Below are 57,671 nucleotides of genomic sequence, written 5' to 3' on the forward strand. Positions count from 1 at the left end.
TTCGGTCCCTATCCGTCGTGGGCGCAGGAAATTTGAGAGGAGCTGTCCTTAGTACGAGAGGACCGGGATGGACGCACCGCTGGTGTACCAGTTGTCTTGCCAAAGGCATCGCTGGGTAGCTATGTGCGGACGGGATAAGTGCTGAAAGCATCTAAGCATGAAGCCCCCCTCAAGATGAGATTTCCCATAGCGTCAAGCTAGTAAGAACCCTGAAAGATGATCAGGTTGATAGGTCAGAGGTGGAAGCGCGGCGACGTGTGGAGCTGACTGATACTAATCGTTCGAGGACTTAACCAAATGATTATTCGTTTTTACAAAAACTTCTTCTGCATTATCTAGTTTTGAGGGAATGAAACCTCAAGTAAATATAGTCTGGCAGTAATGGCGAGAAGGTCACACCCGTTCCCATACCGAACACGGAAGTTAAGCTTCTCAGCGCCGATGGTAGTTGGGGCAGGCGCCCCTGTGAGAGTAGGACGCTGCCAGGCTGTATACATAAATGGAGGATTAGCTCAGCTGGGAGAGCATCTGCCTTACAAGCAGAGGGTCGGCGGTTCGATCCCGTCATCCTCCACCATAATTGAATTACATATTTGGCGGTGTAGCTCAGCTGGCTAGAGCGTTCGGTTCATACCCGAAAGGTCGGGGGTTCGACTCCCTTCGCCGCTACCAAATGATTTTAGTGATTGTTTTTTATAATGGAGGAATACCCAAGTCTGGCTGAAGGGATCGGTCTTGAAAACCGACAGGCGGGTCATACCGCGCGGGGGTTCGAATCCCTCTTCCTCCTCCATATTTTATTTACTATTTCCTATTTATTTTTTATCGTCGCGGGGTGGAGCAGTCTGGTAGCTCGTCGGGCTCATAACCCGAAGGTCGCAGGTTCAAATCCTGTCCCCGCAATATACAAAAATATGAACTTTAGTTCCTATTTACCAAAAAAATCCCTTCTGTGTAGACAGAAGGGATTTTTTTTAATATTGTCCTATCATTTGTAAACGAAACTTCTCGTAAATACCTGTGTTAGAAAAAAGGATTTTTGAATCTTCCCTCCAATAATTCTAATCGTATTTTTATCTACCAATAATACGCTATCCTACTCTGAGCAATACTTCCTAATAATTATTGCCAAAACGGTTGATGGAGAAACGGTAACCGTAAACGTCAGTTCATTTAAGGCGGGCGAACCGGTAACATTATCCTTCGACTTAGATCAAACGAATTTGACTCCATATTTAGGAGCTATGGGACACGTCGTGATTCTTAACGAATATGGTAAGGAGTTTCTTCATGTTCATCCATCAAATGAAAATAAGCCTACTTTTGAAACATCGTTCGATAAGCCTGGTATCTACAAAATCTGGGCTGAGTTTAAACAAAATGGAAAAGTAAGGGCGTTCCCGTTTGTTTTCGAAATAAAGAATAAATGAAAGACTATGAAACCGTTGTTAGGCGGTTTTTTTCATCTATTAATATAGGAAGTACATGCTGTGGTGATTTAATTAATTTTTAATCCAAGTTAATAATCTTAAAATTTGGAAGGGGCCATTCCAAGAAATAATAAAGCCAAACAAGAAAAATGCTGCAACAGCTAAAAGCTTCATTTTCCCTTGTTCTCTTTTGAACATTGCACTAAAGCTTAACATCAACCCAATAAACAATACAACAAATCCCGTTAGCATTAGAGGTTCGATATAGTTTGAATAAATATAAGAGGAACCAAGGACCAGTAAACCAATTACAGCAAATACAATGGATAGTTTACTAAGCGTTTTCATAAAACACCCCTTTTTCTAGTAAATTATACCAATTACCATTGTGGTAAGCAAATAATTATTGAGGAGTTATAGCAATTGATAATAAAGGAGTGAAAATTAGATGTTGGGAAGGTGTTAGCATCGTTTGTGGAGTAACTACATTAACGAGGTTCAAGAGTTAAAGATGAGGGCTGTTTACAGCATCTCTTTTTCTTTTTGTGCTAACTGGCCGGATAGTCGAAGAAGGAATATGTATTCACTTACAGAATATACATAATTAGGTAATATGAAGGTGGGAGCTTAAATGGATAAGTGCAGTACCTTGGCCCTGCTCGGCTCCAATGGGGCGGGCAAGACAACGGTTGTCAAAGAAGATTACTTACGGAATAATGGTGACTTTGAATTTGATGAAACGGAGAATAAACGTCCGATGACCAATTGGCTCTAAGCGCAGGACATATCCATAGGGCTGATAAAAAAGTATAGAGAGGGAAAAACAAATGAAAAAGATTACAACGGTACAAAGCAACAGCGGCTTCTCCGAAACTGGGCTACGCAGAATGCGCGACGTGCTGGCACGGCATGTCGAATCCGGGAAGATTCCTGGGCTCGTCGCCCTGGTCAGCCGGTACGATGAGACGCACGTCGAAGCGATCGGGACGATGCGCCATGACGGTGGTGCGCCGATGCGCCGGGACTCGATTTTCCGGATGGCCTCGACGTCCAAGCCGGTTACGATCGTGGCGGCGATGGTCCTGCTCGACGAGTGCAGACTGCGGCTGGATGACCTGGTAGAGCAGTGGCTGCCGGAACTCGCCGACCGGCGGGTGCTGAAGCGGATCGACGGCCCGCTGGACGATACCGTGCCGGCGCGGCGGCCGATCACCGTACGGGACCTACTGACCTCCACGTTCGGGCTCGGCATGGATATGACGTCGCTGGGCACTCCAATCATGAACGCGATCTTCGCGGAGGGGCTCACGCCCAATCTACCGGAGCCGGTGCCCGAGCCGGATGAGTGGATGCGCCGCCTTGGCGCGCTTCCGCTGATGCACCATCCCGGAGAGCGCTGGCAGTACCACATTAGCAACGATCTACTCGGCGTGCTTGTCGCCAGGGTCACGGGCCAGTCGTTTGAGACGTTCCTGCGGGAACGCATCTTCGACCCCCTGGGCATGAAGGACACCGGTTTCCACGTGCCCGCCGACAAGATCGACCGACTGCCAACCCTCTACGCCCCTGACCCGCAGACCGGAGAGTTCATAGTGTGGGACGAGGCCAAGGGGGGACGCCACAGCCAGCCTCCAGCGTTCCAGGGCGGTGGCGGCGGACTGGTTTCCACCGTCGACGACTACCACGCCTACTTCCGGATGCTGCTGAATCACGGGATGCACGGGACCGAACGGATCCTATCCCGGCCCGCCGTCCAGCTGATGACCACCAACAGCCTCACACCCGAGCAACAAGCCGCCCGAAACGCCATGGCCCGCGACAACGTCCATGTGTCATTCGGCCAAGGGCAGCACGGCGGCTGGGGCTTCGGGATGGCGGTGCGCACCTACCGTGGTGACTACGCGTCCATCGGCCAGTTCGGCTGGGACGGCGGAAGCGGCACCGCGACGTACGCTGACCCGGACAAACAGCTCATCGGAATCCTGCTCACCCAGGTCGGGGCGTCTACTCCGGATTCAACGCAGCTTATCCACGACTTCTGGACCATGGTCTACCAGGCAATCGAAGACTGACACCGAGCCGGCGGTTCTTCGTTCGTTTAAAAAAAGGCCGGTGAATTTCATCGACCTTATTGGGGCAGAACCATGACGTGGCGAGGAGTTGGTTGGACGGAGTGGAAGCGGGCAGGGGCATGGCCGCAAGTCCTTGGAGGTCTATTCAATGCTTGCAATCACCGATGCCCAGCAGGGATATAACGAGGTCATCAATAAATAATTCCCCATTTAATTACATCTACATTGCGGGTGGTGTCAGCTTCGCTGGTACTACCCCTTTTTAAATTGAAAAAATAAATTGATAAAAATGCTCGACTTAAGGATGCGTTATTCCAGGAAGGATTAACGCCTTTTTTGTTGAAGTTATTGAACTAACGGTTAGTTTAGTTAAAAAAGGGCTTGTTTATGAGATAGAAAAAAAAGACTACTGAACTATCAGAAGCCTTATTTTTAATATGTTTCAGTAATAATTTTCCCTGGATGTATCATAATCCTCCTGTAGAGTTAACTTCAGACTGAAACTGATTGGATGATAAAATTTCCTTTACCGTTAATAAGTTGTTATTTAGAGTTTAGAAGTATTCGATTGACAATTTGATAAATTTAAACTATTATCACTTTAGTTAATTAAAAAATTGAATGTAGATTTTTCTTCTTATCCAGAGAGGTGGAGGGACTGGCCCTTTGAAGCCTCGGCAGCAGGTTCTTATGAATACTGTGCCAATTCCATCAAGCACATCGCTTGAAAGATGAGAAGAGGGTAATAAAACTCTCTTCTTAGGAAGGGAGTTTTTAATTTATACATTAATCCAACTTAAACAATAGGAAAACTATAAATTTAGAATAGTAGAGGAGAGAATACAAATGAAATATGGTTTTTGGTTACCGATTTTTGGAGGCTGGTTACGTAATGTGGAGAATGAAAATATGCCGCCTACCTTTGATTATGCAAAGAAAATAATACAATCTGCTGAAAAATGGGGATACTCGACTACCTTAATAGCTGAATTATATTTAAATGATATTAAAGGACCGGAGCATGACTCTCTTGAAGCTTGGTCTACAGCAGCAGCCCTTGCAGCAGTGACGGAAAAAATTGAAATTATGACTGCGATTCGCCCTGGTTTTCATAATCCTGCTGTAGCGGCCAAAATGGCAGCAAATATTGATCAAATCAGTAATGGGCGTTTTACTCTAAACATTGTTTCTGCTTGGTGGGCAGAAGAAGCACGTCAATATGGAGGAATTTTTACAGAACATGATGAGCGTTACGCTCGTACCGAAGAGTTTATTGATGTACTAAAAGGTTTATGGACAGAAGAAACCTTCAATTATTCTGGTCAATTTTACGAATTAAAGGATGCGAAGCTTGCACCGAAACCTGTTCAAGGACCAAACCCGATTCTTTATGCAGGCGGTGAAAGTGAAAAAGGTAAGCAAACCATAGCAGAAAAATGTGATGCTTATGTTATGCACGGTGGTACAGTTGAAGAGATTGATGGAAAAATCACCGATATGAGGGCACGCCGCGAACAAACTGGCAGTGGGCCATTTAGTTCATTTGGTATGGCTGCTTATGTTATTTGCCGTGATACAGAAGAAGAGGCTCTGGCTGAGCTTGCAAAAATCACGACTGTGAAAGACACTAGCGGATATGCTGGCTTTAAAGATTTCACTACTAAATCGCAATTAGAGCAACAAATCCAATTACAGGATTACTCTGTATCCAATCGTGGCCTACGACCGAACTTAGTAGGAACACCTGAGCAAATTGCAGATCGAATTTTACAATATGAAGAAGCTGGCTTAGACTTATTGTTATTGCAATTTTCACCTCAATTAGAGGAAATGGAACGCTTTGCAAAGCAGGTTATGCCATTAGTTGAACAAAAACGTAGTTTAATAAAGAACTAGAGAGGAGACATAATGATGAGCAAGGTATATGTGATACATGAAAATAGTGAGTGGACAGTCCATTTAACAAAAAGGTTAGCGGAACTTGGTGTTCCTTATGAAGAATGGCATTTGGACGAAGGAACGCTAGATTTATCAAAAGAGCCACCAGAAGGAATCTTCTATAGCCGAATGAGTGCATCTTCTCATACACGTGATCATCGTTTTGCAGCTGAATTTTCCGGGCAAGTATTGGCTTGGCTTGAAGCACATGGACGTACGGTGTTAAATGGAACGAGTGCTCTAAAGCTAGAGGTCAGTAAGGTTCTACAATATTTAGAGTTAAACAAGTATGGTGTTAAGACTCCAAAAACGATTGCAGCGGTTGGAAAACAAAACATTTTAAAGGCAGCCGAAGCATTTGAAGGACAGTCCTTTATTACGAAGCATAACCGTGCCGGTAAAGGCTTAGGTGTTCAATTATTCCATAGTATAGAAGCTCTAAAAGCTTATGTGGAAGGACCCACTTTCGAAGAACCGGTCGATGGAATTACCCTTATTCAAGAATACATTCAATCTCCTGAAAGCTACATAACCCGTTGTGAGTTTGTAGGAGGGAACTTTGTTTATGCCGTTAAGGTTGATACTTCGGAAGGATTTGAACTTTGCCCAGCGGACGCATGCCAAATTGGCGATTTATTCTGCCCGGTAGGAGAAAAAGTAGAAGAGAAGCCTAAGTTTCAAATCATTGACGGTTTTGAGGACGAAATTTTAGAAAAATATAAAAATGTTCTAGCTGGTAATAAAATTCAAGTTGCTGGAATCGAGTTCATCAAAAATTCTGAAGGTGAAATTTTTACTTACGATATTAATACAAACACGAACTATAATTCTGATGCAGAAGCAGAAGCTGGAAAATACGGAATGCTCGAAGTAGCTTTAATATTAAAGAAGACATTAGAAGAAAAATACGTAACAACAGCAACGGCTTAAATTTTGAGAAGTAACGAAAATTACCTTGGAATTACCTGATAATGAAAGGGATATTGAAAGTCTTCTTGATTTAATTAAAGAAGAAGAAAACCCCATAATGTTAGTTTATACATTTTTCTGAATTAAATCTAAAAGGAGAATGATCGTCTAATAGGCGGTCATTTTTTTCGATTTGATAATTCTGGAAAACAATTTCTTTCCAAATAACTCGGTTAAATAAAGAAAGGGAATTTATCCTTTTATTAACCATTGTAAGGGGTATGGTACATCATTTTCCTTTATTAAACTACCGGGTAGCAAGAGTTGAAGAACTAGCTGCAATTTTAGTGACCTTTTTATTGTGCTAAAGGTTCAGGCTACATTACTCTGCTAATCGAACTGTTTCGGTCTACATCGAACCTCTTCTGTAAATATATTTCTTCTCCTTGGACAAACTTATTTTGTAGATTTAATCAAGGAGGAATTAAATATGGTAAACGATATTAAACAGGAAATGGAACGTATTTGGGCTGAAACGTGTGATTCATGGGAAAACTGTACTGAGGAAAACATTCAGTCTTTCTTAGCACAATGCCTAGAAAAGAGCATAGATCCACAATATTGTATGAGTTGGGTAGAGCAACATAGCAACCAAATCCCTAATTGGTCAGCCGTTTCGAAGGTATCTCTTGATTGGGTAAATGAACACACTTCAACTGGTTCGCCTATTAATGGACATGAACCTCAGTAACAAGGAGAGAAATACTCTCCTCTTTTTTTATGTTTGAAGTTTATACCGTTCCTGCTTTGCAATATCGCACTACCGCATAAATTTTTTATTTAAAAGGAAAGTGTGTACTGCTTAAACAACGATCAGCGATTTTTGTTATTGTGCTAACGAAGCATGATTTTTGAAGAAGGGATTCGAGTAATTTAAATAGAATTTTAAGCAAAGGTCGAATATATGAAGGTGAATAAATTGATAAATTTATACACTTTTTAGAGAATCCCATTAGGTACGATTGAGTGTGGTTGGATTAAAGATGATAGGGGAGAACGACTTCCTTTTCAAATTGCAAAATACAGTAAAGGCCCTTTTTCTGGTACTAAAAATTTTCTACTTTAGGTTTAAATAAAGTTACAAGTTAGCCAGATGGCTTTAGATAATAGGACCGCATTCTTTAAGAGACAAACCAAAATCCCCAAGGATTCTTGGGGATAATGATGATTTAGTTCTGTTCTATTCTGAAATATTAATTAATGACAAAATTGGATTCAAAATGGTTTACCACTTCATTGCGCTCTTCTTTAATACTAATTTTGATTCCAATATCCTCCACTAAAAATATTAACACCTTGATAAACGTTAAATCTGATTAACTAGATTCTAAGAAAAAGTAATGACAACGGATCCATTACCTGTGCCGACATTAGCAGTATTAACCTGGTTCGTGCCGCCGTTAAATGAACCGCCGCCACCGCCGCCGCCGCCAGTGCTGCCGCCGCCGCCGCCGCCGCTAAAACCGCCGCCGCCGCCGCCGCCAGATGTAGCTCCGCCGCCGCCGCCGCCGCCGAAACCTCCGTTCCCGCCGGTATTGCCGCCTTGAGTGCCTCCAGCGCCGCCTGCTGCAGGAGGTGTGCCGGTAGTAATAGACATTCCTCCGCCGCCACCTGGGGTTCCGTTAGCAGATCCGCCATTTCCGGCCGGAGCAGCGTTAACACCAGCACCGCCACCGCCGCCACTGGCACCCGGAGGAGTACCGGCAGCACCTCCATTTCCTGCAATTCCTCCCGCGCCACCCGTATTGCCGTTTGTACCGTTTGGTGAGGTTGCATTTGCATTTACTCCACCAGTAGTAGCACCGGCACCACCGCCGCCTCCAGCAGCGACCAGCAACGTCCCAGGAGAAAAAGCTGTAAAGCCAGTTCCCGTACCTACAAAGGAACCGCCGCCACCACCGCCTGTACTAGTACCTATAGTTCCCATGCCTCCTACTAGTACGGATAGTGTATTACCTGGAGTTACGAGGAAATCCCCCATTATAGAAGCCCCGTTACCGCGTGTAGCCGGAGTTGCACCACCACCTGCCGCACCGATAGCAAGTATTCTAGCAGAAGTAGCACCTGACGGAACAACAACAGATTGAAGTGCTCCTGTAAAAGCAAATGTGAATGTTACTGGCGAAAACGGCGGTACTGCAAATGGAATGAGATCGAGCACATTTTCAAATTTGAACTCCAGCAGCATTTCCTTCTTGATGACGTCACGAAGGGTTCTTTGAACACTTGCATCAACAGCAAGAAGGTTGGACAACGAAACAGTGGCAGGAGAAAATGTGGTCCTTGTAGGGGTTAATGTGCCAAGAACTAATTGAAGTTTCTCTGCTTCTGAGTTTAATAGGTGAGCGAGAGCTAACTCCTCAAGGGCAATTGAGCTTAAAAGTAATGGAACAGTTTGGGCAATGCTAAGCGAAATGGTAGGCGTTATATTCGGAATGTTTGGATTAGACAATATTATTTCAACTCCTTAAAGATTTTTAATAGGTTCTTTATAATTTACTCAATGAAATATCATGTGGACAGTACGCTTGTCCATGTTTAAGGGACAATATTGTAAGGGTGGAGAAGTATTCATTTACAGGATAAAAGCAAAAAATTCCCTATGAGAAAACGGAGATTTTTATTTGTTCAATATTGTGAAGGTTTTCACTTAAAGAACGGGGGCTTTGCCATGATCCTACGTAAAAGAACAGTTGTCTTCATAAGCAGCTGTTCTTTTTGAACAAATTGAAAGTTATTAAACATAAGGCGTTTTTTCCTTTAGGATTAGGCTGTTATAATTGGCGGCTTTTTTTTATTAAACTAACGGCGTTCTTTAGCTTAAAAAAGAGTAAAGCCCTTTTCTTCTTCAACTAAAGGGCAGATTAGTTGAATATAAGTGTCGCTGTTGACCCATACTATGCCATTGGAGTTATTAATCTTGAATATTAGCTATTTTATAAAATTATGTAGCAAGGCATTTTCAGGGAGGGTGTTTACTAAAATGTATTTTGCCTTGCTCTGATATTAATTTTCACTATTTTTAGAATGAATAATACAAAAGTTAGAAAACTCATTTTGGTAAAAATTTTACAACAAAATAAATAAAAAAAGAACACCATAGGATGTTCGTTAAGTTAAGAAAATTAAATCTTTGTTGGTGTTTGACCCACAGCAATAGAGATCCTATTCCAACTGTTTATTTGATTAATAATAAGAACTAGATCAACATATTGTTTCTCATCATAATGTTCTCGGACACGGTTGTGTAAGTCATCAGGAACTCGTTTTGTTGGTATCAAGGTAATATGCTCAGTAAGTTCTAAAGCAACTTTTTCTTCAGGTGAATAAAAATCGCATTCTTCCCAGGCATTTAAACAATAAATTCTTTGTTCAGTTTCCCCCAACTTACGAGCATCGGATGTATGCATATTGATGCAGTTGGCACAACCGTTAATTTGAGAAGCCCTAATTTTGATCAACTCTCTAGTAGTTTGATTAATTGAAGATTTTTTAGTGTACTTCTCCATATCTAACATAATCTTCATTGCATCTGGTGCAATTTCAATGTTGGAGATGCGTAGACTCATAAGGAACAACCCCTTTGCGTTAAGATAATTTTATTATACTAATGGACGTACATTAATAGAACTTTTTTAGACATTTGTAATCAAGAGAAATTTAGTGTATTTTCTTCGCAGTACGAAGATTATATGTAATAAAGAAAACTGTACATTGTTGAACTAATGGGGCAGGTTGGTTGACGATGAGAAGATATAAAAAAGGTCTTTTCCAAAGCCCTTAAAGGAGTAATATCAGGTAGACAAATAATTGTTACAAGGGTGGGAGGATATTAAAAATATCTTATCAATTATCAGGAGGATTTATGGAGTGAAGAATTGGGTAATTCGAGTTCTAGTTATTATTGCAGGGTTACTTCTATGGGCTGTTTTGAGAATTCTATTTCATTATCCTTATTGAACGGGGGCGATTCTTCAAAATTAAAGGATCGCCTTTTTCCTTATTCAAGTAACATGGCAGTTGAAGAAGGAATACAATTAATCAATCCTAAACCCAATGAACAATCAACCTCAAGACTGATGTTAAAAGGGGTAAATACCATTAAAATTTACACCAAGAAAGTAGAATGAAAAGGGTTGTTAAATATGGTGCATTTTGGGGGTATATCTATGAGTAAAGGAGAAAAGCCTATTGGTTATTGGTTAAAAGAAGCAGATAAATCAATTTCAGCTAAGGTCAACAAAAATTTGGAGCAGTATAACTTGACACGCCTTCACTGGCAGGTGTTAAATACAGTTTATGAAAAAGATGAAATTACAAAAGAGGCTATATTTGATCTACTTCGTAATTTTGTTGATGAATCCTATCTCAGTGAGATTCTCAATAATTTTACTTTAAAAAATTGGATGAACCAATTGAAGAATTCAGAATCAGGTACGACTTTGATTCAAATGACAGAGGAAGGAAAGGTAGCTTTTACCGAAATCCTTTCCACTCAACAAAAAACAAGAATGCAATTGTTTCAGGGTATTACAAACGAGGAATATGAAATAACTGTCAAAGTACTTAAACAATTGATTGATAATGCTACAAGTTAACGTTTGAAATAAAACATGCCTTTCTTTAACTATAGGCGCTTTAGTTTAAGAAGTTTCGGATTTCAATAACAAAGAAAACTCGCCAATATGATATGACCCCTTTTATTGTGGCGATCATAGCGAGTCTTTTTGTCATAGATGGCAGTTTAACAATTGGCAGTTTAATCGCATTTTTTGCGTATGTGGATAAAATGCGAAGTCCTGTGGCAGCTTTAGTCAATGCATTTCCTGCTATAACGGAAGGGAGTGTTGCCTTGCAAAGGATTTTTGACTTCTTCCGTACCCCATCCACGATTAAAGAAAAAACGAACCCTGTAGACTTAAAGAATTTCACTCATTCGATTAAGTTAAATAACGTGTCTTTTTCTTACGATGGAAAAAACAAGATTATTAACGACGTTTCTTTAACCCTAGAAAAAGGGAAAACGTATGCGTTTGTCGGCGAGAGCGGTGGCGGAAAGAGCACCATCCTCCAGCTTTTGCTAAGAATGTATGATGTGACAAATGGTGAAGTGTTAATTGATGGTGTGAATATCAGAGATTACTCATTAGCAAGTCTCAGAGAACATATGGGGATAGTGACGCAGGATAATTTCTTATATAGCACTTCGATTAAAGATAATATTAAAATGGCAAAGCTTGATGCGACGGACGAGGAAATGATTTCAGCTGCCAAAAAGGCATTCGCCCATGATTTTATTTCAGCGTTACCTACTAGCTATGATACAGAAATAGGCGAGAGGGGGATCAAGCTTTCAGGTGGCCAAAAGCAGCGTATCGCCCTTTCCCGTGTATTTTTGAAGGATCCGTCTTTAATTATTTTAGACGAAGCAACCAGCGCACTCGATAATGAAAGTGAGAAATTGGTCCAAGAATCGATCAATCAATTTGATAGTGATAAAACCATCATAATGATCGCACACCGACTTTCTACGATTTTGAATGCTGACACGATTTTTGTCGTGAAAAATGGAGAAATTGTTGAAAGCGGCAACCACCAAAGCCTGTTAAACCGAAACGGTTATTATAAAGATCTCTACTCGAAACAGAATATGCAAAGTGTGGATCAATTGAAATTGGCGGCAGGATCATAAGATTGCTGGGTATTCAAGTAAGGGGACACCATCACTAACGGAAGGTGCCCCTTACTATTTTTTGCTTTGCGCACCTGATTGTGGTTCAGGCGTTTATTTAATCGCCTTACTCACTTTCAGCTTTTTCCCTTTAATCGTTGCATTCTCCATCGCTTGTAAGACGAGCGAGCCCTTACCATTAAGAATATCAACATATGACATTTGGTCCAGGATGGTTATTATCCCGATATCTTCTGCGGTTACTCCAGGAATCTTTGCAATTGTTCCAACAAAATCAACTGCGCGAATCTTCTTCTTTTTCCCACCGCTGAAATGGAGTTTCATGATACCTTGGTTGATCCGCGCTGTTTTATTATTTTTCACCACGCGCCGACCGCCGATTTTTTCTGTGAAAGCATCCTTTCCACTTGCAACTTCCTGTTGACTAGGCGCTGCCATTTTAGGGATTTCAAAGCCAATGTACCTTTCAATCGCCCGAACGAACTTTCCTTCATAAGGTGTCGCGAAGGTAATTGCTTTTCCTTTATTGCCGGCACGGCCGGTTCGTCCTGTGCGGTGGACATAGCTCTCTTTTTCCATTGGAACATCATAATTAATGACGAGGGTGACATTATCAATATCAATTCCCCGAGCAGCTACATCAGTGGCGACCAGATATCGGAAATTTCCCAGTTTGAAACCATCCATCACGGCAAACCGATCTTGTTGTTCTAAGCCTCCATGAAGTCGTTCACAAGAATAATTGGCTGCTTCCAATTCGGCATACACAGTTTCGACGTGTTCCTTCGTACGGCAAAAAATCAGGCAGCTGTCCGGGTTTTCAACGACGGTTACATCTTTTAGAAGTGACAGCTTTTCCTCCTCTTTCACTTCGATTAACAGATGTTCAATCGTTTCCGTCGTGATTCCGGTCGAGGCAATCTCAATGTTTACAGGGTTTTTCATATATTTATGGCAGAGATTTTCGACATCTTTCGGTAAGGTCGCAGAAAAAACCATCGTTACTCTGTTTGCAGGAAGTTCTTTAATGATCGTTTCTACATCGTCGATGAAACCCATATTCAACATTTCATCCGCTTCATCGATGATTAGATACTTAATTTCGGTTAAATCGAGCGTTCCTCTTTCAATATGGTCAATGACCCGTCCAGGGGTCCCGACGACGACATGCGTTTTTTGCTGCAATTCTTCTTTTTGCTTCGAAAAAGGCTCTTTTCCATAAACGGCCATCGCTTTAATTCGTTTGAACCTGCCAATATTGGTGATATCTTCGCGAACTTGAACCGCAAGCTCCCTTGTTGGGGTAAGAATTAATGCTTGTGGCTTCCGTTCCTCCCATTCCACCATTTCACAAATAGGAATGCCAAAGGATGCCGTCTTGCCGCTGCCTGTTTGTGATTTTACCACTAGATCGTTATTGTCCAGTGCTAATGGCAGTACTTCACGCTGAACCTCTGTGGGAACATCGTATTTTAACACCGCAAGCGCTCTGTTTATTTCATCGCTTAGATTATAAGCCGTAAAACTTTGTTTACTCATGTATTAACCTCATTTTTTTGTATTATCCTACTCATTTATAGGATTTCTCCTAAAGAAATATCATATGCAGAAGCTGAATAGGATTCATTATACAGGAGAATCCAGTTGCATCGGCATTTTTTTAAAAAATATATATCCATGACATGTATCGTGCTCAGTATATTCCACTTCCGTTATGCACGAAATTAGGGTGCAACGGTACTTGTAGTGAAGATGGAGCATAGGAAAATAACTCAATACCTAGTTGATATCTATAAGGCTAAAAAAGTGTCATTTACTGGTGCTAAAGGGGTACATAGAGTACAAATTGACCCAATAGAAATATTAGATCTTGATGAATTTCGACCAGATGAACATTTACAAATTATTTAAAGCAAGGAAAAGTAGTAGAAATTATGCGTCTTCCATATATATAGTTGATTTACGTTACTGATAGGAGAATCCAATCAAATCTTTTTTCAAAATGGATTCTTTTTGTTTGCTTCCAAAATAGACTTTATCAAACCGTATTCCAAAGCTAAAGCAAACTCCAATATTAGAAAATACTTGCAAGTTGCAAATTTATGACGTATATTAATTTACAAGAAGAAGTTGGTAATGTTGGAGGGAAAATAGATGGTCATGGTTCGGGAAGCAAACATTAGGGATTTAGAATCCATTCTGAACATATACAACCAAGGAATTGAAGACAGAATAGCCACTTTAGAAACTGAGCCTAAAGATCTTCAGTACATGAAAGAGTGGTTGGAACAGCACAAAGGACGATTCAAAGTTATTGTTGCTGAACAAGAAGGAAAGATTTTAGGTTGGTCCTCATTAAATATTTACAATAACCGTTGTGCATATGCAGGAGTTGCAGATTTATCAATATACATTGCTAGAGAGTACAGAGGGAAGGGCATTGGGAGTTTGTTATTATCAGAAATTGAGAGGTTAGCAAAAGAAAATGATTTTCATAAAATCGTTCTATTTACATTTCCGTTCAATAAGCTTGGTCAAGGCTTATATCTCAAGAATGGATATCGTGAGGTCGGCATATTTAAAAATCAGGGTATTCTGGATGGAAAGTACGTTGATGTTATGGCAATGGAAAAGTTAATCGTTCAATATAAGTAAAGGTGGTGGTGATTTGTGACAGTAAATCATTCAAGTGTTCTCTCTGTTGATTATTTTGAAGCTTACTTCAAACTTGTAATTTTATCAAGGAACTATGATATTGTGAAGGCAAATGAATTTATGACGCAGTATTTTTTTTAAGGCGATTTACTAATATACGGAAAGGAGACGTATCAAAGTTTTGTCACAGCATATCAAAATTTAAAAAATAATTTGATGTGATAGTTGCGTTTTGCAAATAATTTTGTATAATAAGAAAGAGGTGATAAATTTTGGAAAATACTCGTGAATTATTTCAAGTAATGACACGACGCTTTGGTCTTTTAAATAAAAATTGCTGCAGTGCAGGCGGTTGCGATATTTCCCTCATTCAAAGTCATATCCTTTATGAGGTTGACCATCAGCATAAACCTTCTATGCAGCAAATTGCAGACACTTTAGGTACGGATATTACAACATTTAGCCGTCAGGTACAATCCTTAGTGAAAATGAATTTGGTCAAAAAAACACCAGATCCAGATGATAGACGAATCAGTATCCTATCCCTAACAACAGAGGGAAAATTTATTGCAACGACGATCGACGAACAAATGAATTCTTTTTTAAATGAAGTTTTTTCTCATATGAACGAGTTTGAAAAAGAAACAGTCTTTCGTTCCATTAAGTTGTTAAATAATGCAATGGCAAAATCTAACGTATGCTGTGGAACTATTTCGGGGTAATATCCCCATTTTTAATACTTGCGAAATACAAGTAAAAAGGAGAGTTCGAATGACTAAAGTATGGGATGCAATTGTGATTGGTGGAGGGCAAGCTGGTCTTGCTACTGGATATCATTTGCGAAAGCTAGGTTTACGATTTTTAATCTTGGAAGCAACCGAACAGGCTGCCGGATCTTGGCCTAAGTATTATGACAGTCTTAAATTGTTTTCTCCTGCAAGATTTTCGTCATTACCTGGAATGAAATTTCCTGGAAATCCTGATAAATATCCATCTAAATCAGAGGTGGTTAGTTACTTAAAAGATTATACAAAACATTTTGAGCTACCCGTTATGATAGATAAGCAGATTGTGAGTGTTGAGAAAATTAATAAAGAGTTTACAGTTCGTACAAAATCTGGGAAGGAGTTTCAATCAAAGACCATTATAAATGCTACCGGCTCCTTTCAAAGCCCATATAAGCCTTTAATAAGGGGCCAGGAGATATTTAAAGGAGGTATCATTCATTCTTCCGAGTACCAGAAGCCAGATGCTTTTGTCAATCAGAGGATTGTCGTTGTGGGTCGTGGGAACTCTGCTGTTCAAATTGTTATCGAGCTTGCAGGAGTAAGTAAGACAACTTTAGCAGTTCGCCAGCCTGTTCATTTGATAAAACAAAGACTACTTGGGAGGGATATTCACTTTTGGCTTAAAGTAACGGGGTTCGATACATTTCCTTTTTGGAGATTTGGCAAAACCACACCGAGTTCAAATTCCGTAATCGATCTTGGACAATATTCGGAACAACTTGCACAAGGAAGCCCGGATCAGCAGCCAATGTTTACTTCTTTTGATTCGGATGGGGTGATTTGGTCAGAAGGAAGAAATGAGAAGGTAGATACCGTCATCTTTGCTACTGGATATCAAAACAATATTACTCACTTAAAAGAAATAGGAGCCATTGATTCCAATGGGCACCCTTTTCATGTTGGTGGTGTAAGTACCTCAGTACAGGGACTTTATTATGTAGGTTTAGAAGGTCAACGGTCATTTTCTTCTGCAACTTTAAGAGGGGTCGGATCTGATGCACAATATGTGGTTCGAAAGTTGGTACGTTATTTGAAAGATAATTCGTAAATAAAATAACAAAATTAATTAATAGTTGCAAAATACAAGTATTAAAGGGGATTTAATAATGGTTGGGAAAATACTCCAGGATTTTATATCAATTGCAATAGAGCTTACTGCTCTATTTGTAGGAATTTCTTTTCTAGTTAGTTTACTTCAAGGGTTTATCCCTTATGAAAAGCTCAACAAATATTTATCTGGAAGGAACACATTTATAGGAGTCACAGCAGCAATTGCGTTCGCATTTATAACACCATTCTGTTCTTGCTCCACTATTCCAGTGGTAGTGAATTTGTTAAATAAAAAGGTTCGATTTGGCACCGTTATGGTATTTCTATTTGCTTCACCAGTCCTAGACCCAACTATCATCACACTGATGGCAACCTTGTTAGGAGTAAAGGTTGCGATTGTTTATACTCTCGTTACTTCAATCTTATCCATCATCATTGGATTATTATTAGAAAAACTGGGCTTTGAATCTGCAGTAAAGAAAGTGACAATGACTGGCTTTAATGAGAAGGAGATTAAATTCAGTTTCAAAGGAGCATTAAAAGAAACCATGAGCTTGATGAAAACAGTTTACCCATATCTTCTAATCGGAGCAGGTATAGGATCAATTATTCATGAAGCAGTGCCCACTGAATGGATTATGACATACCTTGGTGACGATAAGTGGTGGTTAGTACCAGTAGCAGCGATCATTGGAATTCCGTTGTATATCCGTATATCGACGATGATTCCATTATCGCAAATACTTATTGCAAAAGGGATGGCATTCCCACCAGTAATGGCCCTAATGATTGGTTCAACAGGAGCTAGTTTACCTGAAATTGCATTATTAAACTCAATATTTCAAAAAAGACTCGTTTCAGCATTTATTGTATCTGTTGTTCTAATGGCTTCAATATCAGGGTTTCTCTTTTATTTAATTTGAAGGAGGTGAGGAAGGATGGCATGGTTCATAAAGAGCAAAGGAAAGTCTTGTTGTGATGTAAAAATAGAAGAAGTCCAAGAAGATAAAAACTCTTGTTGTAATGTGAAAATTGAAGAAGTAAAAGAAAATAAAAAAGAATAGATTGTTACGAGTTAAATTTAATACAATTTCAAATATGGAGGAATTACAATGAAAATGCATGTCGGAGTTAATGTAACTAATTTAAAGGATTCCATCGAATTCTACAAAAAAGTCTTTGATGCAGAACCGGTTAAAGTAAAATCGGATTATGCGAAGTTTTTGCTTGATGACCCTGGATTAAATTTCACCCTAAATTTAAAAGATCAGGTATCTGGGAATCAAGTTGGCCATTTTGGCTTTCAAGTAAACAGTTTAAAGGAAGTTCTTCAACATAAAGAACGCTTAGAAAAGTTAGGCTTTTTTGCCCGTGAAGAAATGGATGTAACTTGTTGTTATGCAACCCAAGATAAATTTTGGGTAACTGATCCGAACGGGAATGAGTGGGAATTTTTCTATACAAAAACGGATGTAAAAGATATGCAAAACAAAGACACAGATTGTTGTAAATCTGCAGTTGAACAAAAAGATGAACAAATGAATGCTTCATGTTGTACACCAAATGTGCAAAAAGTAGAACTTGTTGTAGACTCCTCAAAGTGACGCTCTAAGATTTCATGTTTCCCCTTAAGGCCATCTTTTCTTTGTAAGATGGCCTTTTTAGTTTGAAAAAAGATAAAAAAATCATTTCCTAAGTGTTAAATAATCTTTTAATGTTTTACAAAAAATTAATAAAATACAACTTGCATTTAATACATAAGCGGAATATTATATAAGTAAATCATTATATAAAAAGGAGGAAATCTTTTTTGAAGAATATTGAATTGATGGCGAAACAGTTAAAAGCTGTAAGTGATCCAAATCGTTTAAAGCTGTTAGCCTGTCTTAAAAAAGGGGAAGTATGTGCTTGTGATTTTGTTGATGTTTTAAATATTTCCCAACCTGCTGTCAGTCAACAATTGAAAAAGTTAAAAGAAGCTGGAATTATTGTCGAAAGACCAGCAGGAACATGGAAGCATTATCGATTAAATGAAAGGCAACAACCGTATATTCAGACCATTATTGACCATTTGGATGAGATTTCATTCATACGTTGCGACTGTTAAACGCTTGTAATACTTTTTTAGTCAAGACGTGCGAGGTATAAGCAGATCCTGTTTTGCGTCAAGAATTTTCATCATCAAGGGGATTAAAACAATGAAAGAAAAGATCATCAGTGAATTTTTGGGAACCTATTTCCTTGTTTTTGCTGGGACAGGTGCAGTAGTAATAGATACTATGACGAAAAGTTTAACACATGTGGGTGTTGCGACTACATTTGGATTGGTCGTGATGGCATTAATTTACACGTTTGGACACATCTCAGGTGCACATTTTAATCCTGCAGTTACCATAGGATTTTTAATTCATAAGGATATAACTAAAAAGGAAGCCGTGTATTATATTGTTACACAAATCATTGCAGGGATTGCAGCTAGCCTCACCTTATTTTCTTTATTTGGAAATGTGGCGTCTTTAGGTGCTACGCTGCCAAATGGTACATGGGCACAATCTTTTGTTTTAGAGTTCATCCTTACATTTTTCTTAATGTTTGTTATTTTTGGAGCAGCTGTTCATGGTAAAGCTTCAAAATCCTTTGCAGGAATAGCAATTGGTGCAACAGTGGGATTAGAAGCGATGTTTGGTGGACCGATTAGTGGTGCCTCGATGAATCCAGCAAGATCGATTGGTCCAGCGATCGTATCAGGAACACTTCAACATTTATGGGTGTATATTATCGCAACTATTTTGGGAGCCATGTGCGCAGCAATCATTTATAAATTACTAGAAGATACAAAAAGGAGCGAGCAACATGTCTAAAAAAACACTTTACTTTTTATGTACTGGAAACTCATGTCGAAGCCAAATGGCAGAAGGTTGGGCAAAGAATTATTTAGGTAATGAGTGGGAAGTACGCAGTGCTGGTATTGAAGCGCACGGGTTGAACCCCAATGCAGTAAAGGCGATGAAAGAAGCTGGAATTGATATTTCAAATCATACTTCTGATATTATTGATCCTGTATATTTAAACAATGCAGATTTAGTTGTAACACTATGTGGTGACGCTGCTGACAAATGCCCAATTACCCCGCCAAAAGTAAAAAGAGTGCATTGGGGATTTGATGACCCAGCAAAAGCACAAGGAACAGATGAGGAAAAATGGGCATTCTTTCAGCGTGTCCGTGATGAAATTGGAGATAGAATCAAACGTTATAGTGAAACAGGAGAATAATACAACCAATAACCAAGAGTCATTCTTTTGGTTATTCTTTAAAGAAATAAATAAGCAAATGCTTATTTAATAATATATTGGAGGTATTAACATGAATAAGGTTGAGATTTTTGACCCTGCGATGTGTTGCTCAACAGGGGTTTGCGGTCCAAGTGTCGATCCAGAGTTAACGAGAGTGGCCTCTGCTGTTTATTCGTTAGAGAAAAAAGGCTTTAATATTAAACGATACCAATTAACATCAAATCCTGATAAATTCGCTGAAAACGATGAAATAATTCGTGTATTTAAGGAAAAGGGTCCCGATGCCTTACCAGTTGTTTTAGTCAATGACAAGTGCGTTAAAGTGGGGAGTTATCCAACCAATGAAGAATTCGCAGCATGGTTTGAAGTAATGGAAAAGGAGCTAAATGAAAAACCAAAAGTACGACTTTCTATCAATTTAAACCAACTATAACAATTTTGGAAGAAGGAAGAATTATGTATCCATTATTCAGTCCAAATTATGTTCAGACTCAATTTATATTTTTAACTGGAAAAGGTGGAGTGGGAAAAACATCAACAGCATGTGCTACAGCAGTCGCATTAGCAGACAGTGGAAAAAAAGTCTTATTGATTAGTACAGATCCTGCTTCCAACCTACAAGATGTTTTTGGAATCGAATTAACCAGCACACCAAAAGCAGTTCCAGCTGTTGAAAATTTATTTGCGAGTAATATTGATCCTGAAAGCTCAGCTAAAGCTTATCGTGAAAGTGTTGTTGGTCCTTATCGCGGAGTATTTCCAGAAGCAGTTGTTGCAACAATGGAAGAGCAATTATCAGGTGCTTGCACAGTAGAAATTGCAGCATTCGATGAATTTACTGGTTTTCTTACCAATAGTGAAATCGTGAATCTTTATGACCATATTATTTTTGATACGGCCCCAACAGGTCACACGTTACGGCTATTGCAGCTTCCTACTGCTTGGAATGGATTTTTAGAAGAAAGTATGCATGGTGCATCCTGTTTAGGACCTTTATCGGGATTAGCAGATAAAAAGGATCTTTATTCAAGTGCAGTATCGGCACTTTCTGACCCATCTAAAACGACACTAATATTAGTAACAAGACCGGATATTTCAGCCCTTTTAGAAGCAGACCGAGCCTCTAAGGAGCTAAAAGAGATAGGGATAAAAAACCAAATGCTTATTGTAAATGGCCTTCTTCAATATCACAATGAAAACGATGAAATTTCATCTGCATTTTATCATCGACAAAGAGATGCATTAAAGCAAATGCCAAGCAATTTAAAAGAGACCATTACGTACTCGTTACCGTATGTTCCATATTCTTTAACAGGTATAGAAAATCTTCGAAATCTATTTAAACCATACGAAGTTTCAACAACTTTAGATATAGCAAATCCATCTGTAAATCTTCCAGGGCTAAAAACTGTTATTGATAACTTTTCAGCTAATGGTACAAAGTTGATTTTCACGATGGGAAAAGGTGGCGTAGGAAAAACAACTGTTGCATCGGCTATTGCAGTTGGCTTGGTTGAAAAAGGGCATCGGGTCCATTTAACCACAACAGATCCTGCAGCACACTTGGAATATCAATTCCAAAATGGTCACCTCGATCATAATTTAACGATTAGCAGCATTAATCCGAAAGTAGAAGTTGAAAAGTATAAGGCTGAAGTACTTTCTAAGGTTAGTAAGGACTTGGACGAAGCTGGTCTTGCTTACTTGAAAGAGGATTTAGAATCACCGTGTACAGAAGAAATTGCCGTTTTTCAGGCTTTTGCAGAAGTTGTTGCTAAATCAGAAAATGAAATTGTGGTCATTGATACAGCACCGACAGGGCATACGTTACTGTTATTAGATGCTTCAGAGTCATATAGTAAAGAAATTGAAAGGTCAACAGGAGAAGTTCCGGAAAGCGCGAAAAAACTTTTGCCACAAATTCGTAATCCAAAAGAAACATCCGTGGTGATTGTCACACTTGCAGAAGCTACACCTGTTTTAGAAGCATCGAGATTACAAGATGATTTAAGGCGAGCAAGTATAGACCCAAAATGGTGGGTTATTAATCAAAGTTTATCAGCTACAAATACAAACGATCCTATCTTAAAAGGAAAAGCTTCATCAGAATGGGAATGGATTCGAGAAGTAAATGAAAACAAGGCTGAGAAGTGTGCCATTATTCCCTGGTTACCGGAAGAAAAGGTTGGGTACGACAAGGTAAAAGATTATATTCATTAATCAGTGGGGGAATTAGTAGAAAAAGTTGTGATTTTAGGAACCGGTCCAGCAGGGTTAACAGCTGCTATTTATCTGGCACGAGCAAATATGAAACCAGTTGTAATCGAAGGAAACCAACCAGGTGGACAGTTGACACTTACAACAGAGGTTGAAAATTTCCCTGGTTTTACCGACGGAATTATGGGTCCAGAATTAATGGATAACATGAGAAAATAAGCAGAACGTTTTGGTGCTGAATTTAAAAGAGGTTGGGTAACAAGCGTAGATTCATCAAAGAAACCATTTCGTTTAGATGTTAACGGTTTAGGTGAAATTGAGACTGAATCTCTTATCCTCTCAACAGGTGCTTCAGCGAAGCTTCTGAATATAACGGGAGAAAAAGAAAACATAGGCCGAGGTGTTAGTACCTGTGCCACATTTGATGGATTTTTTTCAGAGGAAAAAAAGTTGTCATAGTTGGCGGAGGCGATTCTGCTATGGAAGAAGCAAATTTCTTAACGAAATTTGCAAGTGAAGTGATTATTGTCCATAGAAGAAATGAGCTTCGTGCTTCAAAAATTATGCAGGATCGTGCGAGAGGGAATTCAAAAATATCTTGGAAACTTAATAAAACACCTCTAGAAGTGATTGCTAATGAAAATCGAGTTACAGGTTTAAAAGTGAAAAACAATGAAACTAATGAGGAAGAGATTATTGAAACCGATGGGATTTTTGTTGCAATCGGTCATACACCCAATACTTCTTTCTTGAATGGTCAAATAAATACAGATGAAACCGGATATATAAATGTAGTACCTGGTACAACTGAAACCAATGTTCCTGGGGTTTTTGCTTGTGGGGATGTACAAGATAAAAAGTACCGTCAAGCAATTACTGCTGCAGGTACTGGATGTATGGCTGCCCTAGATGCTGAAAGATACTTAGAAGGAAATGCAGTCCATGATTGGAGTAAATAATGGTAGTAGGAGGATGAAAAATGACAACAAAGAACTATCATGAATTATTGAAAGACCGTATTTTCATCGGTGGTGCAGACGATGTAGAAGATTTTATGAAAAATGAAAAAGTAGATGTCATTTTTGATTTAAGAGCAGAATCTCCAAAAGAGGGTCCTATTTATAATCGTGTCCACAGCCCTATTGTTGATGATGCAAAACATCAAGATGAATTTATTAAGAAATCCATTGATCATGTTGTGAATGCCTATAATAAAGGAGAGAATGTTTACTTTCACTGCCAAGGAGGAAGCAACCGTACAGGAACTGTTGCGATTGGTACACTATTGGCTCTAGGAAAAGCATGTACAATTCAAGAGGCAGAAGAAATTGCTAAAACCGCACGACCTAAAATTAATGTAAAACCAGAGATGAAAGAATCATTAAAACGTATTTTTCCAAATGCATAAGAACTCTAGGAGGAACAAAAAATGAAAATAACTGATGGAGCTAAACAACTATTAGAAAGCTTTTTAAATGAAAAGGGAGCAGAAGGAATCCGTCTATATTCTGTGGCTGGTTGCTGCGGACCACAATTTGCCATTTCTTTAGACACACCAGAGGAATCAGATACGATTCAAACCATTAACGGAATTAAGGTAGCATTCGATTCGCAAATTACAGGAACTGATGAATTAACATTAGATAAAGAAGAAAATCAAGAGGGTGCAGGATTAGTTTTAATTGGTGCAAATAGCTGTTGTTAAGCCAGAAACTATCTATATACTATTCTTTAAAAGAACTAAGATAAACTTTTTTAATCAAAACACAGTTAGTAAAAGGCTTAATATACAAAACCGTTTAGTTAATAGCTAATCGGTTTTTTGTTGTAGAATCGGACGAAGAGAGAAGTTTTGACTGGGGGCTGGTAGTAGCAGTAGGTAAATTTAGCGGTGCCCATCTTAATCCGGCATTAACTGTTGCCTTGGCATTTATCGGGGATCTACCTTGGAAAGAAGTTCCAACCTATATCATCGGCCAAGTTTTAGGTGCTATGATAGGGGCAACCGTTGTTTATTTCCACTACCTGCCACATTGGAGAGCAACAGATGATCCAGGGGCAAAATTAGGAACATTTGCAACAGGTCCTGCGATTCCATACACAATGGCAAACTTAATTAGTGAAATGATTAGTACTTTTGTTCTTGTTTTAGGTATTCTAGCAATAGGTGCAAATAAATTTACAGATGGCTTAAATCCGCTGATGTTGGTTTTCTGATTGTTAGTATTGGGATGAGCTTAGGGGGAACAACAGGTTATGCGATCAATCCTGCACGTGACTTTGGTCCAAGATTAGCACATGCACTGCTTCCGATTACGGGAAAAGGAAGTTCTAACTGGGGATATGCCTGGATTCCGGTTGTAGGACCAATGCTTGGGGGAAGCCTTGGTGGCTTATTCTATAAGACAGTATTTTTAGGGAAGACAGATGTAAATCTTTGGTTTGTAATTGGAGCCATTGTGATCATTCTTACCGCAGCTTTCTTTATTGGAAAGAAACCTCAGGAAATGGCAGTTGTCAAAAAGATTAGTGCATAGTCTAAATTAAAGGGAGAGATTACTTTTATGGAAAAATATATCTTATCATTAGACCAAGGAACAACAAGCTCACGCGCAATTCTTTTTAATAAAAAGGGAGAAATTGTTCACGTCGCGCAGCAAGAGTTCAAACAATATTTTCCGAAGCCAGGCTGGGTGGAGCACAATGCCAATGAAATTTGGGGTTCAATCCTAGCTGTCATAGCTTCCTGTTTAGCTGAAGTTAATGTAAAACCAGAGCAAGTGGCGGGAATTGGGATTACCAACCAACGGGAAACAGCCGTTGTCTGGGATAAAGAATCAGGACAGCCGGTTTATCATGCGATTGTCTGGCAATCCCGCCAGACGGCCGAGATTTGTGAAGAATTAAAAGCACAAGGTCATGACCAATTATTTAGGGATAAAACAGGGCTGTTAATCGATGCTTATTTCTCCGGAACAAAAGTGAAATGGATTTTAGATAATGTAGAAGGTGCAAGAGAAAAGTCTGACCGTGGGGAATTGTTATTCGGAACGATTGATACATGGCTCATTTGGATGCTTTCAGGCGGAAGAGCCCATGTAACCGATTACTCGAACGCATCGAGAACATTGATGTACAATATCCATGACTTAAAATGGGATGAGGAATTATTAGAGATTCTAACTGTTCCTGCATCCATGCTTCCAGAAGTACGCCAATCATCCGAAGTTTACGCTGAAACGGTTGACTATCATTTCTTTGGCTGCAATGTCCCAATTGCAGGGGTAGCGGGTGACCAACAAGCAGCGTTATTTGGTCAAGCGTGCTATGAAAAAGGGATGGCGAAAAATACGTATGGAACTGGCTGCTTCATGTTGATGAATACCGGTGAAAAAGCAGTGAAATCCGAAAATGGCTTGTTAACAACGATTGCTTGGGGGATTGACGGAAAGGTAGAATACGCCTTAGAAGGAAGTATCTTTGTTGCCGGGTCTGCCATCCAATGGCTTCGTGACGGGCTTCGCATGTTTAATAACGCCGCAGAAAGTGAGAAATATGCAGCAAGTGTAGCATCAACAGAAGGTGTTTATGTCGTTCCTGCCTTTGTTGGTCTGGGAACACCATATTGGGATAGTGATGTCCGCGGTTCGGTCTTTGGCTTAACTCGCGGGACAACGAAAGAACATTTCGTACGCGCAACATTAGAATCGCTTGCCTACCAAACGAAAGATGTCTTGACTTCCATGGAAGCGGATTCAGGTATCTCGCTGAAAGCTCTCCGTGTGGATGGCGGCGCAGTTGCCAATAACTTCTTAATGCAATTCCAAAGCAATGTGTTAGATGTTCCTGTAGAACGTCCAGAAATTAAAGAAACAACCGCATTAGGAGCTGCATATTTAGCAGGATTAGCCGTAGGGTACTGGGAAAGCCAAGAAGAAATTGCCACACAATGGAATATGGACAAAGCATTTACACCAGACATGGCCGAAGAAGAAAGAGAAACACTCTACACAGGCTGGAAAAAAGCAGTGAATGCTGCTAGGGCATTTAAATAGGGTGTCAGGCACCATGTGAATTTTTCACATGGTGCCTGACACCTAATAAGTGTATTTTTTTTCCGTTGACGTTTTAAATGCTGTTCTTTATGATAGGAGAGAAGAGAATACCCGTACTTGAACGGGAGAGGTTCATAGCTGATACCCTCTATAAAAAACTATGGATACATGACTTGTTGCCATGTCCATATCGGACATGGCTTTTTTGTTTTTATCCCTAAAGTTTGCATAGAATGTACAGAAGATACTCTCTTGGTTAAGTGTGGGGACACATTTTACTAGGGGGTTTTTTTTATGTCTGGCCGCAGCCACGAAGAAGGATTAAAGGATTTAACACTATTAGGGAATCAAGGTACCACCTATTCATTTGAATATGCACCGGAGGTATTGGAGGCAGTCGATAATCTGCATCCAAATCGTGATTATTTTGTGAAATTCAACTGTCCGGAGTTTACAAGTCTTTGCCCGCTGACCCACCAGCCGGATTTTGCAACGATGTATATTTCGTATGTTCCAAATCAAAAAATTGTCGAGAGCAAGTCTTTGAAGCTATATCTTTTCAGCTTTCGGAATCATGGTGATTTTCATGAGGACTGTGTCAATATCATCATGAACGATTTAATTAATTTGCTTGATCCACGCTATATTGAGGTTTGGGGAAAATTCACCCCAAGAGGCGGCATTTCCATTGACCCATGGTGCAACTACGGGAAACCTGGCACTAAGTACGAGGAGATGGCCAATTTCCGTTTGATGAACCATGACCTCTATCCAGAAAAAGTCGATAATCGATAAGGGAAGGAATCAAGACATGATATTTTACTTGAATGGAATTTTTGTAGGACTGTTAATTTTGGCCAACATTGTTGCTGTTAAGCTTTTTAGCATTGGAAATTTTGCCATATTGCCAGCCGCTGTCATTATTTATATTTTTACGTATCCAATTATTGATGTAATCGTTGAGGTTTATGGAAAAAAGGAAGCGCGGAGAACGGTTCAGGCCGGGCTGATTATGCAAATCCTTGCGCTTATCTTTATTACGATAGCGATTCATCTGCCAGCTGCACCTGTATTTAAAGAACAATCGTCATTCGAAACGATTTTAAATGGCAGTTTTCGTGTGATAATTGCTAGTTTAATTTCCTATGCAGTGAGTCAAAACCTGGATGTGTTTGTGTTCAATAAATTAAAAAGCGCCCATGGACAAAAAAAGCTTTGGTTACGCAATAACGCGTCGACGATGCTAAGCCAATTGATTGATACTACCATTTTTATAACCATTGCCTTCTATGGAACAATGCCAATAGCTGTCCTAGGAAGCCTAATCTTGACTCAATACATTTTTAAATTCTTTGCAGCGATCCTAACCACACCGCTAGTTTACTTGCTCGTCCATTTCATACGTAGAAAGGAATCACAGGAGGTTAGTCCTTCATAGCCTTGATGAAGGACAAATCGAGGTCTTCCTAGTAAGGAAAAGTCCTTCATAGCCTTGATGAAGGACAAATCGAGGTCTTCCTAGTAAGGAAAAGTCCTTCATAGCCTTGATGAAGGACAAATCGAGATATTTCTAGTAAGGAAAAGTCCTTCATAGCCGTGATGAAGGACAAATCGAGGTCTTTCTAGTAAGGAAAAGTCCTTCATAGCCTTGATGAAGGACAAATCGAGGTATTTCTAGTAAGGAAAAGTCCTTCATAGCCTTGATGAAGGACAAATCGAGGTATTTCTAGTAAAGATTAGTCCTTCATAGTCATTGATGAAGGACTTCCTGAGCATTTACCTCTATTTTACGCCATAATTTCGGTAACTTATTACATATTTCTGGCCACTTACTAAATCTTTTCCGCCTTTTACTACCTATTTTCCAAAATTTACGACATTACCTGGATATTTACTTGAAATTCGCTCGAACTCAAGTAACTGCCTAAATAGTTTCCTTCAATTCCGCCATATTTTCGGCCACTTACTACACATATTCTAGAATTCACAACATTTCATGGATTACCCCATAGGGAGTGGTAATCCATACTATTTTGATAAATAAAAGAAGCTCCAGTGCCTATTTAGCGCCTGGAGCATTAATTCTAAAAAAATATCAGTTAGTGATTACCTCAATCTAAAGTGCTTCATTAATGACCTTTTTGTAATAGAGGACGGATAGTAATCCGAAGATCGAATACAATCCAGTATAGATGACCATGACGATAATCATTGGTGTCCACACCTCGGTACCGAATAAAAACCAGCCTGATTGAACGGCGAAATAGCTATGCAAGAGACCGACAACTAAAGGTATGCCGAAATTAAAGATTTGTTTGGCATGAATCCCTTTTAGTAGATCGCCTTGAGTAAAACCTAGTTTTCTCAGGATTGTATAATTCGGTTTTTCCTCTTCGCCTTCACCCATTTGTTTAAAATAAAGAATACATCCGGATGTGATCAGAAAGGTTAATCCTAAAAAGCCAACGATAAACATGATAAGACCCATCATATTTTTCTGCGAATTGCTGATGTCCAGGCGAGACGAACCTAAACTGTCGTTGCTGCCATTCAGGTCTTTAAAAAGATCATTTGCCTTTTCGAGATTGGCTTCATCTTTTAACGTAATCCCGATAAACAGCGACGATTCTTTTTGAATATTAGGATTTACATCTTTCTTTAAGCGCTCGAATACCGTTTCATCGACAATGGCGATTGGCTGCCCGCCGTTTGTAAAGTAACTTGAAATGACGAAATCCTTTTTTAAACCTAAGTATTTGAGGGGAATTGCTTCGTTTTGCCCCTTCATTTCGATGTTACCTGAATCCTTTAGACTCATAAATTTCTGCAGTAAATCATTATAGCCGGTAAAAATAGTATCCCCCTCAGACACATCGATATTTTTTACAGCCTTATCACTTATAACAGGTATAGTCATAGCTTTCGGATCAAACATTATTTCTTCCAGATTGATATCCAAAATTCCCTTAAGGTTCGCATTCACCTGAATAACATCAATTTTCTTTTCATTGAACGGAATGTCATTCGCAGCTAATTCCTTTTTGAATTGAGTAGCATTTTCCGTTTTTATGAATGAAAAATCGCCTGCGACATTTTTTTCAGCCATTTTTTCTGCTGAATAGTAGGAGATATAACTCAAGGATAATAAACCAATGGCTAGGGCCGATAAGGTCGTAATTATCGTTAATAATAAGGCATTCGATTTCATCCGAAACATAATCGAGGATAGTGATAATACCTGATTAATATTTAAATAACCATCCTTCTTTTTCCTAATGAGGTTAAAGATAAAACTGACTGACCCTTTATAAAAAAGATAAGTTCCAATAATGACAGACCCCAGAATAAAAATCATCGCCCCAAAAAGTCCGGTCACCGTTGTAAAATCGCCGCTAAACAGTTTCGATGAAATATAGTAGCCTGAAATGATCAAAACCACACCAATAATCCCGATGATGACTTCGAAAATGGACATCTTTTTTACTTTTCCTTCGGTCGATGAAACCACTCTAAATAAAGAGAGAATACTTTGTCTTTTAATAAATACATAGTTCATCAGCATGATAAACAGGTAGATAACACAAAACACCACAACAGTTTGAATGAGCGCTTGTGAAGAAAAATGCAGGGAAGCAATCGCATCCACACCAGTGATTTTAAACAAAATCATCAAAATTAATCGCGAAACGGAAAAGCCGATAAAGGTTCCTATGACTAACGAACCAAAATATAGGATAAAATTTTCAGCAGTCAGGATGCTGAAGATCCTGCTTTTGGTCATCCCGATTAATTGAAATAGCCCAATTTCCTTGCTGCGGCGTTTAATAAAGATGTTATTGGCATATAACAGAAAGATCGAAACAATCGCGACAAGTAAAACGGAAGCTGCTTTTATCGCAGCGGCGCCCTTCATGGTGTCTTTTGTATCATTCATCGCCGGGTCATATTGCAGGGTGACAAAGGCGAAATAAAGGGCCACACTAAAAATCAGCGCAAACACATAGAGATAATAATTTTTTAAATTCTTTTTCAAATTACGAAAAATGAGTTGATTAACGCTCATTTGGTACACCGCCTAATACACCTTGCGTTTTCATGATGTCTTTAAAGAACGTCTGTCTGGATTGTTCGCCTTTATTTAATTGCGTGTAAATCTGACCATCTTTGATGAAAATGACTCTGCTGCTGAAGCTTGCCGCCGTAGTGTCATGGGTCACCATGACAATCGTTGCTTTACGGTTCTGATTCATTTCGCTTAATTTGTTTAGCAAATCGGAGGCGGATTTTGAATCAAGGGCACCGGTTGGCTCGTCAGCGAAGATAATGCTTGGTTCATGAATAAACGCCCTTGCAGCAGAAGTACGCTGTTTTTGACCGCCGGAAATTTCATTCGGATATTTATCCTTGATGTCTAAAATACCTAGTTCCGCTGCCACCACATGAAACATTTCATTCGCTGCTCTTTTTGAAATTTTCGAAATCGATAACGGCAAGAGGATATTTTCTTTGACTGTTAAGGTATCGAGTAAGTTATAATCTTGAAAAATAAACCCTAAATGATGCTTGCGGAATTCAGCGAGCTGACGCTCCTTCATCGCAGTCATTTCTTTTCCTTCGATGTTAATCGTGCCGCCGCTCACTTTATCAATGGAGGAAAGTACGTTAAGCAGCGTGGTCTTTCCGGATCCTGAGGCACCCATGATGCTCACGAATTCTCCTTTTTCAACGTTAATATCAATCCCCTTTAATACTTCTTGCTTATTAAATTTATTGCCATAGCTTTTATGAATTTTATTGGCTTCTAATATCTTCATACCAACACGCTCCCTTAATTCGATATCTTTATTATAAATAGCCCGATGAATTCAATCCTTCGATTGAGCGAACAAATCAGAAAAGCATGTGACATTGTTGTCACATGCCTGCAATATCGACGAATTCATTACGTTTTGGAAAGGTTAACGTAAAAGTGGTTCCTTCTTCAAGTTTTGAGTAGACATCTATATGGATTAATAGCGGCTTGGTGATTCGTTTCGTTAAATACAACCCCATCCCTGTTGCAGCATTATCGTGATGAGACGTTGTCGAGGTAAAGCCCTTCTCAAAGATACGCGGCAAGTCCTTTGGATCGATACCGCGGCCACAATCGCTTACTTCAAGGACTGTACGACCATCGTGTTGATAGCTTTTAATGATGATATCTGATGATTCACTGTATTTCACTGCATTTGTCAGCAGCTGCCTGATGATAAAGGCAAGCCACTTGGCATCAGAAAGCACGGTTGCTGCCTCTAATTCAACCTCAAAGCCAATCCCTTTTTGCATACACCACGATTGTAATGTTTTAATCTCTTTAAAAAGGAGCGCCTTTAAATCGGTTTCTTCTATGTATAAATCATTTTCCATAAAAGGGATGCGTCTTTGATGAAGCTGTTGGTCAAGCAGCAGGTGAATTCTTAACCATTCATGTGTTAATTGGGCGCGCATCCGTTCATCGTCTAAGCGGTCAATCATTAAATGCAACGCTGTCAATGGTGTCTTGACTTCATGAATCCAGGCTAAGAGGTCATCCTTCTCCTGTTCAAGCATCAGCAGATTTTCGGAAGCCTCTTTTTTAAGCAGCTCGGTTTGGTTGATAATGCGTTGTTCAATTATTTTTTCAAACGGGCTTTCAGGCGCCGCTATAGTGGTTAAATCAAGATTGTTCTCCCATTGCGCTATACTTTTGTAGAATTTTGTTTCCTTATGATAGCGGAAAAACAAAAAGATACAAAAAACAAGCGTTGAAAGGAAGACAATGTAGAAGAATGGCATCAAGGGAAGCGCCGTATCTAGGTAAGCTATAAAAAGAATAAGTGCCTGAATAACTAAAAATAGAAAAATCCAACTGCGCTTTTCGACTAAATATTGCTTAATCATAGCCATTTGCCTCTTCTATTGCAATGTAACCCTGTCCAACCTTTGTTTCAATGAAACGGCCTAAACCAAGTTCGTCCAATCTTTTTCGCAGCCGATTGACATTGACCGTTAAGGTATTATCACTAACAAAGCGCTCATCATCCCACAGGCTTTTAATTAAGTCTTCGCGGCTGACAATCTTATTTTTTTGCTCAATGAGCTTCTTTAAGATAAATGTTTCATTTTTTGTAAGTTCAACTGTTCCAGCAGCATGACTGACAGTATTTTTTTCATAATCTACTGTTGCTCCGCACCATGTTTTAAGGGTGATTTGCTCGGTATTGTAATTATAAACACGGCGGAGAGTCGCTTGTATTTTCGCAATCAGCACATCAAAATGAAACGGCTTTTGAATAAAGTCGTCCGCACCAAGCTGCATCGACATCACCATGTCTGTCGGATGGTCACGTGAGGATAGAAAGAGAATCGGAATGTTCGAATGGGAGCGGATCATCCGGCACCAATGAAAGCCATCAAATTTCGGCAATTGAATATCAATGATCACTAAATCCGGCTTAATCGCCGTAAATTCCTCCATAACCTTGTTAAAATCAGTAATCCCATACACATCATAAGACCAGCCGATTAACCGATCCTTTATTTCATTAAATAATGTTACATCATCTTCAATCAACAACAGTTTAAACAAGGGAATCACCACACTTTTTTGCTTCATTATAAATAATTGTATAATATATCCTGTTTCTGTGCTAGAGAGGTGGTCATTGTAAAAAAATGTGTCGTACTAAATTAAACAATAAATAAAAAAATGTTGTCATTATTTATCAATTCCACATATAATAAAATGAATGAACGGTTCATTCTATAAAATGTGAAAAGGGGAGCTTTAAACCATGAAAAAAATGATGACAGCCTCTAAGTGGGATTTAAGTGGAAAATATGTGATTATCACAGGTGCAACCAGCGGGATAGGGCTTGCTGCCGTAAAGGAAATTGCAGCTCGCAGGGCAAACATTGGAATTGTCGCTCGTAATGAAGCAAAAGCAAATGAGATAGCAAAACAGATTAAAGAATCATCGGGGGGGAGCCGAAAAGTAGATGTATTTTTGGCAGACATGGGTTCACAGCAATCGATCCGCCGGGTGGCTGCCGAAATATTAGAAAGGTGCTCTAGAATTGATGTCCTTGTTAATAATGCCGGTGCACTGTTTGAGAACCATCAATTGACCGACGATGGACTTGAAATGACGTGGGCTGTCAATCATGTTGGACCATTTCTGCTTACTATGCTTCTGCTTAACCGCTTGAAGGAAAGTGCCCCGGCGCGGATCATTACTACCGCATCCCACGGTCATAAGATGGCGAAGAAGGGAATCGACTTTAACGACATGGGGGCTGAACAGCTTTATAGACCACTAAAGAAGCTTATGGGTGGTCCGACCTTAAGGTATGGGCAGTCGAAGCTGGCGAACATTTTGTTTACCGCGGAACTAGGAAAAAGGCTTGAAGGGACCGGTGTTACGTCTTATTGCTTTGACCCAGGGCTGGTGGCCACAAATTTCAATCAAAATAACAGTAGATTAGCAAAGGCAACGATGGCAGTGATGAAGCTGTTTTCACGAAGCCCAGAAAAGGGAGCAGAAACATTAATTTGGCTCGCTGAGACCGATGAAATCAGCAATCAAACCGGTCAATACTATGCCGACAAAAAGGTAGAATTCCCGTCTGAACCTGCTCGGGATTTGAAAGCAGCAAATCTGCTCTGGAAGGTTAGTAAACAACAGACGCAGCTCACAGATACCGTCGACCTGTAGGCTCATTGTCGAGAGCAGTTTAAAAATATGATATACTCCTTAATGATATCCAGATAATGGAGAGTGAAAATGAAATGGCACCATCAAATGAACAAAAGCTGGATCAAATCCACCAGCAACGAATTGATCAGATTAAAAAGGCGGCCTTAAAGGTATTTGCTCATCGAGGAATTGTCGGAACGAAAATGAGCATGATTGCGGCTGAGGCAGGAATCAGTCAGGGCCTATCCTATCGATACTTTAAATCAAAAGAAGAGCTATTTATTACCCTCATTCAGGAGGCAATGGAAGAGGCAAATGCCGCTTTTCAGCATGTCCAGCAGTTACCGGGAACACCGTTGGAACAAATCAAAACCCTTACCCAAAATATCTTTGATGACAGTAATAAATATCCCTTCTTGCTGATTCAGCATGCTAGTGTTTCGGATGAGGTTCCTGCGAAGGCGAAGCAAATAATCGAACACTATTCAGCTAAAGCTTGGATGGAACAACTAATTCCACTATTCATCAAAGGTCAGAAACTGGGTGAATTTTGCGAAGGTGACCCATATAAGCTATTATTCTGCTACATGTCCGTAATTACCGGTCTTATGCTGCAGGAAAAACAAACTGAAGGGAAAAATTGGAGCGAAGATGTTGATATCTTAATGAAAATATTAACGAAATAAGAAGTTGTTGGTAGTGGCAGCTTAAAATTTTGGGGCAAACAGTGATTTAATCGTAATCAAGATCGAAATATACAACCCTATTTTCGAGGTTGTGATTTGCGTTTCCTAGCCCAATTCTATTAAATAAAAGAGTACCAAAAAATTATTAGTAAGGATGAGGTCATACAATTGAAAGCATTAGTGTTTAATACATTCGGAGGCCCGGAAGTATTGGAATATGTTGATATCGCGGATCCGGTTATCGGACCGGATGAAATTCAGGTAAGGATGAAAGCAATTGGTTTGAATTTTGCAGATATATATAGAAGGAAAGGGAATTATCATCTGGCAGGCAAGCCGCCCTATATTTTGGGATATGAAGGAGCAGGAATCGTCGAAAAGACAGGAGCAAATGTCCAAGAAATTAGCGTGGGTGACCGGATTGCATTTGCCGATGTACCATATGCGAATTCAGAGCTAGTGGCAGTTCCTTTTGAAAAAGCCATCCCTGTCCCGGCTGAAACCACCTTTACGGAGGCTGCATCTGTATTGCTGCAAGGGCTGACGGCGCATTATTTAACGAAGGATAGTTATGCGGTGAAAAAAGATGACAGTGTATTAGTTCATGCGGCGGCCGGCGGTGTCGGACAACTTCTTATTCAAATAGTAAAGCTACTAGGTGGCAAGGTAATTGGTTTAACTTCCTCTATAGAAAAAGCAGCCGCGGCCAAGAAAGCCGGAGCGGATCAGGTTTTCTTGTATAAGGATAACTGGGTGCAAAAAGTGCATCAAGAAACGAATGGAAATGGGGTCGATGTAGTCTATGACTCAGTAGGTTCGACACTTCAAGACAGTTTTGCAGCAACACGCATCGGTGGAACGGTTGTATTTTTTGGAATGGCAGGTGGAGACCCTATTCCGGTCGACCCAAGAATGTTAATGGACACATCAAAAACGCTTACTGGCGGGGATCTCTGGAATGTTCTTACATCACGTCAAGAACGGGTAACCCGGGCAGCCGAGCTGTTCAGCTGGATGGAAGCAGGAAAAGTAAGGATATCCGAGCCAGCGATATTTGCTCTGCGAGATGGCCATGAAGCACACCGTTTTCTAGAAAGCCGCAAGAGCACCGGGAAGATTCTATTAGTTCCTTAAAGGGAAGGCTGTGTTAAAGAACATTGTTGATTTTGAGCACAATGTTGATTGGAGTGGAAGGCGCGAGACTCCTGCGGGAGCAGCGGGACAGGTGAGACCCCGCAGGCGCTTTAGCGCCGAGGAGGCTCACCGCCCGCCTGGAACGGAAATCAACATTCACTTTTAACACAGCCAAAGGGAAAAGAAAGAGGCGAACAGTGACTGGCACTGTTCGCCCTGTTTGTTAAGTATATTATCATTTTTTAAGAAAAAATCTTATCACCAATATATCCCATGGGGATTCGTCAGAAAAAGGTTTGAATTTACCATTCGTTTAATGCGAATGCACACTAGTTTCTTCCATCCAATACGCTTCTCTGATATTAATCTGCTTACGAATTTTGCGGATGATATCGATTGTAATTACGCCTTCTTCGAACAAGTTCTGGACTTCATTTCGTTCTGCTTGGAATGCTTTAACACGAAGTTCCCGTTGTATTTGTGTGTAATGACTTTTATCGACGCCTTTTTTCGCAAGCTTAAATTTCATGATCATTTCATTATATTCTCCGATTATGACCAAATAGATATGTTCATTTTCAGGAGTTATTTGTTCCTTCAAATATTGTATGGCCGCCTTAGCCATGTTAACTTTTAGTTGAATGAGCTTTTTCGATTTTTCCTTACGAATTTGAAGCCGTTTCTCGTTTTGTCGGCTAAAAAGCTGGAACAACATATACAGACTTCTTTTAATCAATGACCAAAAGAACAATCTCCGATATTGCATCCGATTTGTTACGGCGAGCCTCATACGCTGGATATGTTCATCTGTAACATACATTGTTTCACGGTCAATCTGTCCTGTCTTTTTCAAGTTTTCAACGTATTGGGCTTCCGCTTCAAGGGCCTTCATACGAATCTCCGTTGCCACTAATTTCAGCTGGTCAGAGTATTCGTCGCTTGCATTGATAAGGCGATTTCGAATTTGGTTGTATGTTGCGATGACCGACACGGCGGCTCCATGATTATCATCATTCATCAGTTCTCGGATTGCCTTAATAGCAGCATCAGTTGTTCGGATCAAAGCAGCCCGTTCCATTTCCTCTTTCAACTCTTCCGTGTTTCCTTTTTCTGACCGTGCAAGAATTGGCAAGACAATGCTCGCAACAATCAGTGTGACCAAGATAACCCCTGCGGCAATAAAGATAATTAACGCACGTGCAGGAAATGGACTTCCATCTGCAAGTACAAATGGAATGGTGAAGGCACCGGCTAGTGTGACAGCCCCTCTGACACCAGAAATCGTAATGATACCAATGTTTTTTATAGAAGGCTTCTCGAGCTGCTTCTTAAGCTGCCATCCCCACCACCATGCTGTACAAATCCATACGAAGCGAAGGAATAATAATGCGGCGGTAATAATGATAATATATTTGCTCACTTCCCAATTATTAAACAGCGGATCTTTAAAAATTTCATTTGTAACACTAGGTACCTGCAATCCTAGCAACACAAACACTAACCCATTTAATAAGTAGATGAGTACTGTCCATGTACTTTGGGAAACGACTTGCAGCTGCATTGCAGGGGATTGATCCCGATCCCGATAGATCGCATGGACAATTCCTGCTGCGACAACCGATAAGATACCGGAAAGGTGAAAATGCTCAATAATATAAAAGATGACGAAAGGCGTGAGGATCTGGATGAGCATGTGAATCGTTACATCTTCCATGCCTAGTCTTCGAATAAAAATTTTCAATCGAATAATAAGGATGGCAAGAATGGCACCACCAGCCAAGCCGCCAATGGCGATAACTAAAAAGCTCCAGCTCGCTTCTGCTAATGAAAAAACGCCGGTCACGGTAGCGGCTACAGCAAATTTAAACGCAACCAAACCAGAGGCATCGTTCATCAGCCCTTCCCCTTCAAGAATATGCATAATTGTTTTTGGGATCTTTACCCTGCTTGAAATGGCTCCTACGGCAACGACATCCGTCGGTGAAAGAATGGCGGCTAATGCAAAAGCTGCCGGTAATGGAATGGACGGTATCAGCCAATGAATTAAGTATCCAATTGCGAATACGGTGACAAACACAAGTCCAAGCGCAAGAAATAAAATCGGTTTACGCAATTTCCATAACGCCTGCCGTGAAACATTTTTTCCATCATGAAATAGTAGCGGAGCAATAAATAGGACGAAGAACAATTCCGGATCCATCGGGATATGAATGCCTAACGGGAGTGATGCAAGCAAAACTCCGAGTGCAATTTGTATAAGCGGCACGGGTATGTATGGCGAAAAATGGTTGATAAAACTAGACAATCCGATGATTGCGAGCAGTAGTAGTATAAGTAGAAAAAATTCCATCGCGTGTCTCCTCTAATCTATGTAGTGTGAAATAACCGTATGTGGGGGGGGAGTATAGAATTCCTGTAGCGGATTTCTCCATTGTTGGAAGCATCACGATTTTTGAACAAAGTGATGAACCATATTATTGTCATAAGAAAAATTTTAACATAAAGTCAGGAAGGAGTAAAAAAATTGAAGGTAGAAATCGGTATCTCTAACAATAGCTGTAACCTCAGGCGAACAGTGATTGGCACTGTTCTCCTGAGGTTACTAAAAGCGAATGTGTAAAAGCAAAACAAACTATAAATGGTAGAAACATGATTGAACCTAGAGCTGAAATTATGATTCAATTACGAGCTGCTTTTCTTTTTCCACTTCCATTGCCGATACAATATAGGCAAACCCATTCAATAAAAAGTAAATGACATTGGATTGTACCCGTTCGTTTTCCCCTAAATAAGTATTTACAATAATCGTGAAAGAATATAAAACAACAAAAAATAAAGCGATTTTATTAAAAATTATCATTCGATAACAACCCCCTCATTAGGATTCTTATCTTAATCATATTTGCGTTAAGCTGGTATTATGCCAGACGTGATTTATATGCTGTTTTGGATTCTCCAAAAATCTAACCTGTATAAGCCCGTTTAGGATCCCATCGTTAGGAGAGGATGTAGTGATGAAATCTGGGGCAGCGTTCCATCAATATCAAAAACCACGATTGGTTTATCCATTTTCTAATTCTCCTTTAAGACACAACACAGCCGTTACGCTCTGCGAGTCGCGGATCACGCCGACTGGCTGTTGTGTCATCTTACCAACCTAGCATATTTTATGAAACGCGTTTCAGGTCAAGGGATTTGATGAAAGTTGTTGGTTTAGGAGGATGGGGGAGACTTGGAAAAAAATAAGACTTGGGATTCATTCAACCCCAAGTCGAGAAGGATTTCCTAACGGGTGTCAGGCACCCAAGGAATATTTCTTAGACTGTTTCACGTTCAATTAATTGAACGGGTATTTCTTGATAGGCAGCTTCTTCGTCTGTGTCTATAGCTTGTAGAAATAATTTCCTTCCTATATCGACAAGCGGGATTTCAATGGTTGTAATATTCATCATCTTCGAGATCGGCTGATTATTGAACCCAATTAGCGCGAGGTCACCCGGTATCGAGATATTCCGATTTTGTGCACAGGTCACGATTCCGGCAGCTACCTCGTCACTTGTCACCAGCAGGGCAGATGGCGGATTAGCCATTTGCCCGACCAGCTCGATTACTTGTTCCCCGTCCTCAAAATGGCGGCAGTGCTCAAAAATGTAGGCAGGCTCATAGGCTAACTGATAGTTTGTTACAAAATTCTTAAAAGCCATTTCTCTTTGTTTACTATTCGTACCTGAAATCCTGCCAATACAATAACCGATTTGCCGATGACCCTTTTGATATAAGTATTCTAGTGCAAACATGAAACTCTTATAGTGGTCTACAAAGGTGGAGGACACTTTTTTTCCTCTTGTATCTTCACAAAGAATAATCGGACCATAAGGCAAATAAGCTTCGATTGTCGGCCAGCTGCTTGTTCGCGAACAGATAATTAATGCATCAATCTGCTTTTGCTTTAGCATTTGTAACGCTTCTATTTCTCTCGTTTCCAAGTAGTTGGTCTGGAACAAGACCAGCTTATAGTTGTTTTCCAATGCTTCAGTGGCCATCCCTTTCATTAACAACGCAAAATAAGGATGATCGATGAAGGGAACAACGACACCCACAAGGAATGTTTTTCCCATGCTTAAGTGGACGGCATTAATATTTGGCTGGTAATTACTTTGCTTAATGGCTACTAATATCGCGTTTCTTTTGTCCGCACTCACATATGGATGATTATTTAACACACGGGAGACCGTAGTTACCGAAACACCCGCCATCTTCGCTAAATCTCTAATGTTGGTCATACCATCACCTTTTTTATAAAAAATTATCTTAAGTTTATTATAGTACAAAAAGGGTGCCTGAACCCCAGGTGTGTTTAAGGATTAACGTACCTAGAGTCAGGCACACATAAGCGGATTTTGGTATAATAATGAAATAATGGATATTAGTGAACAAGATTGAGAAAGGAGAACAAAATGCAATTTTCCTTTGACCACCTAGTCTGTTTTTTGAAGAAACCTGAGGATGCCATTCCCTTGTTAAAACAAAGGGGAATCCATGCTGCGAACGGAGGGCGGCATGAATCTTGGGGAACCTATAATTCGTTGTCTTACTTTGGTTTAAGCTATATTGAGTTTTTGGGAATTGAAAATCAATCAATCGCTGCGAAACAAGAGGAGAACCGGCTGATTACTCAAATCGTGGAGCAGCTTTCCAAACGGGATCGGGAAGGTCCTGCGAGGATTGCTATTCGAACAGATGGTATTGAACAATTAGCAGTAAAGCTTAAAGCAGAAGGATATACAGTTTATGGGCCACTCCCGGGCGAGCGTGTTCGAGCAGATGGGCAGGTAATCAGTTGGTCGCTGCTTTTCCCTGAAAACGGGGATAGCGAGCTAACTCTGCCATTCTTTATCCAATGGGAAAAGCCGGATGAGCAAAGGATTTTAGATTTAGAGGAGCAAGGATTGATAAACTCACACACGGGAAATCCAAAGTTCGAAAGTGTCGGATATGTTGTCCATAACTTAGAGGAAGCAATCATAAAATGGGGGAATTTATTCAACCTAAAACGAAGTGAGGAGTTTGTCGATTTAACCATCAATGCGCGATGTAGAAAACTAGAATTACCCGGCGTAACGCTGTTGTTTTGTACACCTGTAGGAGAGGGCCTTGCTGCGAAGGTTCTAAAAGAAAAAGGAGAAACACCCTTTTTAATAAACCTCACAGGAACAGGTCAAAACCGCCTTTTTGAAATGCTGAATGGCCTTTGGAGATTTCAATAAGTCCGATTAAAATGGGTTGTAATAGTTTTGATTACGATTAATTTCAAAACGAAGAAAAGGGGATTGGTTTAAAAACCAATCCCCTTTTCTGTGCATCATCCACTGAAGAACGTTCATATTCAATTCATATATTCTTTGTATAATGCTTTTGGTATTATGGATGGAAAGTGAATTTAAAGAGCGGAATTTTCCGATGGAAGAATTGTTTGAAGGGAATGAGGAGCGATGGCGAAATTGTTAATTGTTGATGATGATGCCAATATCCGCGAGCTTGTCCTCCTTTTTCTAAAGAAGGAAGGGTTTGAGCTTTATCAAGCATCAGATGGAATAAAGGCATTAAGCCTAATGGAAAAAGTGAAGATGGATCTTGTCATTATCGATATTATGATGCCAAACATGGATGGTTGGGAGCTATGCCGAGAGCTACGGGAGTACAGTGATCTTCCAATCTTAATGTTAACAGCTAAGGGAGAAACAGCCCAAAAGGTGAAGGGATTTGAACTGGGTGCTGACGATTATCTGGTAAAACCATTTGACCCGATTGAATTAGTGGCGCGGGTCAAAGCGCTGCTTAAACGGTATAAAATTACGGCGTCACAGACCATTGAAATAGGGGAATTCAAATTAAATCGCAAAAGCCATGAAATTTCTTTTCAGCAGCGAGAATACACGATTCCCTTGAAAGAATTCGAGCTGTTGTTCAAATTGGCTAGTTATCAGGGCAAAACCTTTTCTCGCGAGCAGTTAATTGAAGATATATGGGGTTATGATTATGAAGGGGACGAACGAACAGTGGATGTGCATATTAAGAGGCTGAGAGAGCGATTTTCGGAAACAGTATTCCCTTTTCGTATCAAAACGATTTGGGGGCTAGGTTACCGACTTGAGGTGAAACCGTGAAGGAAAGAAAATCTTTACGCCATTTATTTGGGTTTTTCTTCTTCTTAGTGATGATTACCGTTAGTTTTTCAGCGGCTTATTTTCTTGTTTCCTATTTATTTTCCTTGTTCCATTTTCAGCCATTCAATTATCTTCAGCATTTGATCACGACTATTCTTGGCTTTTTTATCTTTGGCGGTGTTGGGTTTATCATCGCTAAAAACAACCGTTCCAAACAGATCCATCATTTTCAAGAAGTCATTGATGCGCTAAAGAGAATTGCAAGCGGCGACTTTAATGTGCAGGTGGAACCACTGAGAAAAGTAGATCCCTTTAAAACTTTAATTGATCATATTAATCATATGGCAAAACAATTAAAGCAAATGGAGGATATGCGGCAGGAGTTTATTTCAAATGTTTCGCATGAAATTCAATCACCGCTTACATCCATTAGCGGTTTTGCGCGCGCTTTACAATATGATCAGCTCAGCCAGGAGGAGAGGTCCCACTTTCTCAGTATCATTGAAACAGAAAGTAAACGGTTATCCAAATTAAGCGATAACCTCCTGAAATTGACCTCACTTGAATCAAGCAATCATCCTTTTGAACAAAAGAGCTATCGGCTAGACAAGCAAATAAGAACGATTATTTTGGCCTGTGAAGTACAGTGGGTGGAAAAGGAAATTGAAATGGACGTATCTCTAGCGAAGGTTGTGATGGTCGGAGATGAGGAGTTAATGAATCAAGTATGGACGAATATGATTCATAACAGTATTAAATTTACTCCGAAGCATGGAAAAATTCGAATTCATCTACAGCAAATTGAGAATAAAGCGATTGTAAAAATATCCGATTCGGGCATCGGCATTCCTAAAAATGAACAAATCCATGTATTTGAACGCTTCTATAAAGCAGATAAGGCGAGAGAACGTTCAAAAGGCGGCAGTGGATTAGGGCTCTCCATCGTGAAAAAAATTATTGATCTGCATGAGGGGACTATTTTTGTTGAAAGTGAAGAAGGGGAAGGAACCACTTTTACGATAACAATCCCGCCTAACGATTAATTTTTAGGAAATTTTAAGAAGATTTTAATATGGAAGGGCTATACTAAAAGAAGGAGATCAAAACACTAGGGGATTTGAGGAATGAAATCAATGCAGAATGCAAGCCAAAAAACTCGCTTTTTAGCCAGCTATATTCCTAATCCAAAAGAACGAAGGACCATCCTTACATGCTTCATCCTCATGATTTGTTTTTTTTTCATTGGGATTGTAGTCATTTCGCTAAATCATCAGCAGCTAATAATGCAAGAATACAAACACTATAAAGAATTTCTAAAGCAATTTGGATCCATTTCAAGAATAATTTATTTTGCCGTTTTAGCCATTTATCCTGTTTTTCTTTTAGTGAAATGGAAAGGTCTGAAGACAATCCAATGGAGAGGTTTTCAGTTAAAAGGGTTCATCCAGTTTATCGCTAAGTTGGTCAGAAAGTGGCATGTGCCCTTTGCACTCGCAGCTACTGGAATTGTATTGCTACACGGGTATTTGGCCATCATGAGAGGGTTTAAATGGGACTTTACAAATATAACGGGAATTTTGTCTATTATACTGTTACTATTTCTCCTTTTCATGGGACTAAAGCGATTCAAGAAAAAAGATAATAAATGGCATTTGAAGCTTGCTATCGGATTTCTAGTTTTATTCATGATTCACGCCACTTTTTAAAAATTTTTGGTGCCTGACACCCTATGTGTTAAAACACATAGGGTGTCAGGCACCTTTTTCTTTAATAATCAGTTACAGTAAGATTTCTGTCCAAAAAGGTTTCGATTAATTCACTAATTTGATAAGCAGCTTGTGGGGAATCAAAATTTTCAAATACATATTCACAGCTGTTTTTATAGCTCATAATTTCGTCATAATGGGACATATGCCGCTCGATAACTTCTTCACTGTCTTGACGGTTCTGGTGTCTTTGGATTACCGTATCACGGTCGGAATAAATAAATAAACGCACGACGCTATCACCATACATCTTTTTCAACTTTTCAGTACCTTCGGGATTTAAGGTCAAATAGACAAGGTCATGATTTTCAAATGCTTTAACAATATCTTGTTCGCGAATTCCATAATGAATTCCATCGATTTCGACACTCTCTAGAAATTCCTGTTGTCCCTGCATATGTTTGAAGGTATCTTCATTAACAAAGTGGTAGTCTTCACCATTTTTTTCATAATGTCGGGGGGAACGAGTAGTGTAAGAGAGAACGGTTTCCATATCGAATGCGGTAGCGACCATTTTAGCGATGGTTTTTCTTCCTGAGCCATCAGGACCTGTGTAAACGAATATCTTTTCTTTTCCTTTGATTTGATACATAGTGGAGCCTCCTTTTTTTGATAAAAACAAGAAATGACCCTAATCAGTGGGGACTTTGACTAGAAGTGGGGGTGGGTTACTATTATTATATCAAAACGTTGTCACTAAGTGGAAGGCGAATTGCGACATCATTTGCCCTCCGTAATTTGGTTAAAAAAGAAATGGGAGAGTATTGTGAATAATTGGAGGAAACTCATAAATATAGTCACTCAAATTTGAATGATTTCCAATTAATATCCAGCGAATGTCGTAAGTTCTGAAAAATAGGTAATAAGTGAGCGGAAACATGTCTTAAGCGGCCAAAAATGTACATCAATTAAATCTAGGATTCCGCTCTCCAAGTAATTTTATTAAGAAGTCTCATTAAAGGTATGTATAATAGGATTGACAAGAATATGACATCTAGGAGCAGACCAATGGATACAAAAGAGTTATCGTTACTGAATTATTACTATGGTAAGTTGAATGAAAATACCTTTGATGAGAAGGATATCTATGCCTTTTTACAATTAATCCTGAATCGGAGTAAAGAGATTCGCTGCATCAATGAGCTAACAGATTTAGTTGTGCAGCGGGAAGAGTATCAAGGTTTTATCAAGGACTATCTTTTTGAAACGAGGAAAAAGTTTGAGAGTCTCGGGAAAACGAACACGGCTCTTAGGATTGAAGATGTATTTTCCTTCAAAGAATTGAAGAATGGCATTAACAAGGCTTTAGAGAAATGGCAGTTAAAAGGTTTAACGAATGAGAAGTTGAATGATTTTGTTACCTGCCTTATTTCCATTCTGCAGCAGATTAACATCACCGATGATGGCAGGGAGATTGGGAAACTCTTTTTTGCCATTTCTAATAAACAGATTATCTTGATGGCAGAAATAGAGGTTTATCAAAATGTTTTCAAAAAGACTAATGCAGTTTTCCCTGTCCTGACCACCAATAATAGTTATCTGAATCTCAAAAAGCAAGATCGATTTGATACGCCTTATTTGTTTGCTGACAAGGTGATTGAGATAACTAACCATGATGGGGAATTGAAGATTATTATTCCGGAATAGATGATAATTTAATCTATCGTATGGAAATTTTATGAAAAAATGCTAAACCCCGTTCAAAATTTTTGAACGGGGTTTAGCATTCTATTTCAACTTGATCTTTTCGCAAGATTTCAAACCATAACGCGAATGCCCTTTCTTTTAAACCTCAACCGGGGCGACTTTAACTGTCCAGTTAAATGGGTCCGCTTTTTTTCCCAGCTGTATTCCAGTCATTTCTTCATAGATACGCTGTGACAGCTGGCCAATTTTATTATCATTAATTGTGATTGAGCGCTCATTCCAATTTAATTCGCCAACGGGTGAAATAACGGCAGCTGTTCCTGCGCCGAAGACTTCCTCAAGTTCTCCGCGCTCATGTGCGGCAATAATCTCTTCAATTGAAATTTTCGCTTCGTGAACAGGTATATTCCAGTATTTTAATAATTCAATAACTGAATCACGTGTAACACCTGGTAAAATACTGCCATTCAATTTTGGTGTTACCACTTCACCATTAATCTTGAAGAAAATATTCATACTGCCGACTTCTTCCACATACTTATTCTCTTTTGCATCAAGCCAGAGAATTTGGGCGAATCCATTTGCCTCGGCCTTTTCTTGTGCCTTCATGCTGGCGGCATAATTGCCGGAGGTCTTCACATGGCCAACTCCGCCAATAACAGCCCGAACATATTGCTCTTCTACATAAATTTTAACAGGGCTTAATTGGTCGCCATAATAGGCTCCTGAAGGCGAAAGGATGACAAGGAGTTTATATTGGTTTGCAGGACGGACGCCGAGATAGGGTTCCGTCGAGAAAATAAATGGACGAATGTAAAGGGATGTCCCTTCACCTTCTGGAATCCAATCTTTTTCCGTAAAAATTAATTGTTTAATTGCACGTAATAAGAAACTCTCATCAATTTGTGGAATACACAATCTGTCGCATGAATCATTTAGTCGTTTCATGTTTTTTTCAGGACGGAAAAGTTGAATCGTCCCATCCGCTGCCTTATAGGCCTTTAACCCTTCAAAAATGGCTTGTCCATAGTGAAAAACCATTGCGGCCGGGTCAAGCGTTAATGGTGCATAAGGAATAATCCGCGGATCATACCAACCGTTTTCGACATGATAATCCATCACAAACATGTAATCGCTGTAATACTTCCCAAAACCAAGTGAAACGGTATCAGGTTTTTCCTTTAATACATCTCTTTGAATAAAAGCAATTTCTTGTTGCATGATGACACCTCATTTCCATTTTCTAATTAGACTACGCCATGTTCAGCTAAAATTCAATTTAAAAACTTACATTTTTTTAAATCCTGCCAACTTTTCTCAAGCATATTTCTGTTCTTTTCGTTCCTCTATAACCTTAGTGTATTGCCAAATTAGATTTTCGAAAATCCGGTCCCATCTTTGTGAAAGTGCGTAATTCCTTCCGGCTATGGCCATTTGCTTTCTTAGTGGAGGATTGTTTAAGAGTTGAATAATGGCTGCTGTAAATTCCTGTACATTACCCGGGGTGCATAAAAGTCCCGTTATCCCCGATTTAATAATATTCTTTACCCCACCAGAATTTGCTCCAATTACGGGAGTACCACTGGCAAGGGCTTCAAGCGCAACATTTCCAAACGTTTCAGTTGGAGAGGGAAAAACAAAAAGGTCGGATGCTGAATAGATTTCGGCTAAGCATTTTCCATTTAGGTAACCAGTAAATGTTATGTTTTCTGGGGCTTGGGCTTCCAACTTGTCGCGTAACGGGCCATCCCCAATAATTAACCACTGTATTTTTTCATTTAGTGGTTCAGGCATCGATTTTGCGACTGCAAGGAGTGTTTCTATATCTTTTTCCGGTGCTAACCTGCCAACATAAGTCAATATGAAATTTCTCTGAGCGCAATAAAGTCTCTGGACAGCTTTTTGATCATAATTAGGGTGAAAAAGCTGACAATCTACGCCTCTAGGCCAAAGCTCTAGATTTGTAAATCCATGCTGCTTTAGCTGTTGAAAGGTCTCGATGGAGGGAACGAATAGTTTTTTACACGGACGATGAAACCAATGCATGTATTTCCAAACGATTTTCGAAAGAAATGGAAGGTCATAGAATTGTAAATAATGATCGAAATTAGTATGATACGATCCAACGAGTGGAATGTTTAACTTTTTAGCAAAATAAATACCGCAAAGGCCACTGTTAAATGGGGTGGCTACATGGATTAAATCCGGAGAAAAATCTTGTAATACTGATTTGATATCGGGAAGATTTGGAAAAGCCAAATGACATTCCGGGTATATGCAAAAGGGGAGACTTTTAAAACGATGAATATGGCTGGAAACATACTCATTCGAATTCGCATAAGAATCTGGTGCAAAGATTTTATAGGCAATGTTTTGCTCATCAAAATAATTGGTCAATTGTTTAAGTGTTCGGGCCACTCCGTTGATGTCTGGATAAAAGGTATCTGTGAAAATGGCAATCTTCATACAATCCCTCCTCACTGAATCTCTTAATTACATAATAAGCAAAAGCATAAACTCCCAGTAACTGTACCAAGGATTCCTCCAGCAATGACATCTGAAGGATAGTGAAGACCTAAGTATATTCGAGATATACCTACACAGATCCCTAGTGGAATAAGCATAAAAGAAAGTTGCGGTATTGATAAGAAATATGGGGTCACAATGGAAAATATCGCCGTTGTATGACCCGAAGGGAACGAATGATCTTGTAATGGATTCTTATGAGTCTTTGTTTTTTCTATCATCAAATAAGGCCTTTTTCGGGGAAACAGCTGCTTCACAATATGGACCGGTATATGACTTACTGATAAAGCGAGTGCGCTGGCGAAAGCAGTCAATCTAGCCTCTCCTGATGATAAAAAAATGAGAAGAAAAGTGGCGGCAATGGTAATGTCTGCTCCGCCTAAGTGTGTGACCGAGCGGAAAAAGAGATTTAAAGGCTTTCTATCAAAATGGCGATTTACCTTTTGAAATAGCTGGCATTCTAAGCTGTAAAATACATGGAGCATTCTGATCATTCTCCGCTCTCCTTTACAAATGAATCATTCGGTCTATCTTTAAAAACATAAGGCCTTCCTATTGAGAAATAGGTAATTGGATACTTTTGAATCTCCTTGAGTGAATAGCAATTTCGTCCATCAATAACAATCGGGTCTTTCATATGGGTACAATATACCTCCAGCGGGACATGTTTGATTTGCTCCCAATCTGTTGCGATAATCGCCAGTTCGGCTTCGTGAAGTGCAAATCGAATGTCGTATGCGTATTCAATCGTATCTCCTAATACTCGCTTAGCATTTGGGATAGCAATCGGATCATAAGCTCTGACAACTGCCCCTTCCTTGAGCAGCTCATTAATAATCTTTAAAGAGGCTGATTCCCGAACGTCATCTGTATCCGGCTTAAATGCTAAGCCGAGCAAAGTTACTTTTTTATCTTGTAACGATCCTATTGTTTCTTTTGCCTTCAAAACTGGCACAGATTGTTGACGGTTATTTACTTTCATGACAGCCTCCAACAATTCGAAATGGTGCTCAACACTTCCAGCAAGCTCAACAAGTGCTTTTGTATCTTTAGGAAAACAAGAACCGCCAAATCCGATCCCGGCTTTAAGAAAATCATGACCAATCCGTTTATCATGACCAATCCCTAAAGCAACTTCTTCTATATTGGCTCCCACTTTTTCGCATAGATTTGCAATTTCATTAATAAAGCTAATTTTAGTTGCTAAAAAGGCGTTGGAAGCGTATTTAATCATTTCCGCACTTTTGATATCCGTGGTTATGATCGGAATTTTTAATGGCAGATAAAGTTGTTCCATTATCGATGCAGCTTCAGGATTATCGGTGCCAATTACGATTCGATCTCCATGGAAGAAATCAAAGACTGCAGAGCCTTCCCGAAGAAACTCGGGATTGGCGACTACTTCTGCATGAAGCATAGGAGGCTTTCGACTGTGGATAATTTGTTTAATTAAGTCATTTGTTCCTATTGGTACCGTGCTTTTTGTACAAACAATCACATCATTTTCGATATAGTGAGCAATTGTATGGGAAACCACATGGATGTATTTTAAATCTATTGATCCGCCGTGAGTTTCGGGTGTCCCGACGGCAATAAAAATGATATCCGCATTGGAATAGGCGTGATGAGCATCAACTGTAAAATCCAGGTTTCCGTTCCGAAGATTTTTGACTAAAAGTGACTCAAGCCCAGGCTCATAAATGGGAGAACGACCGTTTTGAAGCATGTCAATTTTATCTCTTTGTATGTCTATACAAGTGACTTGATGTCCTAATTCTGCTAAACAAGCACTAGTAACCAATCCTACGTATCCTGCTCCAGCAATGGTAATCTTCATCAAACCCCTCCAATCGTAAGTTACTTCTATTGTATTAGAGAAATAAGGAGCCTTTTTAAACCTAGTGTAAAAAGAGTGTAAAGACTTCATTAAGGTTCAAAAAAATCCTATAAAAGGGAGTTAGTGGGAAAGTCTAAAAAAAACGGGGTATACATTGGAGGCAATAGTCTAAAGTTCTAAGTTCTATTTAGGTGCCTGACACCCGAAGCGTTAACACATTAATTTGCAGGGGGTCAGGCACCTTCTAGAAAGTTAAAGTACTTCCCTATGTTTCCTTTTCTTCTTTGTCCAAACAAAGGTGAGAATGGAGCAGCAAAGTAATATAATTGCGCCTACTGTAAAAGGAAGATTCATATGCCAGTCAAATAAGGTACCGGCTAATGCTGGTCCAATCATGTTACCTAAACTCATGTAAGAATTATTCATACCGGCTGCATAACCTTGTTCCTCGCCGGCTGTTTTTGAAATTAAGGTATTAACAGCAGGGCGTATTAAAGTAGTGGCAGTCGAGAATAGGGTGGCGACCAATAGAATGATGAAAAAGCCGCTGACATATAACATGCCGTATAGACTAATCGCTGCAACAAGTAAACCAAATAGAATGATTTTCATTTCACCGAACACAGTAAAAAGCTTATTTAGTACAAAGGCTTGAACGATGACTCCGGCAAAGCCGCCAACGGTCATGACAATGGCAAGGTCATTTGGGGTGTAATTAAATTTATACGTTAAAAACATCGTTAATGTTGATTGGAAGTTAGCAATCCCGAAGGAGAATACAAACACAACGATTAATAAAACAAAGTAGCTTGTTTTGAAGGAGCGGGCCATTTGTTGGAATAAATTTTCTCCCTTAACCTGCTCTTTCATAACAGGTTTGACGGATGGAAGGATTATGATAGATAGAATTCCAGCAATGATGGTTGCGGAGCCTCCAAAATAGAACGGAAAGTGGAGACTGACATTGGATAGAAATCCACCAATCCCAGGCCCAATCATAAAGCCTAATGAAATCGCCGCACCAATCCAGCCCATCGCTTTCCCGCGTTCTTCTTTTGTTGTAAGATCCGCCACATAGGCCATAACTGGAGGCACGATAAAGGCTGAACCGATACCAGTAAAGAATCTGCAAACAAAAAGCATCCATAGGTCTGTAGAAAGTCCGAAGCTGATTTGGGAAAGACCATTCACGAAAAGACCGAAAATGATTAAATTTTTTCGGCCGTGGCGATCGGATAAATTCCCAGCAACAGGTGAGAAAATAAATTGGGCAAAGGCGATTACCGCAATAATAAAGCCTAATGCCTGTCCCGCTGCTCCAAAGGTTTTCAAATAGGCTGGCATAACGGGGACGATGAGTCCAACTGCACTAAAGGTGATAAACATATTAAACATTAATATATATAATGCTAATTTTTTTGAGGATTTCATAAAAATCTCACTTTCTTATTTATTTCGTATTCCTAAATAAAAATTATAGCTCTATTTAAATCCTTAAACAATTAAAAGGAATTTACAGTTTTCCCGCCTACTTGACAATAAAAGTATATTTTATTATCCTTTAAAGAAAATAAAAAACTTCGTATAACTCCAAAGATATGGTTTGGAGGTCTCTACCAGGAACCAATAATTCCTGATTACGAAGAAGGTGCATGTACTTGTACTTTCTTCGTAATCAGGAATTTTTTTTATCGAAAAGTTGATGAGGAGGACACACAACAATGAATTTTTCTACATTACCTAAAATAGAACTCCACCCTATGAAAACGAATGAAGCCCCTACTTATTAAGTATGGGGAGGAATTCGGTTTTTTTATTTTTTGAGGGGAGTTTAATAGCTTTTTTAAGAATATTTTGGTATATTAAAAGTAGAACGAGTGTTTGGGGTGTTAAGAAATGTCTAAGAGAGAAGATTCTAGTTTTGTATTAACACTTCCTATGAATTCAACTCATTTTGATATGTTCCGTTTTGATAAAGTCTTTGAAGTTTCCCGAAAAATTCAAAACGCTTGTTTAGGAGAAATTTTAAAACGGGACCGGTTGGTACAAGATAACAAACACTACTGTAAAAACGTACGGAGTATAAAGGCTGTCAAAAATAAAATTCAAAAGTCTAAAGAAAAAAAAGAGATAATGATTCTGGAAAAAGAGCTTCGTTCGTTATATAACGAACAAAAGGAAATAGAGCGTCAATTTGGATTAAATGAGTATGCCATTCATGATTTTGTAGCTCCAATGAAACGTCATTTCGAAGGAGTATTAGATATTAATACAGCCCAAAAGATAGCAAGTCGTGCTTGGAAAGCGTTTGAAAAGAAACGCTATGGAACTGCGAAAAACGTATATTTCAAAAAATACGGAACTATGACTTCTATTGAAGGTAAAACGAATAAATCAGGAATTACCTTTCGTGAAGTGAAGGGTCAATATTTAGTAAATGTAATTGGAACGATTGTTCCGGTTAAAGTTAAAGAAATGGACATCTATGCAAAGGAAGCATTGTTAAACATAGAAAATATTAAATACTGTCGTATTATACGAAAAATGATTCGTGGAAAAATGCGATATTTCGTTCAATTGATTATGAAAGGTATCCCACCCTCAAAACGGGATAAGAATACCGGTTTATTCAAAGTTCGTTTAGGTAAAGGTAGAACTGGAATCGACCCTGGTACACAAACAATGGCAATAGTTTCTGACCATTTAGCATTATTACGGGAACTTGCTCCAAATGTAGAAACCCTTGAAAGAGAAAAACGACTAATTTTACGAAAGATGGACCGTTCTAAACGCACCACTAATCCCAAAAAATTTAATCCTGACGGAACCTTAAAAGTTGGAAATAAGGATAAATGGTCATTTTCTACTAACTACATTAAATTACGAAATAAACTAAAAGATATCCAGCGAAAACATGCCGCAAAACGAAAACAATCCCATTGCCGATTAGCAAATGTCGTCCTACGTACTGGTGATGAATTCTTTGTTGAAACGATGCACTACCAAGGACTCCAAAAACGAGCGAAAGAAACCAAAATCATTGAAAAGACCGGTAAGTTCCAACGAAAGAAGAGATTTGGAAAGTCCATTGCCAACAAAGCTCCAGCGTTATTTGTTTCCATTTTGGAATATAAGTGTAAATATTTAAATGCTAAATTTAATAAAATTAACACCTGGACAGCAAAAGCTAGTCAATACAACCACGAATCGGAGGCATACGAAAAGAAAAAACTTCACCAACGATGGCGTCAAGTAGGTGATTTTACTGTGCAGCGAGATTTATATTCTGCTTTTTTAATTAAAAATATTGGCGAGAGCCTAGATAAAATTGATAAAACCTTGTGTGATCATACATTTACGAATTTTATTGTGAAACATGATTTAGAAATACAACGTTTGAAACTAATGAAACCTTCCATTTCTAGTATGGGAATTAAAAGTTAAACAACTAAATTATCAAGGTGTGACCTACCTACCGAACGTTAAACAGCCCTGGGTTGTTTGTTCGATAAAGCTTTTCTGAACTAAGTGAGTGTCTTATTGTTGTACCTAGGTATTCCTCTGAATAGCGCTAGGGAGAGATAAGAAGAAGCTTGGACAAGAGAACCTGCCGCATTTATGCGTGCAGAGTGTCAGTGCCATTTAGACGGAAGTCTTAGGGCTGAAACGATAATTGATATAGCAAAAAAGGAAGGCATTCGCCTGCCTGCAATGGTGAAGGAAGAGATTCAAAGCGAGCTTGTTGCCCCTTTGGATTGCGAATGTCTTGACGATTATTTAAAACGATTTGCCATCCCAAATTTGGTTATGCAATCCATTGAGAGCCTAAGAAGAATTACCTTTGAGCTTTTTGAAGATGCAGCACAGGAAAATGTAAAATATATGGAGGTTAGATTTGCTCCGCTGCTTCACACGGCCAAGGGGTTAACTGTCGAGGAAATCATCCAAAGTGTCTTGGATGGAATGAAGGACGCGGAAGCGCAATTCGATATAAAAGGAAATATCATTCTGTCATGCATGAGAACCATGTCAGTTGATAGCGCTTTTGAAGTCGTTGAAAAAGGGAAGGCGTTCCTTGGAAAAGGGGTTGTGGCAATTGACCTGTGTGCATCGGAGGAGGAAGGGTTCTGCGGCAAATTCGTTGAACCGATTGCTCTAGCGAGAGAATTTGGCTACCGGGTCACAATCCACGCAGGTGAAACAGGAATTGGGAAAAATGTCCTCGAGGCTGTCGAACTATTAGGTGCTGAAAGGATTGGCCATGGCGTATTTATTAAGGATTGCGCCGCGGCGTATGACATCGTGAAGGAAAAACAGATTGTGCTTGAAATGTGTCCGACAAGTAATGTTCAAACCAAAGCAGTTAACCATTTTAGCGAACATCCAATCTATCATTTTCATCAGGATGGCATAAAAGTAACCATTAATACCGACAACAGGACAGTATCAGATACCACAATGGCGAAGGAATGCACTATCGTATTTAATGAATTTCAGATAAGTGAAGCGGATTATCAGCAAATTTATCTTACTAGTGTGGAAGCAAGCTTTGCAGATACTGCGACAAAGGAAATGTTAAGGAAATATATATAATGAAGTTTGATTAATAAAAATAGGACCGGAAAAGGTGCCTGACCCCCGTTGCGTGAACGTATTAACGCGCTGGGTGTCAGGCACCTGGTTTTTCCAGCCGATAAGAAAGTATTACTTTCTTATCAGGCATCAGTGCTAATACGCTTCTGTCCTCGCCTTTGTCTTCGCTTAACGGTTCGCCAATCGGCGAGTTTTTTTATAACCCTTAGCATTGGAATCTTACTTTCCAGAAAAAACTCAAATGCGACAATATTTACCTATTATTAATATATATATCCATCAAAATTAACATTCTGTAGAGATAATATAAGTTGTATCTTTTAATGAAAGGAGTTTAGTAGTGTACCAGAAAAAATCAATGCCTAAAATGAGAGGAGTTTAATAGAAGTGACCAGGAAAAAACTATCAAAACTAATTTCAGTACTTTTAGCAGTGCTTATAGCTGTTGCTGGACTGGTAACGCCTAGGCCAGCATCGGCAGCAGCACCTGCGGGAATTCCGTCACAAATTGCCATGAGTATAGGCGGAGGAGCAGAAGCAGGTAAAACAGCGATGAGTTTTAATTGGGTAACTGATCCGACGGTTAACACGTCAGAAATTATTTATGGTACATCATCTGACCTGGGTGATGGTGTGAAAAAAAGCGCCACAAAGACTACTCCAGTTGCCACAGATATTTTTCCAGAGAATAGGCGGACTGACTTTAAAGCTATCAATTCCTTTAATGTTGTGATTCAGAATCTTACTCCTGAATCAAAATATTATTATAAAGTTGGCAACGCCAGCGACGGATATAGCGCTATTGCTAGTTTTACCGCACCTGCGGATCCTGCTGGAAACAAGCCGTTTTCTTTTGTAATCACTCCGGATACACAGGGAACATCTGTTAGTTCGTTTGATAACACTAACAAGTTATATGACCATATTAAGGAGAATGAACCAGATGCTGCGTTTCTTCTTCATATGGGTGATGTGGTAGAGGATGGGCATGTTTCAGACCAATGGCAGTTATTCTTTGATGCAGCTCAAAACCTTTTAGATACGCTGCCAATCATGGCAACTCCAGGTAATCATGACGGTGCATCCTATGACAGAGATTTTGTGCAGTATAAAGCAAGATTTAACCATACGTCTTTACATAAACCAGACGGGTTGTCTTCAGTTGCTGATGGGACGGTCTATTCCTTTGAATATGGAGATGCCTTGTTTATTTCTCTTAATTCATATGCTTCTTCCACTGACAAAGATATCCAATGGAAGTTTTTAGAGGAAGAAAGCGCGAATACCTCCAAGGCATGGAAAATAGTATATTTTCATGTTCCACCCTACGATCCAGGTGCAAGTCACTATAATATCGACAATGTAACTGGTAAAAAGCTGACCGATGCAGGCATCGATTTGGTATTCCATGGACATGAACATGCTTATGCCAGGACCACTTTAAAGACAACCTCTATTGCAGCAGGCACAGGAAGCATTGAAAAGGCAAAATTCGGCGAAGCACCTACTTATGTAATAGGGGGATCGGTTTATAACTACGGTTACAGCCTCGACAACCGTGACACGTCTTGGAATGATTATTTTTATGACCTTCGCATTGATAAAACAGGTACAGGCGGCGGTAAAATTTATGCACCAGGTGTGTACAGCAAGGTAGAGGTTACGAGCAATGCGATAACCTATAAAGCGTTCTATAAAGCAACAGGCTCTGAGAATCCTTTCCGAGTCATCGATAACTTCACGATTACAAAATCAGAGGATAAGATTACCCAGCCGACAGGCGGCGGGACGGAACCAACCTCTGTAACCTTCTTGTATGATTCATTTAAACAAGAGGAAGGCAAGTATATCGCACGCTTTAACTGGGTAACACCAGTAGCAACAAAAACAACGCAACTCTATTATGCTAAAAAATCAGATTTTAAGAGCAATGGCGGAAAGTTTACAAATGTTGTTGTAGGAACAAATAACACGGTCGATCTTTCGGATGCCATTTCAGAAGCGAACTATAAAGGTGCTGGGACTGAGTACTCTGTTGAGCCAATACAAAGTCATAAAGCGGAAACAGCCGTACTTGAACCTGGTACGGAATATGTATATGCAGTTGGTGACGGTGCGAAGAATGTCACCAGCGTAAAATCACCAGCTAGTTTTAAAACACCTGTAAGCAATCTTGATACATTTAACTTTAACTGGGTTACTGACGTACATGCAGCACCTGACTCTAGTCACAATGACAAAGCTCTTAAACAAGCATTTACTGATTTCCCGAATGCTGCATTTATTCTGAGCTCGGGTGATCAGGTTTCTTATGCATTCGATACCAATCAATGGGATACTTTTTTTGAGGCAAATGCCGATAAGTTTGCCCGTGTACCATTGTATCTAGGAACTGGAAATCATGAGTTCGATGGTGCAGGTAATAGCTGGGCGCCGAACAGCAGCTGGGACTCGGTGGACCCAACATTGCAAAACCTTTTTGGACGCTACAATCCGCCTAAAAACGGCGCGTCATTTTATGGCGGCGGTAACGGTACTGAAAGAATGGTAGCGGGAATGGACAAAAAACAGTTTGAGTCAAGCAACTACTATTATGTTTATGGTGATACACTTTTCATGATGATGGATTATCAGGATCAAAGCAGCAAAGAGCAAATAAAGGCTCAGCAGGACTGGATGAAGTCCGTAGTTAAACAAAACCCTACAAAGTGGCGTGTTGCTGTTATCCACAAATCTCTTTTCGGATATCGTATGGCAAACCCTGTGGCATCCTGGACAACCGCTTTTGATGAAGCTGGAGTTGATGTAGTGCTTGCGGGACACGATCATCTCTATGTCCGTACAAAGCTATATGCAAATGGCGCAAACATTGAACCGCAGACGTACGGTGACGGAACAACCTATATTACCAGCTATTCTGGAAATAACGACAGACGCGGACCATATTTCGAAAGTAACAAAAGGGACCCCGAAAAAGTAGCTTATGTAGATGTTAGGCCAATTGGTCTAGGATTTTCGAATATTTCGATTTCACCAAACGAAATCAGAGTAACAAGCAGAGGATACGATAAAGAAGGGAACTTGGTCACAGGGGATGACAACGCACTGGTTACAAACAAACCACGTACCCATAAGTTAGCATCATGGAATTATCCGTCAGTCCCAGAAGATGTTAACGAATTGACCATTACAGATGTAGCCGTTACAGGGATTGCGAAAGAAGGACAAACACTGAATGCAGCCGTTACTCCATCAAGCGCTACCGCTTCTTTCAGATGGGAAAGCTCAAACGATGGCAAGACGTGGACAACTATTGAAGGAGAAACATCATCACAATATATCATCAAAGCGGAGGATGTAGGTTTATATTTGCGCAGCGTTGCCACCGGAACAGGTTTTTATAACGGAGAAGCAACAAGTGCTGCCACCGCTAAAGTCAC

Annotated in this window: 55 protein-coding genes, 4 tRNA genes, 2 rRNA genes, 2 pseudogenes and 3 riboswitches (1 of these 66 running past the window's edge); of the genes and pseudogenes, 46 read left to right on the forward strand and 17 right to left on the reverse strand. The window is 39.6% G+C overall.

Annotated elements, in window-relative coordinates:
• From ACFVSW_RS11835 to ACFVSW_RS11865, 7 genes are all read left to right on the forward strand, one after another.
• Positions 1-297: ribosomal RNA gene (locus tag ACFVSW_RS11835) — 23S ribosomal RNA — on the forward strand; the annotation flags it as partial.
• A gap of 74 nt (positions 298-371) precedes the next feature.
• Positions 372-488: ribosomal RNA gene (rrf, locus tag ACFVSW_RS11840) — 5S ribosomal RNA — on the forward strand.
• 13 nt (positions 489-501) lie between these two features.
• Positions 502-577, forward strand: a tRNA-Val gene (locus ACFVSW_RS11845).
• An 18-nt stretch (positions 578-595) separates the two neighbouring features.
• A tRNA-Met gene (locus ACFVSW_RS11850) sits at positions 596-672 on the forward strand.
• A 28-nt stretch (positions 673-700) separates the two neighbouring features.
• Positions 701-793: transfer RNA gene (locus ACFVSW_RS11855), tRNA-Ser, on the forward strand.
• A 36-nt stretch (positions 794-829) separates the two neighbouring features.
• Positions 830-903, forward strand: a tRNA-Met gene (locus tag ACFVSW_RS11860).
• Positions 904-1,244: 341 nt separating this feature from the next.
• On the forward strand, positions 1,245-1,430 hold the full coding sequence (locus ACFVSW_RS11865; RefSeq protein ID WP_387316066.1) for a hypothetical protein: 186 nt from the start codon (positions 1,245-1,247) through the stop codon (positions 1,428-1,430).
• Between the two features lie 72 nt (positions 1,431-1,502).
• On the opposite strand, the gene ACFVSW_RS11870 is transcribed toward ACFVSW_RS11865, so the two are convergent.
• Positions 1,503-1,778, reverse strand: coding sequence for a hypothetical protein (locus ACFVSW_RS11870; RefSeq protein ID WP_387316068.1), 276 nt, complete (start codon positions 1,776-1,778; stop codon positions 1,503-1,505).
• A gap of 283 nt (positions 1,779-2,061) precedes the next feature.
• Here ACFVSW_RS11870 and ACFVSW_RS11875 point away from each other — a divergent pair, with 283 nt between their 5' ends.
• The 5 genes from ACFVSW_RS11875 (at position 2,062) to ACFVSW_RS11895 (ending at position 7,100) form a co-directional block, all read left to right on the forward strand.
• Entirely contained in the window at positions 2,062-2,205 is a 144-nt protein-coding gene (locus ACFVSW_RS11875; protein ID WP_387316070.1) for a hypothetical protein, read from the forward strand.
• A gap of 52 nt (positions 2,206-2,257) precedes the next feature.
• A complete protein-coding gene (locus ACFVSW_RS11880; protein ID WP_387316072.1) occupies positions 2,258-3,502 on the forward strand; it encodes a serine hydrolase domain-containing protein in 1,245 nt (414 codons plus the stop codon).
• Positions 3,503-4,136: 634 nt separating this feature from the next.
• Positions 4,137-4,240: riboswitch (SAM riboswitch) on the forward strand.
• 108 nt (positions 4,241-4,348) lie between these two features.
• A complete protein-coding gene (locus ACFVSW_RS11885) occupies positions 4,349-5,398 on the forward strand; it encodes an LLM class flavin-dependent oxidoreductase (RefSeq protein ID WP_387316074.1) in 1,050 nt (349 codons plus the stop codon).
• Positions 5,399-5,413: 15 nt separating this feature from the next.
• Positions 5,414-6,370 carry an ATP-grasp domain-containing protein gene (locus tag ACFVSW_RS11890; RefSeq protein WP_387316076.1) on the forward strand — a complete coding sequence of 319 codons (957 nt, stop codon included), beginning with the start codon at positions 5,414-5,416 and terminating at the stop codon, positions 6,368-6,370.
• Between the two features lie 469 nt (positions 6,371-6,839).
• On the forward strand, positions 6,840-7,100 hold the full coding sequence (locus ACFVSW_RS11895; protein ID WP_387316079.1) for a hypothetical protein: 261 nt from the start codon (positions 6,840-6,842) through the stop codon (positions 7,098-7,100).
• Positions 7,101-7,736: 636 nt separating this feature from the next.
• On the opposite strand, the gene ACFVSW_RS11900 is transcribed toward ACFVSW_RS11895, so the two are convergent.
• Both ACFVSW_RS11900 and ACFVSW_RS11905 read right to left on the reverse strand, forming a co-directional pair.
• On the reverse strand, positions 7,737-8,861 hold the full coding sequence (locus ACFVSW_RS11900) for an alpha-helical endospore appendage domain-containing protein (protein WP_387316081.1): 1,125 nt from the start codon (positions 8,859-8,861) through the stop codon (positions 7,737-7,739).
• Positions 8,862-9,534: 673 nt separating this feature from the next.
• Positions 9,535-9,978 (reverse strand): carboxymuconolactone decarboxylase family protein, encoded by a 444-nt coding sequence (locus ACFVSW_RS11905; protein WP_387316082.1) that lies wholly within the window; start codon positions 9,976-9,978, stop codon positions 9,535-9,537.
• 309 nt (positions 9,979-10,287) lie between these two features.
• Between ACFVSW_RS11905 and ACFVSW_RS11910 the strand changes: the two genes are divergently transcribed.
• The 3 genes from ACFVSW_RS11910 to ACFVSW_RS11920 all read left to right on the forward strand — a co-directional run bounded on the left by ACFVSW_RS11910 (position 10,288) and on the right by ACFVSW_RS11920 (position 12,101).
• Positions 10,288-10,539, forward strand: a complete 252-nt coding sequence (locus ACFVSW_RS11910) for a hypothetical protein (protein WP_387316084.1) — start codon at positions 10,288-10,290, stop codon at positions 10,537-10,539.
• Between the two features lie 39 nt (positions 10,540-10,578).
• The gene (locus tag ACFVSW_RS11915) at positions 10,579-11,007 is read left to right on the forward strand and encodes a MarR family winged helix-turn-helix transcriptional regulator (RefSeq protein ID WP_387316086.1); all 429 of its coding nucleotides are present in this window, start codon (positions 10,579-10,581) and stop codon (positions 11,005-11,007) included.
• A 107-nt stretch (positions 11,008-11,114) separates the two neighbouring features.
• The gene (locus ACFVSW_RS11920) at positions 11,115-12,101 is read left to right on the forward strand and encodes an ABC transporter ATP-binding protein (RefSeq protein WP_387316089.1); all 987 of its coding nucleotides are present in this window, start codon (positions 11,115-11,117) and stop codon (positions 12,099-12,101) included.
• 93 nt (positions 12,102-12,194) lie between these two features.
• Here the strand turns inward: ACFVSW_RS11920 and ACFVSW_RS11925 are convergent, their stop codons facing one another.
• Complete coding sequence (locus ACFVSW_RS11925) at positions 12,195-13,640, reverse strand: DEAD/DEAH box helicase (protein ID WP_387316091.1); 1,446 nt, start codon at positions 13,638-13,640, stop codon at positions 12,195-12,197.
• A gap of 615 nt (positions 13,641-14,255) precedes the next feature.
• Here ACFVSW_RS11925 and ACFVSW_RS11930 point away from each other — a divergent pair.
• The 19 genes and pseudogenes from ACFVSW_RS11930 (at position 14,256) to ACFVSW_RS12020 (ending at position 27,598) form a co-directional block, all read left to right on the forward strand.
• On the forward strand, positions 14,256-14,756 hold the full coding sequence (locus tag ACFVSW_RS11930) for an arsinothricin resistance N-acetyltransferase ArsN1 family A (protein WP_387316092.1): 501 nt from the start codon (positions 14,256-14,258) through the stop codon (positions 14,754-14,756).
• 15 nt (positions 14,757-14,771) lie between these two features.
• Positions 14,772-14,897, forward strand: coding sequence for a hypothetical protein (locus ACFVSW_RS11935; protein ID WP_387316094.1), 126 nt, complete (start codon positions 14,772-14,774; stop codon positions 14,895-14,897).
• Between the two features lie 131 nt (positions 14,898-15,028).
• A complete protein-coding gene (locus ACFVSW_RS11940; RefSeq protein ID WP_387316096.1) occupies positions 15,029-15,478 on the forward strand; it encodes a MarR family winged helix-turn-helix transcriptional regulator in 450 nt (149 codons plus the stop codon).
• Positions 15,479-15,527: 49 nt separating this feature from the next.
• Positions 15,528-16,592 carry a flavin-containing monooxygenase gene (locus ACFVSW_RS11945; RefSeq protein WP_387316098.1) on the forward strand — a complete coding sequence of 355 codons (1,065 nt, stop codon included), beginning with the start codon at positions 15,528-15,530 and terminating at the stop codon, positions 16,590-16,592.
• A 58-nt stretch (positions 16,593-16,650) separates the two neighbouring features.
• A complete protein-coding gene (locus tag ACFVSW_RS11950) occupies positions 16,651-17,517 on the forward strand; it encodes a permease (RefSeq protein ID WP_387316100.1) in 867 nt (288 codons plus the stop codon).
• A 15-nt stretch (positions 17,518-17,532) separates the two neighbouring features.
• Positions 17,533-17,658, forward strand: a complete 126-nt coding sequence (locus ACFVSW_RS11955) for a hypothetical protein (RefSeq protein WP_387316103.1) — start codon at positions 17,533-17,535, stop codon at positions 17,656-17,658.
• A 48-nt stretch (positions 17,659-17,706) separates the two neighbouring features.
• Positions 17,707-18,198 (forward strand): ArsI/CadI family heavy metal resistance metalloenzyme, encoded by a 492-nt coding sequence (locus ACFVSW_RS11960; protein WP_387316105.1) that lies wholly within the window; start codon positions 17,707-17,709, stop codon positions 18,196-18,198.
• Between the two features lie 224 nt (positions 18,199-18,422).
• Positions 18,423-18,701: an ArsR/SmtB family transcription factor gene (locus tag ACFVSW_RS11965; RefSeq protein ID WP_387316452.1), complete on the forward strand. Its 279-nt coding sequence runs from the start codon at positions 18,423-18,425 to the stop codon at positions 18,699-18,701.
• Between the two features lie 91 nt (positions 18,702-18,792).
• Positions 18,793-19,455: an MIP/aquaporin family protein gene (locus tag ACFVSW_RS11970; protein ID WP_387316107.1), complete on the forward strand. Its 663-nt coding sequence runs from the start codon at positions 18,793-18,795 to the stop codon at positions 19,453-19,455.
• Entirely contained in the window at positions 19,448-19,867 is a 420-nt protein-coding gene (arsC, locus tag ACFVSW_RS11975; protein ID WP_387316109.1) for an arsenate reductase (thioredoxin), read from the forward strand. Before ACFVSW_RS11970 ends, arsC begins: the two co-directional genes overlap by 8 nt.
• 91 nt (positions 19,868-19,958) lie before the next feature.
• Positions 19,959-20,321 (forward strand): arsenite efflux transporter metallochaperone ArsD, encoded by a 363-nt coding sequence (gene arsD, locus ACFVSW_RS11980; RefSeq protein ID WP_387316110.1) that lies wholly within the window; start codon positions 19,959-19,961, stop codon positions 20,319-20,321.
• 23 nt (positions 20,322-20,344) lie between these two features.
• Complete coding sequence (gene arsA, locus ACFVSW_RS11985; RefSeq protein ID WP_387316112.1) at positions 20,345-22,108, forward strand: arsenical pump-driving ATPase; 1,764 nt, start codon at positions 20,345-20,347, stop codon at positions 22,106-22,108.
• A gap of 3 nt (positions 22,109-22,111) precedes the next feature.
• Positions 22,112-23,064, forward strand: a pseudogene (trxB, locus tag ACFVSW_RS11990) (thioredoxin-disulfide reductase).
• 20 nt (positions 23,065-23,084) lie between these two features.
• Entirely contained in the window at positions 23,085-23,513 is a 429-nt protein-coding gene (locus ACFVSW_RS11995) for a protein-tyrosine phosphatase family protein (RefSeq protein WP_387316115.1), read from the forward strand.
• A gap of 21 nt (positions 23,514-23,534) precedes the next feature.
• On the forward strand, positions 23,535-23,810 hold the full coding sequence (locus ACFVSW_RS12000) for an iron-sulfur cluster assembly accessory protein (RefSeq protein WP_387316117.1): 276 nt from the start codon (positions 23,535-23,537) through the stop codon (positions 23,808-23,810).
• 152 nt (positions 23,811-23,962) lie between these two features.
• Positions 23,963-24,642, forward strand: a pseudogene (locus ACFVSW_RS12005) (MIP/aquaporin family protein); the annotation flags it as partial.
• Between the two features lie 27 nt (positions 24,643-24,669).
• Positions 24,670-26,160 carry a glycerol kinase GlpK gene (gene glpK / locus ACFVSW_RS12010; protein ID WP_387316118.1) on the forward strand — a complete coding sequence of 497 codons (1,491 nt, stop codon included), beginning with the start codon at positions 24,670-24,672 and terminating at the stop codon, positions 26,158-26,160.
• Positions 26,161-26,281: 121 nt separating this feature from the next.
• Positions 26,282-26,328, forward strand: a riboswitch (PreQ1 riboswitch).
• Positions 26,329-26,454: 126 nt separating this feature from the next.
• The gene (gene queF / locus ACFVSW_RS12015; RefSeq protein ID WP_387316120.1) at positions 26,455-26,955 is read left to right on the forward strand and encodes a preQ(1) synthase; all 501 of its coding nucleotides are present in this window, start codon (positions 26,455-26,457) and stop codon (positions 26,953-26,955) included.
• A 16-nt stretch (positions 26,956-26,971) separates the two neighbouring features.
• Positions 26,972-27,598 (forward strand): queuosine precursor transporter, encoded by a 627-nt coding sequence (locus ACFVSW_RS12020; RefSeq protein ID WP_387316122.1) that lies wholly within the window; start codon positions 26,972-26,974, stop codon positions 27,596-27,598.
• Between the two features lie 678 nt (positions 27,599-28,276).
• Here ACFVSW_RS12020 and ACFVSW_RS12025 read toward each other — a convergent pair.
• From ACFVSW_RS12025 to ACFVSW_RS12040, 4 genes are all read right to left on the reverse strand, one after another.
• On the reverse strand, positions 28,277-30,223 hold the full coding sequence (locus ACFVSW_RS12025) for an FtsX-like permease family protein (protein WP_387316124.1): 1,947 nt from the start codon (positions 30,221-30,223) through the stop codon (positions 28,277-28,279).
• A complete protein-coding gene (locus ACFVSW_RS12030) occupies positions 30,213-30,974 on the reverse strand; it encodes an ABC transporter ATP-binding protein (RefSeq protein WP_387316126.1) in 762 nt (253 codons plus the stop codon). Before ACFVSW_RS12030 ends, ACFVSW_RS12025 begins: the two co-directional genes overlap by 11 nt.
• A gap of 100 nt (positions 30,975-31,074) precedes the next feature.
• Complete coding sequence (locus ACFVSW_RS12035) at positions 31,075-32,079, reverse strand: sensor histidine kinase (RefSeq protein WP_387316128.1); 1,005 nt, start codon at positions 32,077-32,079, stop codon at positions 31,075-31,077.
• Positions 32,072-32,767, reverse strand: coding sequence for a response regulator transcription factor (locus tag ACFVSW_RS12040; protein WP_024029894.1), 696 nt, complete (start codon positions 32,765-32,767; stop codon positions 32,072-32,074). Before ACFVSW_RS12040 ends, ACFVSW_RS12035 begins: the two co-directional genes overlap by 8 nt.
• 205 nt (positions 32,768-32,972) lie before the next feature.
• Between ACFVSW_RS12040 and ACFVSW_RS12045 the strand changes: the two genes are divergently transcribed.
• The 3 genes from ACFVSW_RS12045 to ACFVSW_RS12055 all read left to right on the forward strand — a co-directional run bounded on the left by ACFVSW_RS12045 (position 32,973) and on the right by ACFVSW_RS12055 (position 35,695).
• Positions 32,973-33,893: an SDR family oxidoreductase gene (locus ACFVSW_RS12045; protein ID WP_387316130.1), complete on the forward strand. Its 921-nt coding sequence runs from the start codon at positions 32,973-32,975 to the stop codon at positions 33,891-33,893.
• 74 nt (positions 33,894-33,967) lie between these two features.
• The gene (locus ACFVSW_RS12050) at positions 33,968-34,561 is read left to right on the forward strand and encodes a TetR/AcrR family transcriptional regulator (RefSeq protein ID WP_387316132.1); all 594 of its coding nucleotides are present in this window, start codon (positions 33,968-33,970) and stop codon (positions 34,559-34,561) included.
• Between the two features lie 168 nt (positions 34,562-34,729).
• A complete protein-coding gene (locus tag ACFVSW_RS12055) occupies positions 34,730-35,695 on the forward strand; it encodes a quinone oxidoreductase family protein (protein WP_387316134.1) in 966 nt (321 codons plus the stop codon).
• 313 nt (positions 35,696-36,008) lie between these two features.
• Here ACFVSW_RS12055 and ACFVSW_RS12060 read toward each other — a convergent pair whose 3' ends face one another.
• Together ACFVSW_RS12060 and ACFVSW_RS12065 are read right to left on the reverse strand one after the other, a co-directional pair.
• Positions 36,009-38,045: a Na+/H+ antiporter gene (locus ACFVSW_RS12060; RefSeq protein ID WP_387316136.1), complete on the reverse strand. Its 2,037-nt coding sequence runs from the start codon at positions 38,043-38,045 to the stop codon at positions 36,009-36,011.
• Between the two features lie 321 nt (positions 38,046-38,366).
• A complete protein-coding gene (locus ACFVSW_RS12065; protein ID WP_024029890.1) occupies positions 38,367-38,555 on the reverse strand; it encodes a hypothetical protein in 189 nt (62 codons plus the stop codon).
• 151 nt (positions 38,556-38,706) lie between these two features.
• Here ACFVSW_RS12065 and ACFVSW_RS12070 point away from each other — a divergent pair, with 151 nt between their 5' ends.
• Complete coding sequence (locus ACFVSW_RS12070; RefSeq protein ID WP_387316138.1) at positions 38,707-38,856, forward strand: hypothetical protein; 150 nt, start codon at positions 38,707-38,709, stop codon at positions 38,854-38,856.
• A gap of 156 nt (positions 38,857-39,012) precedes the next feature.
• Here the strand turns inward: ACFVSW_RS12070 and ACFVSW_RS12075 are convergent, their stop codons facing one another.
• Positions 39,013-39,978: a LacI family DNA-binding transcriptional regulator gene (locus tag ACFVSW_RS12075; RefSeq protein WP_387316140.1), complete on the reverse strand. Its 966-nt coding sequence runs from the start codon at positions 39,976-39,978 to the stop codon at positions 39,013-39,015.
• 174 nt (positions 39,979-40,152) lie between these two features.
• On the opposite strand from ACFVSW_RS12075, the gene ACFVSW_RS12080 reads away from it, so the two are divergent.
• The 4 genes from ACFVSW_RS12080 (at position 40,153) to ACFVSW_RS12095 (ending at position 43,568) form a co-directional block, all read left to right on the forward strand.
• Positions 40,153-40,962: a VOC family protein gene (locus ACFVSW_RS12080; protein WP_387316141.1), complete on the forward strand. Its 810-nt coding sequence runs from the start codon at positions 40,153-40,155 to the stop codon at positions 40,960-40,962.
• 225 nt (positions 40,963-41,187) lie between these two features.
• On the forward strand, positions 41,188-41,862 hold the full coding sequence (locus ACFVSW_RS12085; protein ID WP_387316143.1) for a response regulator transcription factor: 675 nt from the start codon (positions 41,188-41,190) through the stop codon (positions 41,860-41,862).
• Entirely contained in the window at positions 41,859-42,905 is a 1,047-nt protein-coding gene (locus tag ACFVSW_RS12090; RefSeq protein ID WP_387316145.1) for a sensor histidine kinase, read from the forward strand. Before ACFVSW_RS12085 ends, ACFVSW_RS12090 begins: the two co-directional genes overlap by 4 nt.
• Before the next feature lie 81 nt (positions 42,906-42,986).
• Positions 42,987-43,568 (forward strand): hypothetical protein, encoded by a 582-nt coding sequence (locus tag ACFVSW_RS12095; RefSeq protein WP_387316147.1) that lies wholly within the window; start codon positions 42,987-42,989, stop codon positions 43,566-43,568.
• A 61-nt stretch (positions 43,569-43,629) separates the two neighbouring features.
• On the opposite strand, the gene ACFVSW_RS12100 is transcribed toward ACFVSW_RS12095, so the two are convergent.
• Positions 43,630-44,220: a guanylate kinase gene (locus ACFVSW_RS12100; protein ID WP_387316149.1), complete on the reverse strand. Its 591-nt coding sequence runs from the start codon at positions 44,218-44,220 to the stop codon at positions 43,630-43,632.
• A 416-nt stretch (positions 44,221-44,636) separates the two neighbouring features.
• Between ACFVSW_RS12100 and ACFVSW_RS12105 the strand changes: the two genes are divergently transcribed.
• The gene (locus tag ACFVSW_RS12105) at positions 44,637-45,275 is read left to right on the forward strand and encodes a hypothetical protein (RefSeq protein ID WP_387316151.1); all 639 of its coding nucleotides are present in this window, start codon (positions 44,637-44,639) and stop codon (positions 45,273-45,275) included.
• A gap of 138 nt (positions 45,276-45,413) precedes the next feature.
• Here the strand turns inward: ACFVSW_RS12105 and ACFVSW_RS12110 are convergent, their stop codons facing one another.
• The 5 genes from ACFVSW_RS12110 to ACFVSW_RS12130 form a co-directional block, all read right to left on the reverse strand.
• The gene (locus tag ACFVSW_RS12110) at positions 45,414-46,496 is read right to left on the reverse strand and encodes a branched-chain amino acid aminotransferase (RefSeq protein ID WP_387316153.1); all 1,083 of its coding nucleotides are present in this window, start codon (positions 46,494-46,496) and stop codon (positions 45,414-45,416) included.
• 96 nt (positions 46,497-46,592) lie between these two features.
• Positions 46,593-47,741, reverse strand: coding sequence for a glycosyltransferase family 4 protein (locus ACFVSW_RS12115; protein ID WP_387316155.1), 1,149 nt, complete (start codon positions 47,739-47,741; stop codon positions 46,593-46,595).
• Between the two features lie 23 nt (positions 47,742-47,764).
• Positions 47,765-48,295: a phosphatase PAP2 family protein gene (locus tag ACFVSW_RS12120; RefSeq protein ID WP_387316158.1), complete on the reverse strand. Its 531-nt coding sequence runs from the start codon at positions 48,293-48,295 to the stop codon at positions 47,765-47,767.
• Positions 48,292-49,638, reverse strand: coding sequence for a UDP-glucose dehydrogenase family protein (locus ACFVSW_RS12125; RefSeq protein ID WP_387316161.1), 1,347 nt, complete (start codon positions 49,636-49,638; stop codon positions 48,292-48,294). The genes ACFVSW_RS12120 and ACFVSW_RS12125 overlap by 4 nt, the downstream gene beginning before the upstream one ends.
• A gap of 252 nt (positions 49,639-49,890) precedes the next feature.
• Complete coding sequence (locus tag ACFVSW_RS12130) at positions 49,891-51,069, reverse strand: MFS transporter (protein WP_387316163.1); 1,179 nt, start codon at positions 51,067-51,069, stop codon at positions 49,891-49,893.
• A 129-nt stretch (positions 51,070-51,198) separates the two neighbouring features.
• Positions 51,199-51,298, forward strand: a riboswitch (purine riboswitch).
• A 236-nt stretch (positions 51,299-51,534) separates the two neighbouring features.
• Between ACFVSW_RS12130 and ACFVSW_RS12135 the strand changes: the two genes are divergently transcribed.
• From ACFVSW_RS12135 to ACFVSW_RS12145, 3 genes are all read left to right on the forward strand, one after another.
• Entirely contained in the window at positions 51,535-53,082 is a 1,548-nt protein-coding gene (locus ACFVSW_RS12135) for an RNA-guided endonuclease TnpB family protein (RefSeq protein WP_387316165.1), read from the forward strand.
• Between the two features lie 174 nt (positions 53,083-53,256).
• Complete coding sequence (gene add / locus ACFVSW_RS12140) at positions 53,257-54,231, forward strand: adenosine deaminase (RefSeq protein WP_387316168.1); 975 nt, start codon at positions 53,257-53,259, stop codon at positions 54,229-54,231.
• A gap of 387 nt (positions 54,232-54,618) precedes the next feature.
• A protein-coding gene (locus tag ACFVSW_RS12145; protein WP_387316170.1) for a metallophosphoesterase crosses the window boundary here: on the forward strand, positions 54,619-57,671 show its 5' portion. The gene runs 2,506 nt beyond the window's last position; only the first 3,053 of its 5,559 coding nucleotides appear in the window; the start codon lies at positions 54,619-54,621; its stop codon lies off the right edge, out of view.

It is taken from the genome of Neobacillus sp. NPDC058068 (genome assembly GCF_042885335.1).
In the GTDB taxonomy this organism is placed as follows: Bacteria; Bacillota; Bacilli; order Bacillales; family Cytobacillaceae; genus Neobacillus.

What these genes read in the sequence shown, in the direction of transcription:
- ACFVSW_RS11865 (WP_387316066.1), top strand. Translation starts at nt 1,245, where the DNA reads ATGGGACACGTCGTGATTCTTAACGAATATGGTAAGGAGTTTCTTCAT.
- ACFVSW_RS11870 (WP_387316068.1), bottom strand. Translation starts at nt 1,778, where the DNA reads ATGAAAACGCTTAGTAAACTATCCATTGTATTTGCTGTAATTGGTTTA.
- ACFVSW_RS11875 (WP_387316070.1), top strand. Translation starts at nt 2,062, where the DNA reads ATGGATAAGTGCAGTACCTTGGCCCTGCTCGGCTCCAATGGGGCGGGC.
- ACFVSW_RS11880 (WP_387316072.1), top strand. Translation starts at nt 2,258, where the DNA reads ATGAAAAAGATTACAACGGTACAAAGCAACAGCGGCTTCTCCGAAACT.
- ACFVSW_RS11885 (WP_387316074.1), top strand. Translation starts at nt 4,349, where the DNA reads ATGAAATATGGTTTTTGGTTACCGATTTTTGGAGGCTGGTTACGTAAT.
- ACFVSW_RS11890 (WP_387316076.1), top strand. Translation starts at nt 5,414, where the DNA reads ATGAGCAAGGTATATGTGATACATGAAAATAGTGAGTGGACAGTCCAT.
- ACFVSW_RS11895 (WP_387316079.1), top strand. Translation starts at nt 6,840, where the DNA reads ATGGTAAACGATATTAAACAGGAAATGGAACGTATTTGGGCTGAAACG.
- ACFVSW_RS11905 (WP_387316082.1), bottom strand. Translation starts at nt 9,978, where the DNA reads ATGAGTCTACGCATCTCCAACATTGAAATTGCACCAGATGCAATGAAG.
- ACFVSW_RS11915 (WP_387316086.1), top strand. Translation starts at nt 10,579, where the DNA reads ATGAGTAAAGGAGAAAAGCCTATTGGTTATTGGTTAAAAGAAGCAGAT.
- ACFVSW_RS11925 (WP_387316091.1), bottom strand. Translation starts at nt 13,640, where the DNA reads ATGAGTAAACAAAGTTTTACGGCTTATAATCTAAGCGATGAAATAAAC.
- ACFVSW_RS11930 (WP_387316092.1), top strand. Translation starts at nt 14,256, where the DNA reads ATGGTCATGGTTCGGGAAGCAAACATTAGGGATTTAGAATCCATTCTG.
- ACFVSW_RS11945 (WP_387316098.1), top strand. Translation starts at nt 15,528, where the DNA reads ATGACTAAAGTATGGGATGCAATTGTGATTGGTGGAGGGCAAGCTGGT.
- ACFVSW_RS11950 (WP_387316100.1), top strand. Translation starts at nt 16,651, where the DNA reads ATGGTTGGGAAAATACTCCAGGATTTTATATCAATTGCAATAGAGCTT.
- ACFVSW_RS11955 (WP_387316103.1), top strand. Translation starts at nt 17,533, where the DNA reads ATGGCATGGTTCATAAAGAGCAAAGGAAAGTCTTGTTGTGATGTAAAA.
- ACFVSW_RS11960 (WP_387316105.1), top strand. Translation starts at nt 17,707, where the DNA reads ATGAAAATGCATGTCGGAGTTAATGTAACTAATTTAAAGGATTCCATC.
- ACFVSW_RS11965 (WP_387316452.1), top strand. Translation starts at nt 18,423, where the DNA reads ATGGCGAAACAGTTAAAAGCTGTAAGTGATCCAAATCGTTTAAAGCTG.
- ACFVSW_RS11970 (WP_387316107.1), top strand. Translation starts at nt 18,793, where the DNA reads ATGAAAGAAAAGATCATCAGTGAATTTTTGGGAACCTATTTCCTTGTT.
- arsC (WP_387316109.1), top strand. Translation starts at nt 19,448, where the DNA reads ATGTCTAAAAAAACACTTTACTTTTTATGTACTGGAAACTCATGTCGA.
- arsD (WP_387316110.1), top strand. Translation starts at nt 19,959, where the DNA reads ATGAATAAGGTTGAGATTTTTGACCCTGCGATGTGTTGCTCAACAGGG.
- arsA (WP_387316112.1), top strand. Translation starts at nt 20,345, where the DNA reads ATGTATCCATTATTCAGTCCAAATTATGTTCAGACTCAATTTATATTT.
- ACFVSW_RS11995 (WP_387316115.1), top strand. Translation starts at nt 23,085, where the DNA reads ATGACAACAAAGAACTATCATGAATTATTGAAAGACCGTATTTTCATC.
- ACFVSW_RS12000 (WP_387316117.1), top strand. Translation starts at nt 23,535, where the DNA reads ATGAAAATAACTGATGGAGCTAAACAACTATTAGAAAGCTTTTTAAAT.
- glpK (WP_387316118.1), top strand. Translation starts at nt 24,670, where the DNA reads ATGGAAAAATATATCTTATCATTAGACCAAGGAACAACAAGCTCACGC.
- queF (WP_387316120.1), top strand. Translation starts at nt 26,455, where the DNA reads ATGTCTGGCCGCAGCCACGAAGAAGGATTAAAGGATTTAACACTATTA.
- ACFVSW_RS12020 (WP_387316122.1), top strand. Translation starts at nt 26,972, where the DNA reads ATGATATTTTACTTGAATGGAATTTTTGTAGGACTGTTAATTTTGGCC.
- ACFVSW_RS12025 (WP_387316124.1), bottom strand. Translation starts at nt 30,223, where the DNA reads ATGAGCGTTAATCAACTCATTTTTCGTAATTTGAAAAAGAATTTAAAA.
- ACFVSW_RS12030 (WP_387316126.1), bottom strand. Translation starts at nt 30,974, where the DNA reads ATGAAGATATTAGAAGCCAATAAAATTCATAAAAGCTATGGCAATAAA.
- ACFVSW_RS12035 (WP_387316128.1), bottom strand. Translation starts at nt 32,079, where the DNA reads ATGATTAAGCAATATTTAGTCGAAAAGCGCAGTTGGATTTTTCTATTT.
- ACFVSW_RS12045 (WP_387316130.1), top strand. Translation starts at nt 32,973, where the DNA reads ATGAAAAAAATGATGACAGCCTCTAAGTGGGATTTAAGTGGAAAATAT.
- ACFVSW_RS12050 (WP_387316132.1), top strand. Translation starts at nt 33,968, where the DNA reads ATGGCACCATCAAATGAACAAAAGCTGGATCAAATCCACCAGCAACGA.
- ACFVSW_RS12060 (WP_387316136.1), bottom strand. Translation starts at nt 38,045, where the DNA reads ATGGAATTTTTTCTACTTATACTACTACTGCTCGCAATCATCGGATTG.
- ACFVSW_RS12065 (WP_024029890.1), bottom strand. Translation starts at nt 38,555, where the DNA reads ATGATAATTTTTAATAAAATCGCTTTATTTTTTGTTGTTTTATATTCT.
- ACFVSW_RS12075 (WP_387316140.1), bottom strand. Translation starts at nt 39,978, where the DNA reads ATGACCAACATTAGAGATTTAGCGAAGATGGCGGGTGTTTCGGTAACT.
- ACFVSW_RS12080 (WP_387316141.1), top strand. Translation starts at nt 40,153, where the DNA reads ATGCAATTTTCCTTTGACCACCTAGTCTGTTTTTTGAAGAAACCTGAG.
- ACFVSW_RS12085 (WP_387316143.1), top strand. Translation starts at nt 41,188, where the DNA reads ATGGCGAAATTGTTAATTGTTGATGATGATGCCAATATCCGCGAGCTT.
- ACFVSW_RS12095 (WP_387316147.1), top strand. Translation starts at nt 42,987, where the DNA reads ATGAAATCAATGCAGAATGCAAGCCAAAAAACTCGCTTTTTAGCCAGC.
- ACFVSW_RS12100 (WP_387316149.1), bottom strand. Translation starts at nt 44,220, where the DNA reads ATGTATCAAATCAAAGGAAAAGAAAAGATATTCGTTTACACAGGTCCT.
- ACFVSW_RS12105 (WP_387316151.1), top strand. Translation starts at nt 44,637, where the DNA reads ATGGATACAAAAGAGTTATCGTTACTGAATTATTACTATGGTAAGTTG.
- ACFVSW_RS12110 (WP_387316153.1), bottom strand. Translation starts at nt 46,496, where the DNA reads ATGCAACAAGAAATTGCTTTTATTCAAAGAGATGTATTAAAGGAAAAA.
- ACFVSW_RS12115 (WP_387316155.1), bottom strand. Translation starts at nt 47,741, where the DNA reads ATGAAGATTGCCATTTTCACAGATACCTTTTATCCAGACATCAACGGA.
- ACFVSW_RS12120 (WP_387316158.1), bottom strand. Translation starts at nt 48,295, where the DNA reads ATGATCAGAATGCTCCATGTATTTTACAGCTTAGAATGCCAGCTATTT.
- ACFVSW_RS12125 (WP_387316161.1), bottom strand. Translation starts at nt 49,638, where the DNA reads ATGAAGATTACCATTGCTGGAGCAGGATACGTAGGATTGGTTACTAGT.
- ACFVSW_RS12130 (WP_387316163.1), bottom strand. Translation starts at nt 51,069, where the DNA reads ATGAAATCCTCAAAAAAATTAGCATTATATATATTAATGTTTAATATG.
- ACFVSW_RS12135 (WP_387316165.1), top strand. Translation starts at nt 51,535, where the DNA reads ATGTCTAAGAGAGAAGATTCTAGTTTTGTATTAACACTTCCTATGAAT.
- add (WP_387316168.1), top strand. Translation starts at nt 53,257, where the DNA reads ATGCGTGCAGAGTGTCAGTGCCATTTAGACGGAAGTCTTAGGGCTGAA.